Below are 48,216 nucleotides of genomic sequence, written 5' to 3'. Positions count from 1 at the left end.
CCACATCAGGGCTCCCACCAGCAGACTTCGCATTCAACCTTGCCAGCCACCCCGTCTCCGGGGCAACTCTTCCAGCCCACCAGACCCCACCCGCAGCCCGCAACCCCGAAGAATTCCGAACCACTGAGAGACCCAGCAACCCCAAACACTCTACCCAAGCCACAACAACTCAAGCCAAAACATTCAGGGGCGGCCAGCCAAGAAACCCGATCTCCACTCCCCACCATCAGACCCTTCCAGGCCCTTCCGGGGCGGCGCCGTGGCTCGCTGACTCGACATAAGTTACGCACCGCCGCACCCGCCGTCAAATCGCCTGGTCAGAGTGGGTACGACGCTCGATGCGACGACCTGGGAGTGCAGACTTCGCAGCCTGTTCGGTCGGCAAGCCGGCGGCGACGGTGCCACGGGGACCGACCAGAGCGGATGATCCGCCCGCCGATCCGGCCGCACCCGGGCCTGCCCGGTTGGGTTCCCGAAGCGTCGGGCTTGTCCCGCCTTCGACAGGACCGCACATAGCAAGAACCCCCGCCCGGGTGTCCCGGGCGGGGGTTCTTGGTGTTGGTAGCGGGGACAGGATTTGAACCTGCGACCTCTGGGTTATGAGCCCAGCGAGCTACCGAGCTGCTCCACCCCGCGTTGGTGAACACAACGTTACACACCGGTTTGTCAGCGATGCAAATCGATACTCCAACCCCACCCGACCTGGGGAAACGCCAGTGACGGCGGTCACTCGCACCTCGATAACCCCAGGTGACGTGACGGCCCGAACGGCCCGTCCGTCGCCGCGGTGCAATGTGATGCCAGTCACATCAGGCGTACACTCGGCTCACGAGACGCCCCGCCGAGGAGGAACCATGAACACCCACCGCTTCCACCACGAGAGCCACGGGAACCATCCGATGAGTTTCGTCGGGTTCGTCTTGGCACTGACCGGATTCGCCATGGCCGCGCTCTGGCTGGTCCACATGGCGGTCGGGAATGTCGGCCCCGCGATCATCTGCGGCCTACTGATGGTCGCGGCTTTCACGACGGCGGTGTCGATCTTCTTCTCGCTGGGCCACCGGCACCACCACAGCCCGGTGCTCCCCGACAACACCCCCAACGAAACCGAGCGCTACCTGCGGAAATACCGCGGATAGCGGTATGACTCGCAGATAGCGCCCGGCCTGGGTCGTCGTTCGACTAGTTGGGAGCCGCCAGCGACTCGTAGCGGGCAACCGCCTGACTCAGCTGGTCGAGCGCCTCGCCGTATGCTGCGAAGTCGCCACTCTGCTGAGCCTGGCGTAGCGCCGTGATCGCGTCACTGATGGCGTTTGCCGCGTCGTCCCGCTCCGGCGAATCACCTTGCTGCGGAGGTTGATTCGGTGCCGGCGTGGCCGGTGCCGGCGTTCCGGCCTGGTCCGGCGCGGGCGGTGCCTGCTGATCGCCGGGGACCACTCCGGCAGCGGGCGTGATGCCGACCTGCCGCAGAGCCTCGCGGGTCGTGGGGGCATAACCGATCCCGGATACCCGGTCTGCCGATTCGAACCTCGTGATCACACGGAACAGACGGGGGAAGGCCTCTTCGCCCTGGGCCTGTGCGTACAACGGGACGACGTACAGGATGCCGTTGTCGCCCACCGGAAGCGTGAGGAGATTACCGAAGGTCACCGTCGCCGTGTTCTCGAGCGACTTCAGTGATTCCGCCACCGTTCGGTCGGTGCGCATCGGGTTGAACGCCTGCTGCGGACCGGAACGTTGGGAGTTGCTGGGCAACTGCTTGACCGTCATCTGACCGTAGTTCTCGGGATTCGACGACACGGTCACATAGGCGCCCAGGATCGGTCGGTTGAGTCGCGTCAGCACCGAGGTCAGCTGGAACGTCGGCTCACCGCTCTCCGGGTCCGAGGCCACGAAGTAGTACGGGGGCTGGTCCAGGCCGCGCTGCTCGGCGTCCGGGTCCGTCGGATCGGAGGGCACCGACCAGAAGTCGCTCGCCTGGAAGAACGTCTGGGGCGAATCGACGTGGTAGCGGGTCAGCAGCGACCGCTGGATCTTGAAGATGTCCTCGGGGTAGCGGACGTGATCCCGCAGGGAGGTCTGCGCGTCGAAGTCGGCGCGGGACTTGACCGTGTCGGGGAAGACCTCCATCCACGTCTTCAGCACCGGGTCATCGGTGTCGAACTGATACAGCTCGACCTCGCCGGTGTAGGCATCGACGGTCGCCTTCACCGAGTTGCGCACGTAGGACACGGTCTTGTTGATCTGCGTCCGGCCGGTCTGCCCCGGGTTGAGGTCCTGGGCGTCGGCGGTCGCGCTCTGCAACGACGTGGGCTGCGAGTACGGGTAGTCGTCGAGGGTGGTGTAACCGTCGACGATCCACTTGATCGAGCCGTCCTCCATCACCGCGGGGTACGTCTTCGAATCGACCGTCAGCCACGGTGCGACCTGTTCGACGCGGTCCCGGGGATCGCGGTTGTAGATGATCTTCGATGCCGAGTTGATCTCGCCCGACAGCAGGAAGTTCCGCTCGGCGTACTTGCCGGCATAGAGGACTCGGGAGAACCAGTTGCCGAGCGAGACTCCCGCCGGCCCCTGGTAGGTGTACTTGTCGTCCCCGATGTCGTGTTCCCGAGCCTGCCCGTCGTCGGAACCGACGATCGCGTAGTCCGGGTCGATCTTCGCGAGCAGTTCGCCGAAGTAGATCCGCGGCTGTGACACCTTGATCGGGGCGTCCCGCTTGTACTCCTCGGTCTGGTAGTTCGAGGTGTCGCTGACGTAGTAGAACGGATCGCCGCCACCGTCGACGTTGTTGACGTCCGTCGACTCCTTCACCCGGTTGGCCGGGGCGGCGACGAACCCGTCTCCGTGGGTGTACACCAGGTGCTTGTTCAGCCAGTTCTGCTGGTTCTCGAGATAGCGACTCGGATCGAGCTCGCGCACCGACACCACGAAGTCACGGAGCTCGCCGTCGATGCGATAGCGGTCGACCGCCAGCTGCGTCGGGAATCCGTAGAAGTTCTGCCGCTGCTGCTGCTGGATGAACGTCGGGGACACCACATTCGGGTCCAGGATCCGGACGTTCGACAGCGTCGGTTCATCGCTGTTCACCAGCGCCGGGTTTGCCGGTCCGGCGGTCCAGCCCGGCTGGGTGATGACCTTGTCCGGCCCGATCCCGTACGCCTCGCGGGTCGAGGTGATCGCGCGTTCTATGTACTCGGCTTCCTTCTGCGCGGCATTCGGCTTGACCGAGAACTGCTCCATCGTCAGCGGCCAGCCGACCCCGATGAGCAACGCGGAGAACAACATCAAGACGGTGGCCAGTGCCGGCACCCGCAGGTCGCGGAGCACGATACCGGCGAAGAACGCCACCGCACAGATGATCGCGATCGCCATCAGGATGAGCTTCGACGGCAGCACCGCGTTGATGTCGGTGTAACTCGCCCCCGGGAAGATCTCGGCCTTCCGCTGACTGGACAGCAGGGTGTACCGGTCGAGCCAATAGGCGGCCGCTTTCAGCAGTAGGAAGGTGCCCGCCAGCACCGCGAGCTGAATGCGTGCCGCGGTCGTGACCGAACCACCGCCTTGCCCCAGGCGGATACCTCCGAACAGGTAGTGCGTGACCAGGTTCGCCAGGAACGCCACCACGACCACGACGAACAGCAGGTTGAGCACGAAGCGGAAGAACGGCAGGTCGAAGGCGTAGAACCCGATGTCGAGATTGAACTGAGGGTCTGTCCGACCGAACGACTGACCATGCAGGAACATCTGGACGGTCGCCCAGGACCCTTGCGCGACCAGGCCGGCCAGGGCGCCGATGATCACCGCCGGGACGATGGCGAACCAGCGGACCTTGCCCATGATGGCCGTGCGGTACCGGGCGAGCGGATCGTTCGGGCCCGCGGTCGGTACGAACACCGGGCGACTGCGGTACGCCAGGGAGACCGCCCCGAAGATGATGAGTCCGACGACGATCGTCGTGATCAGGAAGAGGATCACGCGCGTCCAGATCACCTTGGTGAAGACGCTCGAATACCCGACGTCGGAGAACCAGAGCCAGTCGGTCGCGAGACCGATCAGGCGTGGCCCGACGAGCAACAGCACCAGGACGGCCACGCCGAGCCCGATGATGATCTTGCTCCTGCGTGACAGTGTCGGCATTCCCGCCGGCCCTCGGACGCCCACCAGACCCACTCTCCAAAGCTCTCAATCCGGACACCACCCGCGCACACGTGCCTGCTGGGCGTGGTGCCCACTGTACTGGCACCACCCGGGTGACCAACTCACTCGGGGCGCCCGCTCAACGATCGCCACACGTCAGCGGTTCCCTGGCGGCGTCGCAGACTCGCGGTCGCACCGCGATCCGGGGCAGGATGAGCACGTGCCCGACCTCCCGACGACCCCACGCGCCTTCTCCACCGACGATCTCGGCAGCGCGTTGAACGAGATCATGGAACACCTCGACTCCCGTGGCTGGGGTCAGTCACCGTCCGTGTTCGCGCTGGCGCCGACCGCCCTCCTCCACGCACAGCTTCCCGAGGTGATCGCCGACGACGGTTCGGTGTTCACCCCGGTGGAGGAAGACGTCGACGACCTCGACGAGTTCCTCGCCTCGGCGGTCTGGCCAGAGGAGGTCGCCGGGGCGGCGGTGAGCATGGAGATCGTCATCGCCGATCCCGAAGACGACGACGACCGGACGCCCCGCTTCGAGGTCACCGACACCGGCGATCACCATCCGGGCGAGGAGGTTGCGCGGCTGGTGGTCGGGGTGCTGCGCACCGGCGCCGATCTCGCGCTGATGCGTCTTCGACCCGAACCCGACGGGGAACCCGCACTGCTGACCCACCCGCAACTGGCACTCGAACTGCGGGCCGCGCTGCGCGACACCTTCGCTCCCGATCTACCGGAGTCGTCCGACCGGGGCTGACGCGGCAGTCCTGGCAAGCCTCAGCAGCTCGGCGCCGGACGGCCCGCGCCGACCGCGTTCAGCGCGTCGACAGCGCCCTCGAGAGTGTCGACCTTCACCAGCTCCAATCCGTCCGGTCGCTCCGAGACCGCCTCGGCACAGTTGCGGGCCGGGACCAGGAAGACCGTCGCGCCGGCGTCGCGGGCGGCCCGGGTCTTGTGCGTGATCCCGCCGATGGGACCGACAACCCCCTCATCGGTGATCGTGCCGGTGCCCGCGATGAACTTGCCGGAGGTCAGCTCGCCGGGACTCAGCTGGTCGATGACCGCGAGTGCCAGCATCATCCCCGCCGACGGTCCCCCGATGTCCCCCACGTTGTAGGTGACCTCGAGGCGCGGATCGGCATCGACCACCTCCGGAACGACGCCCAGATACCCGGCCTCGGAGTCGGCCGGATGCGTGCCGAGGGTCACCGACACGGTCTGCCGGGCACCGGCGCGGACGATCTCGATGGGCAGGACGGTCCCCGGCGGATTGTCGCCGACGACCTTCCGCAGCTGTTCATCCGTTTCCACCGGCACGCCGCCGGCCGCCACGACCTCGTCGCCGGCGCGCAGCACGTCGACCGCGGGCCCGTCGGGTGCGACGCTCGCGATGCGCAACGCGGTGGGACGATCGAGGTAACGGAGCGCGGCGACCGTCGCGTTCTCCTCTGACCCCGTCATCTGCTGCGCGTTCTCCTCCTGAACCTGCTCGGTGGTGCGGTCGGGCGGATAGACCTGGTCGCGCGGCGTCAGCGAGTAGGTGCCCGACACCCACATGCCCAGGGCGTCGAACAGCGAGATCCCGTCCCGCACCGAGACGGTGGTGAGGTTGAGGTGGCCGGTCGTCGGATCGGTCGGCGCACCGTCGATCTGCACGACCTTGCGCTCCACCACCGCCCCGTCGTCCTCCACCTTCGTCGTGCCGAGGGTGTTGAGGGTGGGTCCGGGCCCGAGCGCGGCGTAGGGCACCTGCACCTGCGTGCCGAGCACCAGCAACGCCAGCAGGACCACGGTGGAGACCGCGGCCGCGGCGATTCTCCGGAATCGGGGGCTCGAACTCATTCCGCACACGATAGTGCCCCGCAGCGACCACGAGTCGGCTGCGCCGGCGACCATGAGCCGGCTACGCGCAGGGCGAACAGTCGTCGCCGTTTGCGGGCCTCACCGGGCGGTACGGTGGAACCCATGAGTGATCTGCCCTTCGGCTTCTCGTCGTCCGGTGACGGCGATGACGACCGCGACAAGAACAGCGGTGACAAGAACAAGCCGGGCGACAATCCCGGTGGCAACCCGTTCGGCGGGGCCAACCCGTTCGGATTCGGGGGCGGGCAGGGGTTCGGCGGCGGTCCCGGCGGCGACTTCGACCCCTCGAAGTTCGATCCCAACATGATCGGCCAGATGTTCTCGCAACTGGGCAACATGTTCAGCGGTATGGGCGCGGGCATGGCGGGTGGCGGAAACGGTCCGGTGAACTACTCGGTCGCGACCAATCTCGCCCGCCAGCAGATCGGTTCGTTCACCCCGATCCTCGAGAAGGAGATCTCGGCCTCGGCCGACGCGGTCCGGCTCGCCGACGTCTGGCTCGACGACGCGACGAATTTCCCCAGCGGCGTCACCCAGACGGTGGCGTGGACACCGGTCCAATGGCTCGAGGAGTCGATGGACACGTGGAAGGGTTTGTGCGACCCGGTCGCCGAGCAGCTGGCCCGAACCTGGCAGGACAACCTCCCCGCCGAGGCGGCCCAGTTCGCCGGCCCGATGATCGGGATGCTGACCCAGATGAGCGGCATGGCGTTCGGCACCCAGCTCGGCCAGGGGCTCGGTCAGCTCGCCAAGGAGGTGCTGACGTCGACCGACGTCGGGCTGCCGCTGGCGCCCGAGGGGATCGCCGTCCTGCTCCCCGAGGCGATCGCCAAGTTCGCCGAGGGTCTGGAGCAGCCGGCGCAGGAGATCATCGTCTTCCTCGCCGCGCGCGAGGCCGCCCATGTGCGCCTGTTCACCCACGTCGGCTGGCTGCGTCAGCGGTTGCTGACCACCGTCGAGGAATACGCCCGCGGCATCAGTATCGATTTCAGCGGCATCACCGACGCCACCGCCGGGATCGACCCGACCCAATTGCTCTCCGACCCTTCGAAACTCGAGGAGATCATCAGTTCATCGACGTCGTTCGAGCCGACCACGACACCTGAGCAGAAAGCGGCCCTCGGCCGTCTCGAGACCCTCCTCGCCCTGATCGAGGGCTGGGTGGAGCAGGTCGTGACCCGAGCGCTCGGCGACCGGATCCCGAGTACCGGGGCACTCACCGAGACCATGCGGCGTCGGCGCGCGTCGGGCGGGCCGGCCGAGCAGACATTCGCAACCCTCGTCGGTCTCGAGCTTCGGCCCCGCAAGGTCCGCGAGGCGTCGGAGCTGTGGCGCCGCGCGCTGGAGGCCACCGACGTCGCGACCAGGGACGGCGTGTGGGCACACCCTGATCTGCTGCCGGATGCCGACGACCTCGACAACCCTGCGGGTTTCATCGACCGGCTCCTGGGCGGCGACGACCTCGACGACCCGATCGCCCAGCTCGAGAAGACCATCGCCGAGGAGAAGGCGCGCGACGCCACCGACGAGTCCCGTAACGATGACGGCGGCGAATCGGCACGAGGCGGATCGTAGGAATCCACACCACCGGTGGAACACGCCATGCTGTGGATAACCTGCTCGCCGAGCGCCCGCGACGGCGTTCGGCTGGCAGAGTTGCCGCATGTCGCCAGCCCGGACGAGTTCCAGCGCCATCTCGGTGTCCCCCTGCGCTGTTCCGCCCGCGGTCCCGCGGCTGCTCCCGGGGACGCCCGTCATCGTCCAGCCGGGCAACTCGGTCCGCGTGGGCATCGATCCGGCCGACAGCCTGCTCCTCGACTTCGACGCCTCGGTGTCGGCGTATTCCGTCGCCGGGCTGCTTCGATCGTTGGAGGATCCGTGCACGGCGGACACCTTCGCTCGCCGCGCCCGACGGGCCGGCCTCCACGACGACGACCTCGATCTGGTCCTGAGCAGTCTGGTGTCGGCCGGCCGAGCGGTTGTCGACCGCCCGCCCACGGCCGCGGAGTTCCACATCCTGATCCATGGCCAGGGGCCGATCAGCGAACAGCTGTCGAATTCGTTGCGCAGCATGGGTTTGTCAGCTCGACGGACGATGCGGCGGCTACCCGACGGGACGCTCGATGCCGTCGACACCGACCTGGTGATCCTGACCGACTTCGTCGTCCACGATCCGCGGGTGGTGTTCGCACTGACCCGGGCCCGGATACCCCATCTGCTGGTCCGGGTCCGCGACGGGGTGGGCATCGTCGGCCCGCTGGTGCTCCCCGGACTGTCGAGTTGCCTCATGTGCGCGGACCGTCACCGGTCCGACGCGGACCCGGACTGGCCGGCCCTGGCCGTCCAGCTGATCCGGACGTCGGGTCAGGCGAGCCCGGCCGTGGTGGCGATGACCGCCGCGATGGCCCACTCGCAGATCGAGCAATTGGTGGAGGCCGTACGCGACCGGCCGCATGTGGAGCCACGACCCGATCCGCAGCTGCTCGACCATGTGTTGGAATTCCGAGATGACCCGACGCGGCTGGACATCAGACAATGGTCGCCGCACCCGGCCTGCGATTGTCGTCCCGCACCGGATCAGCAAGCCAGGTCGTCTATTGTGTGACGCGGAAAGGATGCTATGACCGACATCACCAAAGGACAGGGTCGCCGCAACGCGAAACTGGCCTCTCTTCCGATCGGTATGGCCGGGCGGGCTGCTGCCGGTTTCGGCAAGCGCATGGTCGGAAGGGACAAGGACGAGGTCAACCAGGAGCTCCTGGAGAAGTCCGCCGAACAACTGTTCGCCGTTCTCGGCGAACTCAAGGGCGGCGCCATGAAGGTCGGGCAGGCGCTCTCGATCATGGAAGCCGCGATCCCCGACGAGTTCGGCGAGCCGTTCCGCGAAGCGCTCACCAAGTTGCAGGCCGACGCCCCGCCCATGCCGGCCGCGAAGGTCCACAAGGTGCTCGACCAGCAGCTCGGCACCCGGTGGCGCGAGCGTTTCCGGGAATTCTCCGACGAGCCCGCGGCATCGGCGTCGATCGGACAAGTACACAAAGGAATCTGGTCGGACGGCCGTGAGGTCGCGGTCAAGGTCCAGTACCCCGGGGCCGACCACGCACTGAAGGCCGATCTGAAGACCCTGTCCCGCATGTCCGGACTCCTGCAGCGCCTGTCCCCCGGCACCGACGTCAAGGCGATGATGGACGAACTCATCGACCGGACCGAGGCCGAGCTCGATTACCTCGGCGAGGCCGACAATCAGCGCGCCTTCGCCAAGGCCTACGACGGCCATCCCGACTTCCTCATCCCCAAGGTCGTCGCGAGTGCACCCAAGGTCGTCGTCTCGGAGTGGGTCGACGGCGTCCCGCTGTCGAAGATCATCACCACCGGGGACCAGCAGACCCGCGACGACGCCGCCGCGAAGATGGCCGAATTCGAGGTCAGCTCGCCGTACCGGGTCGGACTCCTCCACGGCGATCCGCATCCGGGCAACTTCTTCCGGGCCACCGACGGGCGGTTCGGCGTACTCGACTTCGGTGCGGTCGGCCACTATCCGGAAGGCCTCCCGCCCGAGACCGGACCGATTCTCCGTCTGGCGCGGGACAAGAAGTACGACGAACTCAAAGAACTCATGATCTCCGCCGAGTTCATCCGCCCGTCCCACGCGAACAAGGTGACGAGTGCCGACCTCGAGGCCTACTTGCGTCCCTACGTCGATCCGCTCTACAGCGAGTCGTTCCACTTCACCCGGAAGTGGATGCAGCGGGCCGCGGGCAAGGCCACCGATGTTCGCGGCGAGGTGTACAAGACGTCACGAAACCTGAACGTGCCCAAGCGTTTCGTGATGGTCTTCCGCGTGCTCGGGGGCTGCGTCGGCATCGCCTCGCAGCTCGAGGCGCATGCCCCGTACCGGGCCATCATGGAGGAGTGGGTCCCCGGCCTGGGCGACTGACCCCACCCCGCAGACACGACACCGACGCCGCGAGCATTTCTGCTCGCGGCGTCGGTGTTGTTGTCATGCAACGTTCTTACGCGGGCGACCGCGGGGACGCTTGCGTGCGATGACGGCTCCGCGCTCGAAGATCTCGCCTCCCCAGACCCCCCAGGGCTCGGATCGATCGAGTGCGGCCTGCAGGCACTGGGCCCGCAACGGGCATTCGGCGCACATGGCCTTGGCACGCTCGAGGTCACGGGGGTCTTCGGCGAACCACAGATCTGCGTCGGCGACCTGGCAGGGCAGGTCGAGCCGGGCGGTCGCTGCGCGGTCCGCCGACATACAGGACTCGAGGACGCATTCGACAGTCATTGGTTTCTCCACATCTGCTCGTTTGGGGTGTTGAACCCGAGTCCTCGATGTGGCTCTGTGTCCGAGACCCCTGGATCGGGGTGGAGATTCGGTGACAGAAAAAGAGGGCCACGGGTGTCGCCTCTGCGATTCGCCCGTGGCCCGGAATGTCTCGGAGATCTAACTCCGGGAACTTCGGAACAGAACGGGGAACCGACGCGGCGCGGCTGCTACTGCTGCTGCGGGCGGTGCGATTCGCGCGACGCGCGCTTCGGCTGTCAGGTGCAGAGCCGCCGGCGGAACGGCGACCGGGCGTGCAAAGCTCGTGCACGCTCGGGCGACCGGCATCCAGGAGCGGGTGCGACCGGTACGCGCGATGGCGGGCTGATTCGGCTTCAGCGCATGCAATTTCGGCGCATACGTGTCGGCTGCTCTCAGGTTCGCCGCAGACTGGCAGATGCCGGCCTGGCTCACGGTGATTCCGTTCACTGATCCACTCCCTTCTGGTCTCGTGGCTTTCCGCGTTCGTGTCGGTCGTCGGTGACTGTGGCGGGCCGGTGTGACGGACGCACACAACCCATCCCCGTACTGACGGGACTCAGAGTAGACGCTGGGCCGAAACCCGCACAACCTATTTTTGACCTGCGGTCTTGACGAGTTCGATGATGTCGGCGCCGTACTCGTCGACCTTCTTCGCCCCGATTCCCGAGATCGCCACCAGCGCAGCGGTATCGGTCGGTCGTTGCTCGGCGATCGCGGTGAGCGTCTTGTCGGAGAAGACGACGAAGGCCGGCACCTTTTTCTCCTGGGCCCGCTCGCGACGCCACTCCTTGAGCGAGACCAGCAGTCCTTCGTCCAGATCCGACGGGCACCCGGCGCAGCGACCGAGCAGCGTCGCGGTCGAATCCATCAACCGGGAACCGCAGACCCGGCAGGTCGGTCCGCGGCGGGGCGCGCGCTCCTTCGCGATCGGCGACGCGGGTGAGTCGTCGGGCACGAGGTCGGCGAGGAACCGCGAGCGACGCCGGGCACGGCCGCCCTCGTTGCGGGCCAGGGCCCACGACAGGTGCAGGTGCTCGCGGGCACGCGTCACTCCGACATAGAACAGTCGCCGCTCTTCCTCGACCTCTTCCCAGGACCCCTTGATCGCCTGGCTGATGGGCAGCGACCCGTCGGTGAGTCCGACGAGGAACACCGCATCCCACTCGAGTCCCTTGGCCGCGTGCAGCGACGACAGCGTCACGCCCTGCACCGTCGGGGGATGGCGCGCCTCGGCGCGGGCGGCGAGTTCTGCCGACAGCTGCGGCAGCGTCAGGTCCGGGTTCTCGGCGACCATGTCCTCGGTCAGCTGAACCAGCGCTTTCAGTGATTCCCACCGGCTACGCGCCTGCGCACCGGACGGCTGCTCCTCGCTGAGACCCAGCTCGCCCAGCACCGCGCGTACGACGTCGAGGAGCTCCACGTCGGGTCTGACTTCGCGGCCGGCGACCGTCGCGAGCTGCCGCATGGCCTGCCGGACCTCGGTGCGCGCGAAGAACGCCTCGCCGCCGCGCACCTGGTACGGGATGCCCACCTCGGTCAGGGCCTGCTCGTAGTTCTCGGACTGTGCGTTGACGCGGTACAGGATCGCGATCTCGGCGGGCGCGACCCCCGATCTGATGAGGTGTTTGATCTCGATGGCGATCGCCGTCGCGGCGGCGGGCTCGTCGTCGTACTCGGCGAACTGCGGCGCCGGCCCGGGCGGGCGCTGTCCGATGAGCTGCAGGCGGGTTCCCGCGATGCGCCCCCGGGCGGCGCCGATGACGCGGTTCGCCAGATCGACGACCTGCGGGGTGGACCGGTAGTCGCGCTCGAGACGGACGACCGTGGCCTCCGGGAACCGGCGACTGAAATCCAAGAGATGGTTCGGCGAGGCACCGGTGAACGTGTAGATCGTCTGGTTGGCGTCACCGACGACCGTCAGGTCGTCGCGTTCCCCGAGCCAGGCGTCCAGCAGACCCTGCTGCACCGGCGTCACGTCCTGGTACTCGTCGACGACGAAACACCGGTACCGCGAACGGAATTCGTCCGCGGCGCCCGGTTCGACGGTGAGGATCTGGGTCATGTAGATGAGCATGTCGTCGAAATCGAGCAACCGGTCCCCGTCGGGCGAGACCTTGGCGTCCTCGTAGTGCCCGTACACGGCCGCGACCTTCGGCGGCGGTGCCGGGGACTCGCGGCCGAGCCGGCCGACCGCCTCGACGTAGTTCTCCGGTGAGATCAGCGAGGCCTTGGCCCACTCGATCTCCGACGACAGGTCTCGCAGCGTATCGGTCGAGGTGTCGAGGCCGGAGCGGCGAGCCGCCCGCGAGATGAGCGGGAACTTGTTGTCCAAGAGCTCCCACCGGGCGTCACCGAAGGCACGCGGCCAGAAGTACCGCAGCTGACGCATGGCGGCCGCGTGGAAGGTCTGGGCCGCGACGCTGCCCCCCGTACCGCCGACACCGAGACTGCGCAGGCGGGTGCGCATCTCGCCGGCGGCGCGGGCGGTGAAGGTGACCGCCAGGACCTGGCCGGGATTGACCTGGCCGGTGTCGACGAGGTGGGCGATGCGCCTGGTGATGGTCCGGGTCTTGCCCGTGCCCGCCCCGGCCAGCACGCACACCGGTCCGCGCGGCGCCAGGACTGCGGCGCTCTGCTCGGGGTCGAGTCCCTCGACCGCGCCGCCACTCGCCGACACCGCGGCACGACGCGGGGACTCGGGTTTCGCGGCAGAAGTCGGGTGAGGCACGGCGTCCACTATGTCACCAACCACCGACGCCGCCGGCAGGCGAACAACGCGGACGGGAACAGCAGGCCCGAACATGGTGTTATGGGACCCATGAGCAACGTGATCGACGACGAGGCCGGCGCCCGCACCTCCGACTCCGGTGAGCTGACCATGTACACCACGTCGTGGTGCGGCTTCTGCGCGCGCCTCAAGCGCGGCCTCAAGAGCAGCGGTATCAGCTGGCAGGAGATCGACATCGAGCTGAACCCGGACGCCGCCGAATTCGTGGGCAGCGTGAACGGCGGCAACCATGTCGTCCCGACCGTCCTCTATGCCGACGGCACCACCGCCACCAACCCGTCGATCGCCGACGTGAAGGCGAAGCTGGGCGTCTGAGTCCGGTCGGCCGGCGATGAGTCCAGCGCGACGGCGGCCCGTCTATCCGGCCGCCCAGGCCTCGATCATCGAACGAGCGATGGAGATCGATCCGGGGAGGCGCAGACGGTCGGCGTCGTCGGAACCCGGCGCCTCGGCGCGGGACCAGCCGTCGCCCCGGGCCAGCGCCGCCCGGACCTCGTCGCGATGGAACCACTGCGCATCGCCGATCTCGCCGTCGAGGAACGCCAGCTCGTCGGCCGGGTCGCCGAGCGCCGCGAAGCCCAGCATCAGCGACCGCGGGAACGGCCATGGCTGGCTGCCCAGGTAGCGCGGTTCCCGCACCACGATCCCGACCTCTTCGTACACCTCGCGCAGGACGCACTGTTCGAGCGACTCCCCCGGCTCGACGAAGCCGGCCAGCGTCGAATACCAACCCTGCGGCCACACCGACTGGCGGCCGAGCAGGATGCGATCGGCGCCGTCGTGGACGACGGTGATGATCGCCGGGTCGGTCCGCGGGAACTCGTCGCGGCCGGAATCCACACTGCGCCGGACCCAACCACCCCGGGCCGGCCGGGTGACGGAACCGTCGACCGGTGAATGACTCGCGGTCGCATGCCAGTTCAGGATTCCCAGGGCGGTCGCGAGGAGCCCCGCCTCGTCGGCGGACAGTCGCGTCGCACCGCGCCGGGCGTCATCGGTCGGCCCGTCGATGTGGTCCACCCGGCGCGTCCACAGGTCGGCTCCACCGGCGCCGCCCGACCCATCGAATCCGAGGATCACCGCATCCCCGGGCGGCGCCTCGGCCACGGTCGGAGCCGCAACCCAGTGCAGCGCACCGGAATCGGTGACCGGGTAGCGGCCGGCCGCGTCGATCAACAGCACCTTGGCCGTCGGCCAGCCGGCGGCCATCCGCTCGGCGTCGTCGCGGATCGCGTCCGCCCGGTCGAACACCGCCCGCGACAGCAGCGGCGGCTGGGGCATGTCGAAATGCACGGTGACACGGCCTTTCTCGATGACGGAACGATCAGTCGTCGTTGGGGTTGGTGCGGACGTACAGCAGCCGGTCACCGACTTCGATCTGTTCGACCTCGCTGTCGTCGACGCGGTGCAGCACACCGTTCCGCACGACACCCAGGACGATGTCGCGGGTGTGGGCGGGCGATCCGCCGGTCTCGGTCGGGTCGACCTCGCGCTCGGCGATGGCGTAGCCGGCATCCGGGGTGAGGAGGTCCTCGATCACCTCGACCACCGACGGGGTCATCGTCGCGATCCCGAGGAGGCGGCCGGCGGTCTCCGACGACACCACCACCGAGTTGGCGCCGGACTGGCGCATCAGGTGGGTGTTCTCCGACTCCCGGATCGACGCGACGATCTTCGCCCGCGGATTGAGTTCGCGGGCGGTGAGCGTGGCGAGGACCGCGGTGTCGTCGCGGCTGGTGGCGACGACGATGCTGGCGGCGTGCGCGACACCGGCGAGGCGGAGCACATCCGACTTGGTGGCGTCGCCGCGCACGGTGACCAGCCCGTCGGAGGCGGCCGCCTCGAGCACGGTGGCGTCCGCGTCGACGACGACGATCTCGGAGGGCTTGATGCCGTCGCCCCGCATGGCGTCCACCGCGGTGCGGCCCTTGGTGCCGTAGCCGATGACCACGGTGTGATTGCGCACGGTATTCCTCCAACGCTGGATCTTGAGCGCCTGGCGCGACCGTTCGGTGAGCACCTCGAGGGTGGTACCGATCAGCACGATCAGGAACAGCACGCGCAACGGCGTGATGATGACGAGGTTGATGAAACGGGCGAACGGGGTGATCGGTGTGATGTCGCCGTAGCCGGTCGTGGAGAGGGTCACCGCGGAGTAGTAGAGCGCGTCCAGGTACGACAACTCGTTGTCCTGGGCATCGCGATAGCCGGCGCGATCCAGCCAGACCACGACCGAGGTGAACAGCAGGGCCAGGGTCGCCCAGAAGACGCGACGACCGATCGCCCGGCTAGGGCTCTGCTGGAGTTCGGGGATGCGGACGACGCCGACCAGTGCGTGGTCGGGCCGGTTGGCCAGCTCGGTACCGCCGAAGCGTCGGCGCAGACGGTTAGCCACCGGCACGCACGCGCACGTCGAGTTCGCTCACACGCTGCAATGTAGCCCACCTCGGGGCATCACAAGGCATGTGGCGGGAGCTGTCCCGGGGCAGCGGCGCGCTCAGCGGGCCAGCTTCGCGGCGAGGGTCGCCTCGTCGGGCAGGTCGTCGGCCTCCAGGGTGTGCCCGTCGCGCACATAGTGGAACGCGGCGCGGACCTTGGTCGGCTCCACCCCGGCCAGCTGCGCCCACGCCAGGCGGTACGCGGCGAGCTGGATGAAGAGTGATTCCCGGCGGGCGGGTTCGGGGATCACACCGGTCTTCCAGTCCACGACCGTCCACGAACCGTCCTTCTCGGCGAAGACCGCGTCGATCCGTCCGCGCACGACGATCCCGCCGATGACGGTCTCGAAGGGCACCTCCACCTCGGTCGGGCTGCGATTCGCCCACGGCGAGGAGAGGAACGCGGCCCGCAGTTCCTCGAGATCGGCGTCCGGGCTCGCGGTCGCGTCGGCGGCGCCGGGCAGTTCGTCGATGTCGAGGAGTCGTGTCGCCCCGAACCAGCGTTCCACCCAGGCGTGGAACGCGGTGCCGCGCCGGGCCATCGGGTTGGGCCGGAACGGGGTGGGCCGGCGGAGCCGGCGAGCGAACTCGGCCTCGTCGGCGTCGAGTTCGACCAGCTGGCTGACGGACAGATGGGTCGGCAACGACACCTCGACGAGCGCCTGGTTGGCCTGATGGTGCTCGGCGAGCAGGGCCGACACCTCGGCCTCCCACGCCCCGATCTCGTCCGCGGGGTCGGCCGGTGGCGTTGCGGGGGTCTCGGCATCGGCGGGGCCGGACTGGGCAGCAGGTGTGTCGAACAGCGCGGGCGCCGCGCGGCCGGCGATGGCGTCGGCGACCAGATCGGCCGCCCGCTGTACCGAGTCGCGGCGGCCGGCGAGCGGATCACGCGGCCACGGCGCCGCGATCGCACGTTCGGCCAACGGATTCGGGCTGTCCGGTTCGGGCGGTGGCGTCCGCACCGCGATCGACAGACCGGTCGAGTCGACGCTCGGGTCGGCGATCGCCTCATCGATGCCGGTCATCAACTCGTCGAAGAATTCCGAACCGCCGCGGGGTTTGTCGCCGGTCTCCGACCAGTGGTGCGCCGAGATCAGCAGGTCGTGCCGGGCGCGGGTGAGCGCCACATAGAGCAGCCGGCGATCCTCCTCGAGTCGCCGTTCGCCGATCGCGGCCTTGTGGTCGGTCAGGGCGTCCTCGAGCTGCTTGCGGTCGGCGACGGTGTCGATCTTCAGAACCGGGAACCCCTCCGGCGCACCGTCGGCCGCCTCGGCCGGGATCGCCAGATCGCCGCGCATGTCCGCCGGGAGTTCGCGCGCGCTGCCCAACCATGTGGTGTCGGCCTTGGCGCTGGGGAAGATCCCCTTCGCCAGGTGCGGGATCGCGACGACATCCCATTCCAGGCCCTTGGCCGCATGCACGGTGAGGATCTGCACCCGCTGTTCGGCCACCTCGATGCGGCCCGGTTCGAGACCCTTCTCGATGGTCTCGGCAGCGTCCAGGAAAGCGAGCAGTCCAGGCAGATTCGCTCCCGGACGATCGGCGTAATGACTGACGTAGTCGGCGAAGGCGTCGAGGTGTTCGCGTCCGGTGATCGCACCCCGCATGCGGCGCGCCCGGATCTGCGCCTCGACGCCGACCCCGATCGTGTTCTCCACGTCGGCGACGAGTTCGGGCAGCGGTTGTCCGATGCGACGGCGCAGTGACTCCAACTGCGCACCGAACGCCCGGATGCGGGCGTAACCCTCGGGGCTGTAGTCGGTGGGTTCGCCCGGGTCGACGACGGCGTCGGCGATGCCCGCCCGGTCGACGATCTCGGTGGGCAGCACCGCGTCGAGTGCGGCGTCGAGCGCTTCCCTGCTGGTGACCACCCCGCCCGCCTCGGCGAAACTCTCCGCCGCCAGGTTGGTGGCCCGACGCCACAGCGCGGCGAGATCCTTGGCGCCCAGCCGCCAGCGGGCCCCGGTGAGCAGACGCATGACCGCGGTCCCGGCCATCGGGTCGGCCATCACGCGCAGGGTCGCGACGATGTCCTCGATCTCCGGGACGTGCAGCAGCCCGCCGATGCCGACCACCTCGGTGGGGATGCCCCGACTCTCGAGCTCGGCGGCCAGCGGCGCCGAATCCTCGTTGCGGCGCACCAGGATCGCGGTGGTCGGCGGCGCGACGTCCGCGGCCTCGGCCGCCCGGTAGCGTTCCTCGATGGCGTCGGCGATCCAGTTGCGTTCGTCCAGAACCGTTTCGGTCAGAGCGATCGACGCCGTTCCGTGCGGGGCATCGGGACGCGGCCGGAGCACACTGACCGGGATACCGCGGCGTCGGAGCTCTTCGGAGATCTGATTCGCCAGCCGCAACCCCTGGGCCGAGTTGCGCCAGCTGGTGAGCAGTTCGAGGCGCCGGGCCGGGGTCCCGTCGGGTCGTGGGAAGTCGTGCGCGAACCGCGGCAGGTTGGCCGCCGAGGCGCCACGCCACCCGTAGATGGACTGGATGGGGTCGCCGACCGAGGTGACCGCGACCGGCGCACGGCCGTGCCCGCCGAACAGGGTCGACAGCAACACCCGTTGCGAGTGGCCGGTGTCCTGGTACTCGTCGAGGAGAACCGCGCGGAAGGCGGTGCGCTCGGCGGTCACGACCTCGGGATTGGACACCACCAGCCGTGCCGCCAGCGACATCTGGCTGCCGAAGTCGAGCGCGGACTGGGCGCGCATCGTCTCGCCCAGCGCGATGACCATCGGGATCAGCTCGCGACGTTCGTCGATGACCTCCTGGACCTTCAGCAGCGCCTGGGTCGGTTTGTCACGCTGCTTGGGGCCCTTCGGGAGGGTGTCGACGAGTTCGTACAGCGTCGAACCCGCCTGCGCGAGGTCGGCGATGTCGACGAGGTGCTCGGACATCTCGCCGTACAGCTTGAGCACCGCCTCGGTGACACTCGCCGGCACCTTTTTGGTGTTCAGTTCGCCCGGCCACGCGGAGACGAGGGAGAACGCGAGCTGCCAGAGCTCGGTCTCGGTGAGCAGCGTCGACGACGGTTCCACCGGCAGCAGCAGCCCGTAGTCGGCGATCAACCGGCCGGCGTAGGCGTGGTAGGTGCTCACCTCGGGGTCGGCGCCGCGCAGGCGGGCGGCCAACGCGCCGTCGGGATCCCAGTTCCGCAGCGCCGGCGACCCGGCAAGCATCGAGAGCCGACGCCGGATGCGGGCGCCGAGTTCGCTCGCGGCCTTGCGCGTGAACGTGAGCCCGAGGATCTCGTCGGGGGCCACGAGCTGGTTGGCCACCAGCCACACCACGCGCGAGGCCATCGTCTCGGTCTTGCCGGCTCCGGCCCCGGCGACGACGAGCATCGGCTCCATGGGTGCCTCGATCACCGCCACCTGCTCGGGCGTGGGGTCGGGCAGACCCAGCGCCGCGGCCAGTGACTTCGCCCCGACCATCGGCCGTTCGGTCCGATCCTGCAGGTCAGTCATCGGTCACCGCCTTCCCCGGGATCTGAGCCGGACAGCTGGTGGTGAGGTTGCAGTGCACACAGCCCGGGTTGGGCGTCGCGCTGTACGTCGGACCGATACTCGCGCGGGCCGCGCGACGCACCACCCCGATCCACTCGTCGAGCAGCTCCGGCGTGAGCGGCGACTGAACACGCTCGGCCGCACCGGAATTGCGGTTCGCGGTCGACACGTAGACCAGTCGGGCGCCGCCCGGCGCGGCGTCGCCGAACTGGGGCACGCCGCCGTGCGCCAGCGCCACCTGATAGGCCGCCATCTGCGCGTGCTCGTCGGCGTCGGCCTTGGTGATGGGGTTCTTCGAGGTCTTCACGTCGACGACGACCGGCCGGCCGGCGCCATCGGTCTCGAGGCGGTCGACACGCCCGCGCAGACGGACCGCGGGCTCATCGGAATCCGGCCCCGAAGCCGCGGGAATGGTTGCGTCGATCGGCAATTCGACGCCCACCTCCTCGAGATCGGCACGCGAGATGCGCAGCCACTCCCGGAAGTGCCCGAGCATGCCCTCGGCGCGTTCGAGTTCGCGAGCCGAGTACCAGCCCGCCCCGGTGTCGACGCGTTCCCAGATGCCGCGCAGCGCCGCCGTCACCTCGGCCGGGTCGAGCTGGCCGGCGACCGCCTGGACGAGCGTGTGCACGAGACTGCCGGTCAGCGCGGGAGTGCCGTCGCCGTCGCGGCCGCCGTTGCGTTCGAGCACCCACCGCAGCGAACAGCGGGTCAGTGCATCGATATTCGACGGCGAGAGCGTCAGCGCCCCCGACTCCGGCGTCCACAGCGGATCGTCGGTGCTGGGTGCGGCGAGCCCGAACCAGTCGCGCGGGTGCGCACCCGGGATGTCGGAGTCGGCGAGCTCGGCCAGCAGACGCGCCGCGGCCTTCGTCCGGGGTGCATCGGGTTCATCGACGCCGGCGATCACCGCCGACCGCAGTGTCGCGACGAGGGACGGCAACGAGAGCACCCGGTCGACGCCTGGATCGAGCCGTACCTCGGCGCGGGCCGACTCGGCCGGATCGTCGGTGTCCCCCACCAGATCTGCGAGCTCGGTGATGAACCGCGACGGCGAGGCGTCCCCGCTGCCGTCCTCGACCGCGGTCACGAGCAGCCGGCTGCGGGCCCTGGTGCAGGCGACGAGGAAGAGCCGACGCTCGTCGGCGAGTGCCGTCGCCCCACGGGCGACGGTGTCCACGGCGTCGGCGGCCATGCCGTCGAGGAGGTCGACGAGTTGCCCGGTGGCGAGGACACCGCCCCGGCTGCGCAGCGACGGCCACAGTCCGTCCTGGACCCCGGCGACGGCGACGACCTCCCATTCCCGCCCCACCGCGGCGTGCGCGGACAGCACGGTCACCGACTCGGTTGCGGCGGTGGCTGTTCGGCTGTCGCGCGGGATCTGCAACTGGGACAGGTAGTGCACGAATCCGGCGGGCCCGGCCGCGGGCAGCGTGTCGGTGAAATCCGCGGCGGATTCGAACATCGCCATGACCGCGTCGAGGTCGCGGTCGGCCTGCTCACCGGCCGGGCCGGCGCGGACCGCCGATGCCGCCCACCGCCGCTCGAGTCCCGTGGCCTGCCACGCCGCCCACAGGGTCTCCTCGATCCCGCGGCGCGCGTCATGGACCCGCTGGGCCGCACCGACGACGTCCAGCACGCGGGCCAGCGGCGCCGCCTCGGTCTCGGTGAGCCGTCGGCGATAGCGCGCGCCGACCTCGGGGTCGAGGATGGCGCGGGTCAGCGACGTGAGCGAATCCGGTTGTCCCGCTGGTTCGTCGGCATCGTCGAGACGCCGCACACCGCGTCGGAGACGGCGCATCGAGCCCGGGTCGGCCGCTCCGATCGGACCGGACAGCAACGTGAGCGTGTCCTCGGTGGTGAAGAGCTCGCTGGTGAACGGGTCGGTGGTGGTGGAGTCGGTGGTGTCGGGCAGGTCGGCATCTGCTCCCGCGGCCGCCCGCGCGGCGACGGCGCGCAGCACCAGCATCAGTCCGATCACGGCTCGTTGCCGATGCAGGGGGAGGTCGCTCGCGGGCGTCGTCAGGGGTACGCCCGCGGACCGGAAGGCGCGTCGGAGCGGCGGCAGGGCCAGGGACACCGACCGGACGACGACCGCCATCTGCGACCACGGGACCCCGTCGAACAGGTGCGCACGCCGCAGGAGGTCGGCGATGGCGGTGGCCTCTTTCGCGGCAGACCCGTACACGCGCACCGCGGCCGCGCCTCCCCCATCGGCAGCGCCCGGGTCGGCGTCGGCCGAATCCGTCACCGGGTCGGGATACGGGTGCGGGCGAGCGCCGGGCAGCCGGGCGGCGATCGCGCGCCCGAGGCGGGACAGCTCGGGCCGGGCGCGGTGATCGTGTTCCAGCAGGATGTCGAACGGGCTGCCCGGTTCGGCCAGCCCGTCCGCGAATCGCGGACTCGCACCCCGGAATCCGAACACGGACTGGTCGGTGTCGGCGGCGATGATCGTCGAGAGGGTTCCGGTGCCGACCAGCGTGATGAGCTGCGCCGCCTGCGGGTCGAGATGCTGCGCGTCATCGACCAGCAGATGTCGGATACGACGGCGCTCGCCGCTCAGCAGGTCGGGATCGGTGGCGAAGGCCGACAGGGCCGACCCGATCAACTCGGCCGCGTCGACCGCGGGCGCCGAGGCCCCCGGGGTCTCGAGCCCGACCGCCCCGCGCAGCAGCATGTTCTGCTCGTACTGCGCGTAGGCACGGGCGGCCGCGGCCCACTCCGGTCGTTTGTGCGTACGCCCCAGCGCGGCAAGCTCTTCCGGACCCACCCCGCGTTCGGCGGCGCGCATCATCAGGTCGCGCAACGCCTGGGCGAACCCGTCGGTGCCCAGCGCGGGCCGTAGGTGGGCAGGCCAGTACCCGGCGCCGTCCTCGATGTCACCGGCGAGCAGTTCACGCAGGACGACATCCTGTTCGGACCCCGTGATGAGGCGCGGCGGCGGATTGTTGTGGGCCTGCGCCTGTAAGCGGAGGATCGCGAAGGCGTAGGAGTGCACGGTCCGCACCAGTGGCTCGCGCAGCGCACCGCCGAGCACCCGGCGACCGCTCGAGCCCGCGGACAGGACGCGCCGGGTGATCTCCTCCCGGAGCGCGACGGCGGCGCGTCGGCTCGACGCCAGGACGAGGACCGACTCCGGATCGGTGGCGGGGTCGAGCAGGCGGGCGACCGCGGCGTCGACGATCAGCGCGGTCTTTCCGCTCCCGGGGCCGCCGTGCACCCGCACCGGGCGCCACGCCTGCTCCTCGTCCGCCGGCCGACTCGTGGGCGGGTCGATCACCTGCGCCACCGACGGTGGCCAGTACCGGGGCCGGTCCGTCGGGTCGGGGGCCGCGACGAGTCGCGCACGCAGCGCGCTCCGCGGGGTCTGGGCACCCGGTTTCCGACTCATGCACCCATCGAATCACGGCCCACCGACGACCACGTCGGCCGTGCCCGCGACCTGTGTCCCCGCGACCTGTGTCAGAGTCCGCCGCGCGGCGTACGGCAGGATGGACGGGTGACAGCTCTCAACACGCATGTCTTCGGCAGCGGTCCTGCGGTTCTCGCGATCCACGGACTCACCGGGCACGGCCGCCGCTGGGCAGCGCTGACCGATCACCTCCCCGGCGTGCGCCTCGTCGCGCCGGATCTGATCGGTCACGGCCGGTCCCCGTGGCGACCGCCGTGGAGCATCGAGCACCAGGTGCGGGCGTTGTCCGCGGTGATCGACGAACACATCCCCGCCGATGAGCAGCCGGTGGTCGTCGTGGGTCACTCGTTCGGTGGCGCGCTGGCGTTGCACCTGGCCAACCGCCGCCCGGATGCGGTGAAGGGGCTGGTGCTGCTCGACCCCGCGCAGGGCCTCGACCCCGAATTCGCGCTCGACGTGGCCACCGACAGTCTCGACAACTGGGACTACGCGGATGCCGACACCGCCCGCGCCGCGAAACGTGCGGAGGGCTGGGCCGCCGTTCCCGACGAGCTCATGGAGGCCGAGCTCGCCGAACACCTCGTCCCCCGGCCGCGCGGCCGGGTCGGCTGGCGGGTGAGCGCACCCGCCGCGGCGGCGTCGTGGAGCGAGATGGCAAGGCCCGCAGTACTTCCGCCGCCAGGTGTGCCCACCCACGTGGTGGTCGCCGACCAGGTCCAGCCCCCGTTCGTGCGGCCGGCCTTCCTCGATGCGTGCGCGAGCGAGCGCGGCGACGAGGTCACCGTCCACCACGCCGACTGCGGCCACATGGTGCCGTTCCTCGAGCCCGGGCTCGCGGCCGCGCTGGTCCGATCGCTGCTGTAGCGACGACATCTGTCGAGGCGACGATGGCAGCCATCACCGAGGAGCAGGTCGAACGGGTCCGTGCACTCGTGTCGGCCATTCCGGCCGGCCAGGTGAGCACCTACGGCGACCTGGCCGCCGCGGCCGGGTTGTCCAGCCCGCGGATCGTCGGCTGGATCATGCGGACCGATTCGGCCGACCTGCCCTGGCACCGTGTGGTGCCCGCCGGCGGCCGGCCGGCGCCGCATCTCGCGACTCGTCAGCTGGAACGGCTACGGGCGGAGGGTGTTCCGATCACCGACGGGCGAATCCGACTGCGCGAGTGCCGGTGGGACCCCGCCACGTGACCGACCCGCAAACCCACCTGTTCTCGGCATACCCACCCCCTTGGAGGGTGCTGGATATGCCGAAAAAGGGTGGGTTTGCAGGGCAGCTCAGACGTGGCGCGGGACCGGCACACGTCGGTACGGACTGATGGCCGCGCGCATCCGCGTGACGATCAGGTCGACGATCCTGGGGTCCGGCCCCAGGGGTGCGGCGACCGCGTCCGCGCCGTAGGTGCTCAGGCGCTGATGGAACAGGCCCGGGGCGAGGAGGTGGCTGGCGATCACGACCCGCCGTCCCGTGCGCCGGGCCCGCTCGACCGCCTCGGGCACCGTGGGGGTCGCGGTCGTGATGAACCCGACCTCGACCCGTCCGCCGATCAGCGATTCCAGCTGCCGGGCGGCCAGATGAACCTGCCCGCAGGCACTCTCGTCCGACGACCCGGCGGCGGCGAGCACGACCGCATCGCCCGGTTCCCAGCCCGCTTCGGCCAGCCGGAGTCGGGCGACCGAGGCGATGGCCGGATCGGGACCCAGCGCCCGGGTGACGACGGTGTCCGCCCGGCCGGCGGCCGCGACGTGTTCGGGCAGGTCCTTGCGGACGTGGTAGCCCGAGGCGAGGAACGCGGGCACCAGCACCGCCGGACGCTCCAGGTCGGCGATGACCTCGCTCGGCGTCGGTCCGAGGACGTCGACGAATGCGGTGCGGGTGAGCCCGATGCGGGCGCTGACGGCTTCGGCGATCTCTGCGATCACGTTGACCCCGTGCGGGTTGCGGGTCCCGTGCGCGACCAGGACAGGGCTGTACCCCTGCAACCGGTCACCATGCGGAAGCCGTACATGGTTGTCGTGCATGTGTTCTCGCTTCCTTCTCACTCGTCTTCGGCGTCGTACTCGAGGTCGACCGCGAGCCGGTAACCACGCTTGACGACGGTCTGCACCATCTTCGAATCCCCCAGTGCGGCACGGAGTCGCGCGACGGCGACCTCGACCGCATGGGTGTCGGAGCTGTCGCCGGGCAGACCGGCGAGCAACTCCCGCCGCGAGACCACGCGACCGGGGTTGCGGGCCAACAGTTTGAGCAGGAGCAGACTCGTCGCCGACATCTCCCGCAGCTCACCGTCGACCACGACGGCCTGGCCGCGGATGGCGGTGTCGTGCCCGGCGACCCGCAGCAGGTGGCTCCGCCGCGGCAGTTCGTCGGTGATCAGGCGCGCGAGCGCGCCGAGACGGAACCGGCGCGGGTAGATCGTCGGGATCTGCAGCGCCTCCAGCGGACTGGCGGTCACCGAACCCACGCACATCACCGGTACCGCGGTCCGCAGTGCGTGGATGAACTGCTGCAGCTTGCCGAGTTCTTTGGCACGGGTCAGGATCGACGCCGCCGCCGGGGCGCTGGTGAAGGTGATCGCGTCGAGATCGCCGCGGAGCACCGCACCGATCATCTTGTCGATGCGCGCCACGTCGGGGTGCATGTGCCAGCGGTACACCGGGATCGGCACCACCTCGGCACCGGCGGCGCGCAGCACCGTGCAGAAGTCCGGCAGCGGTTCCCACTCGCTGGTGGCACCGTGCAACTGGACCGCGATCCGAACGCCGTCGACGCCCTCTTCCAGCAGCCGGTCGAGGACTTCCGAGGAGGACTCGCTCTCCGGCGACCACTCCTCGCGCAGCCCCGCCGCCCGGATCGCGCCCTTGGCCTTCGGGCCGCGTGCGATCAGCCGACTCTCGGACAGCGCCCGTAGGACGGCCTCGGCGTTGCCCCACCCGTCGGCGGCCTCGACCCACCCGCGGAAGCCGATACCGGTCGTGGCGACCATCACCTCGGGCGGGTGGGCGATGAGTTCCTCGGTCACCCGCTCGAGTTCGGTGTCGTCGACCAGAGGCAGGATGCGGATGGTCGGCGCCTGCATCACCTCGGCACCGCGTCGTTCCAGCAGTACCGCGAACTCCTCGGCGCGACGCGCGGCGGTGATCCCGATCGTGAAACCGGCGAGCGGCAACGGGTCGGGGTCCGGTGAGGTTGCGCCGGCAGGGTCTGCACCGGCGGGGGTCATGGTGTTCACGCCGGGAAGAACACCTCGACGATGCGGTTGACCACCCGCACACCGTAGCTGGGGACCGACACCGTCTCGTCGTCCAGGCAGATCCCGGTGCGCAGCGCGAAGACCTGTTTACCCAGCGGCGAGGCGACGGTGGGTTCGCCCCCGCGGTCGCCGGTGAGTCCCCGGGAGAGGACCGCGGCGCGACCGAACGGATCGATGTTGCCGATCGCGTACAGGCGGGAGCGCCCGGGCGCCGCCTCGCGATCGGACTCGGCGGCGGGCAGACGGAACAGCGCGGCCTGCACACCCTCGGGACCCAGCACGGCGACGCCGCGACCGACGATCAGGTCGTCGATCGAACAAGCGCGCACCCAGCTCCCCTCACACGCCGTGGCGGCGCCGGTGGGTGTCGTCTCTGCGGACATGGTGTCGGCCTCCCCTGGCGCGATGGTCATGTGGGCACTCCTTCTCTCACCGGTCGCTCGCTCACTCCATCGGGGCCCGACGGAGCGGTCGCACCCGGACGGACCGCCGGCATGTCGAGCAGCACCGGCGCCTTGCGCTCGTACTCGGAGAACCGGATCGTCGGGTCGACGACATCGGGCGCATTCACGAACGAGACGAACCGCTTCAGCTTGTCCTCGTCCGCGAGCACCGCGGCCCACTCGTCCTGGTAACCGCCGACGTGGCGGGCCATCGCCTCCTCGAGTTCGGCGGCGAGCCCCAGGCTGTCCTCACACACCACGTCCTTCAGATGGTCGAGACCACCTTCGAGCGACTCCAGCCACGGCGCCGTGCGCTGCAGTCGATCGGCTGTTCGGATGTAGAACATGAGGTACCGATCAATGTAGGCGACGAGGGTCTCGTCATCCACTCCGCTGGCGAGCAGCACCGCATGCTTGGGGCTCTGGCCGCCGTTGCCGCCGACGTAGAGGTTCCAGCCGTGCTCGGTGGCGATGACACCGACGTCCTTGCCCCTCGCCTCGGCGCACTCGCGGGCACATCCCGACACCCCGAACTTGATCTTGTGGGGTGAGCGGAGTCCGCGGTACCGCTTCTCCAGGAGCACGGCCATGCCGACCGAGTCCTGCACGCCGTACCGGCACCACGTCGAACCGACGCAACTCTTCACCGTCCGCAGGCTCTTGCCGTACGCCTGCCCCGACTCCATCCCGGCGTCGACGAGGCGCCGCCAGATCTCGGGCAACTGGTCGACGCGCGCACCGAACAGGTCGATCCGCTGGCCGCCGGTGACCTTGGTGTACAGCCCGAAGTCGCGCGCAATCTCACCGATCACGATCAGCTGCTCGGGCGTGACCTCGCCACCGGGCATCCGCGGCACGACCGAGTACGAGCCGTTCTTCTGCATGTTCGCCAGGAAGTGGTCGTTGGTGTCCTGCAGCGCGGCCTGCTCGCCCTCGAGGATGTGGTCGCTGGAGGTCGACGCGAGGATCGACGCGACCGTCGGCTTGCAGATCTCGCAACCCTGCCCGGTGCCGTACCGGTCGACGAGTTCGGAGAACGTGCGGATTCCGGTCACCGCGACGATCTCGAACAGCTCGGCGCGCGACTGGGTGAAGTGGTCGCACAGCGACTTGCTCAGTTCGACCCCGGACGCGGCGAGCAGTTGCTTGATGCTGGGCAGGCAGCCACCGCAGGTGGTGCCGGCCGAGGTGCAGCCCTTGACCGCGGCGATGTCGCACGCACCGTCGGCGATCGCCGAGCAGATGGCACCCTTCGAGACGCCGTTGCACGAGCAGATCTCCGCGTCGTCGGGCAGTGCGTCCATACCCACCGCAGCACCGCCCTCGGGTGCGATGAGGGCAGCGGGGTCGCCCGGGATCTCCCGGCCGACCATCGGCTTGAGCATCGCGTAGGCCGATGCGTCGCCGACCAGGATTCCGCCGAGCAGCGTCTTCGCGTCGTCGCTGACGACGATCTTCGCGTACCGGCCGGCGACCGCGTCGTGGTAGGTGATCTCCAGCGCGTTCTCGGTGGTGCCGAACGCGTCGCCGAAGCTGGCCACGTCGACGCCGAGGAGCTTCAACTTCGTGGACAGGTCGGCACCGGGGAACTCCGACGTCCCGCCGAGCAGACGGTCGGCGACCACCTCGGCGGTCGAGTAACCGGGGGCGACGAGGCCGTAGCAGCGGCCTTCGACGGCGGCGACCTCGCCGATGGCGTAGACGTTCTCGTCGTCGGTTCCACAACCGGCGTCGACGAGCACGCCGCCGCGCTCGCCGACGGCCAGTCCCGCGTCCCGAGCGAGCTGATCGCGCGGTCGGACGCCGGCGGAGAACACCACGAGCGAGGCGTCGATCGTCGACTCGTCGGACAGCGTGACCCGCAGGCCGCCGTCCTCGGCGTCGGCGATCTCCGACGTCCCGACCCCGGTGTGGACCTCGAGTCCGAGCTCGGTCACCAGGTTCTTCAGGATCGCGCCGCCGCCCTCGTCGACCTGCATCGGCATCAGACGCGGGGCGAACTCCACCACGTGCGGGGTCATCCCCATGAGCTTGAGTGCGTTGGCGGCCTCGAGTCCGAGCAGGCCGCCACCGACGACCACACCCGTCGCACCCGGACCGGCGGCCTCGGCCGCGGCCCGGATGTCGTCGAGGTCGTCGAGGGTGCGGTAGACGAAGCACCGGTCGTTGTCGTGACCGGGGACCGGCGGGACGAAAGCGTAGGAACCGGTGGCCAGAACGACTGCGTCGTAGTCAATCTCGCGACCGCTCGAGGTGACGACCCGGCGGGCGTCTCGATCGATGCCGGTGACGGTCTCGCCCAGATGCGTGACGACCCGATCGTCCCCGGCGTACGTGTTCCCCTCGAGTGCGAGAGAATCCCGAAGCCAGGCACCGACATACGAGGACAGCCCCACCCGGTCGTAGGCCGGGTCGATCTCCTCGCTGACGATCTCGATACGCCACAGGTCGGTCGCGTCACGCTCGCGGAGCGCCTGGACGAAGCGGTGACCGACCATGCCATGGCCCACCACCACCACTGTCTTGGTTGTGCGCGTTGCGGTTTCGCTGTTCACTGCTCTTTGCTCCCTTGCCTCGCCGGTCCCGTGAGGATCAGGCCAGCGCTTCCTTGGTTGCCTGCTTGTCGGTGCCCTCGGCGGCAGCACCGGTCGATGCGGTCCCGTCGACAGTCGATGCCGGTTCGTCATGGGCACCGGTGACCGCGAGATCGGTGGTCTCCGCGATGACGATCGGGCGCCGGGCGTAGAACCACCAGGTCACGACCGCTGCCAGGACGTAGAAGAGCATGAACACCCAGAAGGCCATCGTCGCCGACTTGTTGGACTGGTAGCTGGCGCGCAGCACCAAGTTGATGCCCACACCGCCGAGACCGCCTGCGGCACCGGCGATCCCGATGAGCGCGCCGGACATGCTCCGCGACCACTTCGTCTTCCCGAGCGAATTCATTCCGCTCTGCGCCTGTGCCTTGTGCTCCCAGATGGTCGGGATGATCTTGTAGACCGACCCGTTGGCCAGGCCCGAGAGCAGGAACAGCAGGATGAAGCCGATGATGAAGGCCGTCAACGTGGCGCCGGTGATCGTCTTGCCGTTGTTGTCGGCGATCGTGCCGGCGACCACGAGGATCGCCGCGGAGAAGACCATCGCGATGAAGGTGTACAGCGTCACCTTGCCACCGCCGACGCGATCGGCCAGTTTTCCGCCGTAGGGACGGATGACCGACCCCAGCAGCGGACCGATCCAGACGATCTGCGCTGCTGCCAGCGCCGGCTTCGCGACTCCGGCCTCGGTGAAACTGATGTTGAGGACCTGGCCGAACGCGAACCCGAAGCCGATGAAGGAACCGAACGTACCGATGTAGAGCAGGCAGATCAGCCACGTGTCGCGGTACTTGAGGCAGTCGAGCATCGCCCGGCCGCTGGCCGTCTGGTGGTCCAGGTTGTCCATGTAGAGGGCGGCACCGATACCGGCGACGGCCAGGGCGACCAGGTAGATGGCGCACACGATCTCGGGTTGGTCGGCGGCGAGCCAGATGACCAGCAGACCGATGACCTGCACGACCGGCACGCCGATGTTGCCGCCGCCGGCGTTGAGTCCGAGCGCCCAGCCCTTCAGCCGTTGCGGGTAGAACGCGTTGATGTTGGTCATCGACGACGCGAAGTTGCCGCCACCGAAACCGGTGATGGCCGCGACGGCGAGGAACCAGCCGAACCCGAACTCGCCCGGGTTCATCATCAGCATCATCGTCAGCCCGGTCGGGATGAGCAGCACGACGGCGGAGAAGATCGCCCAGTTGCGGCCGCCGAACTTGGCGGTGGCCTGCGTGTACGGGATACGCAGGCAAGAACCGACCAGCGTCGCGGTGGCGGCGATGACGAACTTCTGGTCCATGCTGATGCCGTACTCGGGGCCCATGAACAGGGCCATCACCGAGAACAGGGACCAGATCGAGAATCCGACATGCTCACAGATGACCGACCAGATCAGATTGCGCTTGGCGATCGCGGCATTGCCGTTGTCCCAGGCGACCCGGTCCTCCGGGTCCCAGTCGGTGATCGTGTGGTCCCGTGTCAGTTGTGCTCTGAGATCTGCGAATGCCAAGGCTCCGCCTCCGATGGTTGCTGGTCTACGTGGTGTCACTGCCGTGCACAGGGCTGCGTGCAGTGGTGGCTGTCGTGGAAGACGCCGACACCGGTGTCGTGCGACTCGAGACCAAGTGTGGAGGGGGCGTGTTGCGCGGATTTTCCGCGAGGTGACCGCATCGTCACGTTGTCCTCACTCCGTCACGCGGGCGTTGTGAGAACCCTGTCAGCGGTCAGTCAGGGCTGTGAGCTGCGGTTATACGAGTAAACGTACATGTTCGACGACTCGCTGCAACCCGGGCAGTGCGCCCGAGGTCGACCGCGGGTGCAGCGCGTGGACTGCCAACCGGAACATCGTCGCCCGCAGCATCATCTGCGGCCACTCGGGCTGATCCGACCATCGCTGGATGAGTTCGGTGTCGGCACCACCCCACGCCAGGGCGTCGACCACCGCGACCGCCGCCGCCCACGGGGCGGGCCGCCAATACGGGACGATGTCGGTGATCCCCGGGGCCGCGGCACCGGCGAACAGCACCGTGCCGAAGAGGTCACCGTGCACGACCTGAGACGGCAGATCCACCGGCTTACGAAGCTTCGCAAGGGTTTTCAGCATGTCGACGCTCTGCACACCGTCGGGTGCGGTCGGCTCGGCCATACCGGCGGCCCGGGCCGAGCGCAGCGGGACGTCCTCCCAGGCGGCACGATCGGCCGCGGTGAACACGTCGACGTCGGTGTGCGGCGGAGCAGGCGGCTGCAGCAGGAACCGGGGCCGTTCGAGCGAGGCGGTCGCCTCGTGCAGCCGGTCGGCGACCAGGACGACCTCGTCGTGCCGTGGTTCGGGCGTCCCGGCGATGTAGGTGTCGGCCCGCCAGCCCGACACCACGTACCGGCCGTCGGTGGCGCGGAACGGACGCGCGATGCGCATCCCCTCCACGAACAGGGATTCGCGCACCGACGCCGACCACGCGGCGCGCGCGTGGTCGGGAACCAGTGAGAGCACGACTTCGCCGACACGCCACCCGCCGACCCACGATTCCCCCATCGCGATGGGCGGGTGGGCGGTGAGCCCGAACGTGTTCAACACGTGTCCGGGCGGCTCGACGGTGTTCACGTCGGCCAGATTACCGAGCGCGGTAGTCCGTTTCCGGAAGGCACGCGGCAACCACCCGCACCGACGTGCGGATCGATGACCGGGCTCAGTAGACCGGCAACGTCTTGTCGACCTGGTTCGCCCACGCGGTCACGCCGCCCTGCAGGTGCGTGGCGTCGGCGAAACCGGCTCGCTTCAGCGCAGCGAGCGCCTCGGCGGACCGGATGCCGGTCTTGCAGTAGAGCACGGTGGGCCGGTCCTGCGGCACCTTGGCGAGACCCTCGCCGGAGAGGATGTCGCCCTTCGGGATGAGGGTCGCGCCGTCGATGCGGACGATGTCCCATTCGACGGGCTCCCGGACGTCGATGATCGCCAGCTTCTCGCCCGCGTCGATCTTGTGCTTGAGTTCGACGGCGGTCAGCGTCGACCCCGCGGCGGCGTCGGACGCCTCCGAGGAGACGACACCGCAGAAGTCGTCGTAGTCAATGAGACCGGCGATCCGCTCACCCTCCGGATCCTTGCGGATCTTGATGGTCCGGTAGGTCATGTCGAGGGCGTCGTACACCATGAGACGACCGAGGAGGGGCTCGCCGATCCCACAGATCAGCTTGATGGCCTCGGTGCCCATGATCGATCCGATCGAGGCGCAGAGGATGCCGAGTACACCGCCTTCGGCGCAGGACGGCACCATCCCGGGCGGCGGTGCCTGCGGGTAGAGGTCGCGGTAGTTGAGCCCGCGGCCGTCGGGGGCGTCCTCCCAGAAGACCGAGGCCTGACCCTCGAAGCGGTAGATCGACCCCCACACGTAGGGCTTGTGCGCGAGGACCGCGGCGTCGTTGACCAGGTACCGGGTCGCGAAGTTGTCGGTGCCGTCGAGGATGAGGTCGTACTGCGAGAACAGTTCGATCGCACCCTCGGGCTCGAGCCGCTGGTCATGCAGGTTGACGGTGACGAAGGGGTTGATCTCCAGGATGGAGTCCCGCGCGCTCTCGGCCTTGGGCCGGCCGATGTCGGACTGGCCGTGGATGACCTGGCGCTGCAGGTTGGATTCGTCGACGATGTCGAACTCGACGATGCCGATCGTCCCGACGCCCGCCGCAGCGAGGTACAGCAGTGTCGGCGAACCCAGTCCGCCGGCGCCGATCACCAGCACCTTGGCGTTCTTCAGACGCTTCTGACCGTCCATCCCCACGTCCGGGATGATCAGGTGACGGCTGTAGCGGGCCACCTCTTCGTTGCTCAGTTCCGCGGCCGGTCCCACCAGCGGCGGCAGCGACCCTGTGGGCGACCCTTGCGATGACACGAACGCCTCCATTGTTCGGGCTGACTACGTACCCCCGGCACAACGGATGAGTCCGCGGCGGCATTCCCGGTCAGCGGGTGGGGAACGGCCAGGGATTGGGACGGCACACAAAGGTCCGGTTGGCCTTCATCTGTGGGTCCAGAGCCATGATCTCGGAGTTCGCGACGCCGAAGGACTGCTGCATCATGATCGGCGCGAGCGCGCCGTCCTCGCGGCACGCCTCGTGCGCCTCGTAGCCGATGCCGTGACCGACCTCGTGGTTGATGAGGTACTGCCGGTAGGCGACGTCGTCACCCTGATAGGACAGCGCACCGCGCACCCATCGGGCTTCGTTCAGCGTTACCCGCGCCTGCGGCGGGTAATAGCACGAGGTCTCCAGGCGGATCTGGTAGCCGCACAACTCGCGGGTGGTGCCGGTCGAGGTGAGCGAGATGCGGAGGTCGGGTTCGCCGCGGTCGACACGGCGGAAGGACACGCGGCCGTCGCCGATCCAGCTGCGCGGGTTGGCGAGCGTCGTGTCCACCATCTTCGCGAAGGTCGGGTCACCGCCGTAGTCCTGCGGGTTGAGGCCGTTCTCCACCTCCACCGTGTAGGTGTACACCTGCCCGCCGGTGCCGACGGGCGGACCGCCGCCGCGCAGGACCCGGAACGTCTTGCGGGCCCGGTCGGTGAACGGGCCGCCCTGGGGCAGCGTCCCGGCGGGCAGCGCGGCCGCCTGGATGTCGCCGGTGGGGGCACCGATCGGGCGGGTCTCCTTGCTGATGTCGGTGTTGCGCGCCGCGGAGTCGGGGCTGGCGGCCGCCGCCGGCTCGAGCGCATCGGTCCGGCCGTCCCGGATGGTGACGACGATCAGCGCGATCGTCAGGATCGTGAGCACCGGGATCGCATAGGCACGCCACCCATAGGTCGAGACGAACCGCCCGAGCGCCGACTGCTTCTTGTATTCCGGCTGGGCATCGCGGTCGACGCGGGGACGTCCGCTGTCGTCGGTCGGGTCCCAGCGCGCTCGTAGCGGCTGGTCCGGTCTGGGGCGTCCCGACGATCTCGGGCCGACATCCTTGGCACGCACCCGGCCACGCTCGGACCCGGGGCCACCGTCCTCTGTGCGGCTCACCGGTCAACTTTCTCACAGCAGACCACCGATACTGCGCAGGAAGCTCCGCCGAGTACTCTCTTGGGCATGTCGACCGCAACCAACGCGTCCGCCGTGCCCGGCCGCAGCACTCGCCTGCCGCGCAGCGCACGACGTATGCAGTTGCTCGACGCGGCCAGTGAGATCTTCGTCGAACGCGGCTACCACGCGGCCGGCATGGATGAGATCGCGGTGCACGCGGGAGTGAGCAAACCCGTTCTGTATCAACACTTCCCGTCGAAGCTCGACCTCTACATCGCGGTCGTGGACAGCCACGCCGAGAAGCTGGTCAGCGACGTCAACACCGCCCTGCGGACGACCACCGACAACCGCAAGCGCGTCCGTGCCGCGGTCCAGGCCTTCTTCGACTTCATCGATCAGGACAACTCGGGCTACCGGTTGATCTTCTCCTCCGACGCCTCCGATCCCGCCGTCATCCGCCGGGTGGAGGGCGCGACCGAGGCGTGCGTCGACGCCGTGTACGGCCTGGTCATGCACGATTCCGGTCTCGATCCGTACCGTTCGCGGATGCTCGCGTCGGGGCTCGTCGGTGCCAGCCAGGTCAACGCCCGCTACTGGCTCGAGGCCAAGCGCCCGGTCGACAAGCAGACCGCCGTGGACACCACGGTCGCCCTCCTCTGGGGCGGGTTGTCGCACTTCCCGCGACAGACGGCGTCGGCTGACGCGCAGCCGGTTGTCGAGCCGAGTGTGGCCGACGCGCAGCCGGATGCGACCGGCGCCGGGAGCGAAGCGAGCGGGCCGACTGTCAACGGCACTGCCTGAACCACTTGCGACACGAGAAGGGGCCTGCACGCCATCCGGCGTACAGGCCCCTTCTCGTCGATCTGGTTGCGCGGCCGGTCAGGAACCGAATCCGACGCGGCGGTTCTCCGACGCGCCCACCTCGACATAGGCGATCTTGGTGACCGGGATCAGGTAGCGGGCGCCCTTGTCGTCCACGAGGGACAACAGCTGCTGCTTGCCACCCAGTGCCGCCTCGACCTCGGCGAAGGCCTTGTCGCTGGTCAGGGTCGACGCGATGGTCAGCTCCCGCGGGCTGTCGGTGATGCCGATCTTCACTTCCACGGCCATGTGCCGCCCTCCTCGGTGTCTGTCAACGCTTGCCGCACAAGGCTAGTGCAGCCGGGGTGCGGCGGGACAGCCACTCCGCTCAGAGCGAAACACCGTCGGCCGACTCCGCCGTGGTCAGGTCCGGCTCAGGCTAGGCCGAGGTCGGCCATCCGCTCGGCGTGTTTGCCGGCGACGACGTCGAAGAACCCGGCGACGCCGGTCAGCGAACTGGCCCCGGCGAAGAGCAGATCGGTGACCTCTTCCTCGGCGGCGAGAACCCACTGCGCATGGGTGATGGCCTCGCCGAGCAGCCGGCGGCCCCACAACACCAGGGCCGATTTGATCGACGGGTCGGCCTCGACGGCCGCCCGGACCTGTTCACGGGCGAACTGGGAGTTGGCGGTTTCCGACATCACCTCGGCCATCACGGCCTGCGAGTCCGGCGGCAGCATGTCGGAGAGCTCGGCGTAGAAGTCGGCCGCGAGTCCGTCGCCGACATACGCCTTGACCAGCGCCTCGTACCAGGTCTTCGGCGTCGTCGCGCGGTGATACTGATCGAACACCGAACGGTAGCGCTCGACGGCTTCCGCGACGCCGAGGCCGGTCATCGCCTCCACCCGCTCGGCGAGCCGGTCGAAGTGGCCGACCTCGGAGGCCGCCATCCGGGCGATCGCGATGCGGCTGGGCACATCCGGCGCCATCGCCGACTCCTCGATGAGCCGGTGGAACGCGGCGAATTCGCCGGCGAGCAGCACGGCGAACAGCTTCCCGATCGCCGAATCCCGCATCTCGGCCGACGCCACCGAGGTGGACGTCGCAGGTGACGGGGTCGACTCGGACGGGTCGGATGCAGGCGCCATGAGGTGATGGTAGCGGGCCGCCGCGGGGCACCAAGTACACTCGACGGCGGTGCACTCCGACGGGACCCCCCGTCGCTTGTCCGCTGAGCTGCGCGTGGAGCGCGTGCTCGCCGGCGCGAGCGTGTGGATGTGACGACGGCGTTGCTCGCCGAACTGCGAGTTCCTCGCGATACCCGGTCACATCCCCGGTGCCACTACGACATATGCGCGTGCACTTTCGAGCCTTCTCCGTGCGCGCACCGAAACACATCGCGCGCAGACCGGCCCAGAAAGGCACACAACCGCACATGAGCGATTCCGCCGTGCAGACGACCATCGTCGACGACACCCACACCGCCCCCACCTTCGCCGAGCTCGGCGTCGACGACCGTATCGTCTCGGCCCTCGCCGCAGACGGCAAGACCCACACCTTCGCGATCCAGGAACTGACCCTGCCGCTGGCGCTCGAAGGCCACGACCTCATCGGCCAGGCCCGCACCGGCATGGGCAAGACCTTCGGTTTCGGCATCCCGCTGCTGCACCGGCTCGCCCATGCCGAGGAGTCCGGGGTCCGTCCGCTGGACAACACGCCCCGCGCGCTGATCATCGTGCCCACGCGCGAGCTGTGCGTGCAGGTGACCGGCGATCTCCAGGTGGCGGCGCCGTCGCTCGAGGTCACCCTGGCCGATGGCACGAAGCGTCCCCTGAAGGTCACCTCGATCTACGGTGGCCGTCCGTACGAGTCGCAGATCGCCGAGCTGCAGTCCGGCGTCGATGTCGTGGTCGGCACCCCGGGCCGGCTCCTCGACCTCGCCCAGCAGGGCCACCTCGTCCTCGGCAAGGTGTCGATCCTGGTTCTCGACGAGGCCGACGAGATGCTCGACCTCGGCTTCCTGCCCGACATCGAGCGCATCATGTCCGCACTACCGACGCCTCGTCAGACGATGCTGTTCTCGGCGACCATGCCCGGTCCGATCGTCACCCTGGCCCGCACGTTCCTGAACCGGCCGACCCACATCCGGGCCGAGAACGCCAACGACTCCGCGGTCCACGACCGCACCAAGCAGTACGCCTACCGGGCGCACGCGCTGGACAAGGCCGAGCTCGTCGCCCGCATCCTGCAGGCCGAGGGTCGCGGCGCGACGATGATCTTCACCCGCACCAAGCGCACCGCGCAGAAGGTCGCCGACGATCTCGCCGAGCGCGGCTTCAAGGTCGGCGCGGTCCACGGCGATCTCAGCCAGGTCGCCCGCGAGAAGGCGCTCAAGCGGTTCCGCGACGGCACCATCGACGTGCTGGTCGCCACCGACGTGGCCGCCCGCGGCATCGACATCGACGACGTCACCCATGTCATCAACTACCAGTGCCCCGAAGACGACAAGACCTACGTGCACCGCATCGGCCGTACCGGTCGCGCCGGGCGCACGGGCATCGCGGTGACCCTCGTCGACTGGGATGAGCTGCACCGCTGGGAGCTCATCGACAAGGCGCTGAATCTAGGTATCCCCGATCCGCCGGAGACCTACTCGACGTCGGAACACCTCCGGTCGGACCTGTCGATCGACGAGTCGAAGACGGGGCGGATCGCCGCCGCCAAGCCGCCGCGCGACCCCGACGAGACGCGGGAGACGCGCGCGGACCGCGAGCCGCGCAAGCGCTCGACCCGCACTCGCCGTCGCACCCGGGGCGGGCAGACGGACGCCAATGGGACGTCCACCGAATCGGCCGCCGAGACCACGACAACCGAGACCACGACGACCGAGTCCGGCGCCGACGCCGGAACGCCTGCCGCTGACGGCACCGCGAAGCCGCGCCGCCGTCGTCGCCGTCGAGGTGGCGCCAACCGCAAGCCCGCCGGCGAGCAGACCGCCGCGTCCGACGCCGGCGCGTCGGAGTCCACGGCAGCTGTCGCCGACTGACCACCGGCTGACCCGCGTGGCACGAGTCAGGCCCGAACGGCGCCGCCCGATCGATCTCGCGGTCACCGCGGCCATCGTGGTCGTCGTCGCGGCCCTGTGCGTCACCGCCTGGGCCCTCAGCCCGGTTCGCCACACCGCGAGCGTGCCGGCCGCGGCCGAACCCGCCGCGGTGCAGCCGGCACAGTCCGTGCCCGCGAGTTTCGTCGCGCGCTGGCGGGCCGACTCCGACGCCACCCGCGCCCCGGCCATCGGCACCTCCGCCGTCGTCACCGGGAACGGCGGACGGGTGGTCGGGCACGACCCGGCCACCGGTCGCGAACTCTGGTCGTACAGCCGCGATCTCGACCTGTGTGCGGTCGGCACCGCCTGGACCGGGAGCGCCGATCTGGCGCTGGCCGTGTACCGCAACAGCCGCGGCTGCTCGGAGGTGACCGCGCTCGATGCGGGCACCGGCAGCCGGAAGGGCGCCCGCACCAGCGACGCCGACCCGGAGGTCCGGCTCGCGACCGACTCGGGGTACGTCGTCGCGCAGGGCCCCCGCCGGATGGAGACCTGGGGTTCCAATCTCGTTCGCGGAATCGAATACGGCCGGGTCGAGGCGCCGGTCCGACCGGAGGACGCGCCCGATCGCGTCGACTGCGAGCTGTTCTCGTCGGTGGTGTCGGGAGACCGGGTGGCCGTCGTCGAACGCTGCGCCGACGACCCCGGGTATCGGCTCACGGTCCTCGGCGCGGTACTCGGCGACGACGAGAAGGTCGAACAGTACGGGTCGACCCTCATCACCGGCGACGTGAGCGGACCGCCGCCCGTGGTCATCGCGATGTCGTCGTCGGGGATCGCCGTGTACGACGGTGGCGCCGCACCGGCCGAACCGCCCACGTTCGACGCCGAGAGCGGGCCGGCGATCCGCCGGTTCGACACCGACGCGAACGCAGCGGGGACCAACACCGTCGCCGGCGACTCGACGCCACCCGCCGGCAGCGCCCCGATCTCCTCCGACGGGATCGTCACCTACTGGACCGGGAAGGCGACCGTCGTCCTGAATGCCCAGACACTGAATCCGATCTACCAGGTCCCCGGCACATTGGGACCCGGCCAGATGATGGCGGGACAACTCCTGCTGCCGAGTACCACCGGGATCAGCGTCCGCGACGTCGCGACCGGCCGGGAGATCCGGTCCATCCCGCTCGCCCGGAGCGAACCGGCCGCGCCCGTGGTGAGTCTGCGTGTCCTCGGCGACATCGTCGTCGAACAGCACGGACCCCGGATCGAGGCCTTCGGCCCGGGCTGACCCCCACGGCCCCCGACCGCAGACCCGACTGTCAGACCTCGAAGGTGCCGACCTCGGCGCCCGCCTCCCAGTGCTTCCACAGATTCTCGGCGAGCGCGCGATATGCCGTCGCGCCCTTGTTCTTTCGGCCCCGCATGACCGACGTCCCGGAGGCGGAGGCCTCGGCGAAACGCACTGTGCGCGGGATGGGCGGGTCGAGCACCGGCAGGTCGTACCGATCGGCGACGTCGGCGAGAACGTCGCGGCTGTGCGTGGTCCGGGCGTCGAAGAGGGTGGCCACCGCACCCAGCATCGTGAGGTTCGGGTTGGTGATCTGCTGGACCTCCCGGACGGTGCGCAACAACTGTCCGACGCCGCGATGGGCGAGCGTCTCACATTGCAGCGGCACGATCACCTCGTCGGCCGCGGTGAGACCGTTCAGCGTGAGGACGCCGAGCGACGGCGGGCAGTCGACGATCACGACGTCGAAGTCCTCGCTCACCTCCGCGAGTGCACGCTTGAGGGCATACTCCCGCCCCGGGCGCATCAACAGCAGCGCCTCGGCGCCGGCCAGGTCGATGGTCGCCGGCAGCAAGGTGACCTTGTCCTCGGTGTCGAGCAGGACATCGGCGATCTCCTCGTCACCGAGCAACACGTCGTGGACCGAGGAGGTGAGCTGATCGGGATCGTGCCCGAGCGAGAAGGTGAGACACCCTTGCGGGTCGAGATCGACGACGAGGACCGAGACGTCGAGATCGGCGAGGGCGGCACCGAGGGACTCCACCGTGGTGGTCTTGGCGACCCCACCCTTCTGATTGGCAATCGCGAGGATGCGCGTCATGCGCCCTACTGTACGACCGCCCGGGCGTGGATCGTCGGATGAGAGTCCACCTCGGCTGCGCGGCGTACCCGGACGGAGGAGAACCGGCCGGAGGAGGATGTCAGCGCTCGGGTTCGAGCTCGTCGGCGAGCCACCTCATGGACGCCGGACTGAACAGCATCACCAGGACCGCGAGCGCCGCGAGCGCCAGCGGCACGCCGAACACCGGCCATCCGCTCGTGAACAGGTAATACGCCACCGGCAGCAGCAGGATCTGCGCCACCATGGCGATCGAGCGTCCCCACCGCCGCCCCGAGAGCAGCGCCAGACCGCCGACCAGTACTCCCCCGCCGATGATGCCGAACCAGGCCGCGGTGCCGTAGCCGCTGATGGTGGTCTCCTCGTGCCCGGCCAGGCCGCGCACGACCAGGATCACCGCGACCGCAACACCGGCCAGACCCTGCAGCGTGGTCACCGCACCCGCGATCTTGATCTGGCGCGGGGTCACCAACGGATCGGTGTCGGACTCCGGACGGCCGTTCTCGGTGCTCACCGTCCCAGGATATTTGGTCCTCTCGCGCGGACCTCCGCGGGTGTGCGCACCGGAGCGATGGCGCCGTACACATCCGCGCGATTACGCGCGGGCGGCGACGACCCCATATCCTCGGGTGTCGTGCGTGTCATGCTCATCGTCAACCCGTTCGCCACCGCGACCAGTCCGGCCGGCCGCGACGCGCTGGCGCACACCCTGAGCGCGCATTTCCACCTCGACGTCGAACTCACCACGCACCGCGGGCATGCGTTCGAGCTCGCCGCGCGCGCCGCGGCCGAGGACTTCGACACCGTCATCGTGCACGGCGGCGACGGATCGGTGAACGAGGCCGCCAACGGACTGCTCGACCCGCCGTCGAGCAGCGATCCCGACCGGCGGCGGCCCGCCCTGGCCGTGATCCCCGGCGGTAGCGCCAACGTCTTCGCGCGCACGCTGGGGATCGATCCCGACCCGCTGCTCGCGACACAGCAGATCATCACCCTCCTCGACGCGGGACGCAGTCGCCGGATCGGACTCGGCCACACCGACGACCGCTGGTTCCTGTTCAACACGGGCATGGGCATGGACGCGGTTGTCATCCACGCGATGGAGGACAAGCGGCACGCGGGCAAGACCGCGACGCCGGCCCGATACCTGTGGACCACGATCACCAGCTTCCTGAAGCAGTCCGGTTCGTCGGCCACGTTCGACGTCGAGATCCCCGGCCGGGACCGGATCGTCGGCGCGCGTTACGGTTTCGTGTCCAACACCAGCCCGTGGACCTATCTGGGACCGCGTGAGATCCGAACCAACCCCGGCACCGGTTTCCACACCGGCCTGGGGGTGTTCGTGGCGACCTCCACCGGCGTGTTCCGTAACCTCCCACTGGCGACGCGACTCCTGTCACAGGCAGATCCCAAGGCACGCCACCTCTTTCGGGATGACGACGTCGACGAGGTGTGCTTCCGCGCGGAGGCCCCCATCGACGTCCAGATGGACGGCGACTACATCGGGGCCTTCCGCGACATACGTTTTCGTCATCGCCGCGACGCCCTCACGGTCATCGCACCGCCGATCAGCACCGCCGACATCACGACGTAGGGCAGCGCCGCCGCCACGAAGAGCCCGGCCGGACCCAGCCATGTCGACCCCAACGCCCAGCCGGCGAAGGCCAGGATCGCGACCACCTCCTCGCCCATCCCGGCCAGCGAGGTGACGGTGGCCCGCGATGCCGAACTCAGATGGTCCTGCAGCTCGGCGTCGGCCACGACACGCGCCCACCCCAGGATCCCGAACGCCGTCGCGACGCCCGCGGCCCCCACCGGGTGCCCCCACAGCGCTGACCCGATGAACACGACCGCGCCCACCCCCACCGCCGGCCCGATCGCGTCGACCGACCGGAACCGCCCCGCCGCGAGCGCGCCGCCGATGTCACCGGCCGACACCACGATCATGAGCAGCGCGACCGCCGCCGGATCGGGCTCGGCGGCGGCGTCGACCACGAACGACGCGATCAGCAACGGGAGATACTCGTCGAGCGCCGCGACCCAGGTCAGCGCCACGCCCAGCAGCAACATGCGCCGTGCGACCGGCTGCGTCCGCACCGAGCCCCAGCCGTGGCGGACGATCTCCCGCCAACCGAGGTCGGGGTCCGCGTCCTCGGGTTCCGGTGGATCGGCGGCCTCCCGAGCCTTCTCGGGCAGCATCGCCGACATCACCGAACACAACACGCAGGCGACGACGCTGGCGGCGCCCACGGCGTCGTAACCGCCCCACGCGAACAACGGTGCGGCCGCCGCGGTGCCGCCGATCACTCCGACGGCCCCGGCCGCCCGCATGAGCCCGGTCAGTCGGGCGTAGTCCTGCGAGCGCCCCAGCCGGTTCAGCTCGTCGTAGACCAGCGCCTGTGTCGTGCCGGACCGCAACGCTCCACCGAGGGCCCACAGGACGAATCCGGCGGCGAAGGCGACGAACGACGGCGCCACCGTCCACAGCGCGAAACCCGACGCGGTGATCAGCGGACCGGCGACCAGCAGCTTGCGTCGGGACACGCGGTCGGCCAGCACACCGGTGGGGACCTCGACGATCACCGACGACACCGACCAGATGACGAACAGCGCCGAGATCTCGGCGGGCCCGAGCCCGGCGCCCGGGATCCCGGGGTCGGCGAACAGGACGGCGTACAGCGGATAGAGCGGGATGAGGTCTTCGAGGAGGGCGGAGCCCACCGCCGCGGCTGTCAGCCTGCGGTGGGGCCGCCGGGGCGGTGTGGATCAACATCGTCGGCGCATGTGGTGAACACTACCCTCGGCGTCCGGCCACGTCACGAGCGTTTTCACCGGCGACGGGGTCCCGACCTGCAGAAAGTCGTCGACAGTACCGCCGCGAGACGCGTAGGCTACAACAAGGCCGTGAGACAAAGTGCCCGGACCCCCCTTCGGGAGTCCGCGACCGGAGTGCTAGGCGGGCGACGTGATGTTGCCCACGTGTGAAGCAAACCCATTGACTTCGGCCCGATTCGTGAAAGTATTCACAAGCAACAACGCGGAAACATTTGGTGCGCCGCGTGAACTGAGAGTTACAGCCGACAATCACCAGCAAGACGATCGAGTGGTGCGAACGCGCCCGAAGGAGTAGTGGAATGGACTGGCGTCACAAGGCCATCTGTCGCGACGAGGATCCGGAACTGTTCTTCCCCGTGGGGACCAGCGGCCCGGCCATCGCACAGGTCGCCGACGCGAAGCTCGTCTGCGCGCGGTGCCCCGTCACCGCCGACTGCCTGTCGTGGGCCCTCGAGTCCGGCCAGGATGCCGGAGTGTGGGGCGGCATGAGCGAGGACGAGCGACGCGCACTCAAGCGCCGTACCGCACGTACGCGTACCCGGAGCAGCGTCTAGGCCTCGACGGCCGGCGTCGTCCCGGACTCGAAGAAACCCGGCCACGGCCGGGTTTTTTCGTGCACTCGTCCCCACTGTCCGGCGGAAACCGCTGTCAGACAATGCGGTCCGCGACCACGGCTCACGAGCGTAGCGGAATGTAGACACCCACTTCGGTTCCCGGGCCACCCGGATTGGACCGGACATCGAGTTCACCGCCCAGTTCGATGGACACCAAGGTCTTGACGATCTGCAGGCCGAGATGGTCGGACGTGGCCAGATCGAAATGCTCCGGAAGACCGGAACCGTTGTCGCGGACCGCTATTCGAAGGCCGCGCACATCCCGCTCGGCGACGACCGCGATCTCGGCGTCATCGTGCGGCGCGCCGTCGAAGCCGTGTTCGATCGCGTTCTGGATGAGTTCGGTGAGGACCATCACCAGCGGCATCGCGAGTTCGGCGGTCAGCACGCCGAGCCGATCGCGATGGCGCACAGCCACCCTCGCCTCCCCCGACGCGACATCGACCAGGATCGGGACCAGACGATCGACGACCTCGTCGAGGTCGACCTCCTCGTCCACGCTGCCCGACAACAACTCGTGGACGAGCGCGATGGAGGCCACTCGGCGCACCGCCTCGTTGAGCGCCTCGCGGGCATCGGAGTTCGACGTGCGCCGCGCCTGTAGTCGCAACAGCGCCGAGACCGACTGCAGGTTGTTCTTCACCCGGTGGTGGATCTCGCGGATGGTGGCGTCTTTGCTGATGAGTGCGCGGTCGCGTCGCTTGACCTCGGTGACGTCCCGGATCAGGACGACGGTTCCGGTCGTCTCGCCCCGCGGACGGAGCGGCACGGCGCGGATCAGGGCCGTCGCGCGGCGGGCGTCTGCCTCCACGCGCATCCCGATGTCGCGGTAGGGGCCGGTCGGGATCTCGGCGACGCCGGCCGCGATGTCGAGCATCAGTGCGACGTCGTCGGCCTCGAACGGTTCGGTGATGAGTTGCTTGACGACGTCGGACAAGCGGGTGTGATTGAGTTCGGCGGTCCACCCCATCCGGTGGAAGGCCGACAGCGCGTTCGGGCTGGTGTAGGTGACGAGGCCCTGTCCGTCGAGACGGACGAAACCGTCGCCGGCGCGGGGCGTCGACAGCCCGCGCGGATTCCCCTCCTCGTGCGGAAAGGTGCCGTCGGCGACCATCTGGCACAGGTCGTCGGCCGAGTCCTGATAAGCGAGTTCGAGCGGCGACGGCAGGCGCGGGTGGGTGAGGTCGACAGCTCGGGTCGCCACGGCGATCACCTCGCCGTCGAAGCCGACCGGAACCGCTTCCTGCCGCATGGCCGTCGCGCCGAACCAGGTGGGGTCCTCGTCGCGCAGGATGCGGGCGGAGGTGAAGGCGCGCAACACCTGTGGATGGGCTTCGGTGTCGATGACGCGGCCGACCTCGTCGGTCGGGAAGACCGTCGAGGCCGTGTTGGGACGGCATTGCGCGACCGTGACGACCGCGGCCGCCTCCGTGCGCACCGACAACAGTAGGTCGGCGAACGAGAGGTCGGCGAGCAGTTGCCATTCGGCGACGAGGCGCTGCAGATGCGCGGCTGCCGAGTCGGACAGCGTGGTGTGTTCGGCGAGCAGGTCGGAGAGGGTGGACATCTCAGGACACGGGGGCGACGACGGGCCGGGGCCGGTTCACTACTCGTAGACGGCGATCACATCGCCGGCCTGGATGACGTCGCCGACCTCGACCTTGACCTCGGCGAGCGTGCCCGGCTCCTCGGCCAGCACGGGGATCTCCATCTTCATCGACTCGAGCAGGACCAGGGTGTCGCCGACCTCGATCTGCTCCCCCGCGGCGACGCGCACCTCGAGGACACTCGCGACGATCTCTGCCACAACGTCTTCTGCCATGCACCCAAATTAGCCCACGGCGTCGTACCCGGAGGGCCCGGTGCCGGGGGCGTCAGCAGAGGTGTTTTTGGTACGTGGAAGAATCCCTGAGACACTGTGATGTCCCGATCACCAGGGATGTCTTCCCCGGATGACACCAGGGATGTCCTCCCCGGCCGATGCCAGGGTTGTCTCAGCACAGCTGAACCAGTACACGGCGGGCCCGGTCCCACGGCGCCCGCCCCGCAATGAAGGAGATGCGTCATGGGAAAGCGCGGACGCAAGAAGCGTGCTCGTAAGAAGAACGCTGCCAACCACGGCAAGCGCCCCAACGCCTGATCACCGCACCACGCGGTCTCGGCGAGCGAGCAAGCCAAAAAGCCCGGGTACGGCCTTCACAGGCCGCCCGGGCTTTTTCGTGTGTTCTCGACGCGATCAGCGATCGGATTCGGAGACCTCGTGCACGATCACGGTCTTGCGGATCTCGATGCGCAGACGGTCGCGCAGGCTCTGCGGCGCCTGGTCGCCGCCGCACTTCCGGTTGACGAGCGCCTTGAGCTGCTGTTCGATGCCGTAGTGCGCCAGGCACGACGGGCAGGAGTCGAGATGGCCCTGGAGTCGTTCCCGGGCGTTCTGGTCGCACTCGTTGTCCAGCAGGAGCCAGACATCGGCGATGACGGCCGAGCAGTCGAGCTGGGTCAGCTCCGGATCGACGTCGCTCATCGCGCCACCTCCGCATCCGCCGCCGCACGTGCGGAACGATTGAACCCGCGCTCACGCGCGACGTCGGCCAGCAGCTCGCGCAGCTGACGGCGACCGCGGTGCAGTCGGGACATGACGGTACCGATCGGGGTGTCCATGATCTCGGCGATCTCCTTGTACGGCAGGCCTTCCACATCGGCGTAGTAGACGGCCATCCGGAAGTCTTCCGGCAATTCCTGCAGCGCGGCCTTGATCTCGTCGTCGGGGAGGGCGTCGAGCGCCTCGATCTCCGCCGACCGCAGCCCCTGCGAGGTGTGCTCGGCGGTCGCCGCGATCTGCCAGTCGGTGATCTCGTCGGTCGGGTACTGCGCGGGCTGACGCTGCTTCTTGCGGTAGCCGTTGATGTAGGTGTTGGTGAGAATCCGGTAGAGCCAGGCCTTGAGGTTGGTGCCCTCCCGGAACGACGCGAACGCGGTGAACGCCTTGATGTAGGTCTCCTGGACCAGGTCCTCGGCGTCGGCGGGATTGCGGGTCATCCGCAGCGCGGCACCGTACATCTGGTCGAGCAGCGGCAGCGCGTCGCGCTCGAACCGCTCGGTCAGCTGTTCCGGCGACTCGTTCGGATCGGCCCGGCGAGGCGCCTTGGCGGTCCCGGTACGGCCGGCATCGGGTGACTCTGTGTCGGATGCTTCTGTGTCGGACACTACGATCCCTTCGATGGGAGGCATCACGGAGATGTTGTCGATCAAGCTTACCGACCCGTCCCCCACCGAGAGAGGCCTCGGTTCGACGCGCTGCGGGAGCTCCATCACGGCCGCTGTGCTCATATGCCTCTGACCTCCTTCGTGTCCGTCTTCATACGTCCGTTGTCCGATCAGTCCCAACAGAGCGCACCGCGCGGTTTGTTCCCGGCCCGCCCCCGCGATCGTCTCGGCCCGGATCACCGCGGCCTCGTGCGCACGCGCGCAGCCGCTACCCCGCTCACGACCAGGAGGTAACCGACCATGGCGTCCACCCCGGCGATCGCCGCGCTCGAACGCGCCCGGATCGACCACTCGGTGCACCGGTACGCGCACGACCCCCGATCGGAGGCCTACGGCGCGGAGGCGGTCGCCGCCCTCGCCGAAACCCTCGGTGTCCGTGCCGAGCAGATCTTCAAGACGCTGGTCATCGAACTCTTTGGCGGGGACCGGCCCGGCCTGGCGGTGGCGGTGGTCCCGGTGCCGGCCAAGCTGTCGCTCAAATCGGCGGCCGCCGCACTCGGCGCGTCGAAGGCGAAGATGGCCGACGCCAAGGCGGTCACCCGGACCACCGGCTACGTTCTCGGCGGCGTGTCCCCGGTCGGCCAGCGGACCCTGTTGCCGACCGTCGTCGACTCCTCGGCCACGCATTTCGACCGGGTGCTGTGCAGCGCCGGCAAGCGCGGGCTCGAGATCGAGCTGGCCCCGGCCGATCTGGTGTCCGTCACCGAGGCCGTCGTCGCCGACATCGCCGTCGGCTGATCGTCGGCTGTCGGAACGGCCACTCATCCCGGTGGCGGGGCACCCACTAGGGCAGCATGGACACCATGTGCGGACGCTATGCGGTGACCACCGACCCGGCGAAGCTGGCAGCCGAGATCGATGCGGTCAACGAGGTACCCCAGCCGGCGGGTGCGGACTCCACCGATCTCGACGCGGCGCCCCGGTCACCGGGCGTGAACTACAACGTCGCGCCCACCACGACCGTGATGACCGTCGTCAAGCGACACTCGCCCGACGATCCCGACGACGATCCGCTGCTCCGCGTCCGCGCGATGCGCTGGGGGCTGGTGCCGCCGTGGGCCAAGGAGGTCGGGAAGGGGCCGCTGCTGTTCAACGCGCGCGCCGAGAGCGCCGCGGAGAAGAGTTCGTTCCGTTCGTCGGTCAAGTCGCGGCGTTGCCTCGTGCCGATGGACGGCTGGTACGAGTGGAAGAAGGGTCCGGCCGACAGCAAGGGCAAACCCACCAAGATCCCGTTCTTCATGTCGCCGCAGGACGGGACCCGGCTCTTCATGGCCGGGTTGTGGTCGGTCTGGCACCCCAAGACCGACCCCGAGTCGTCCGAGAAGGCCGCCCAGCCGCTGCTCAGTTGTTCCATCCTCACCACCGACGCGGTCGGGGAGCTGCGCGACGTCCACGACCGGATGCCGCTGATCATGCCGTACGAGCACTGGGATGCCTGGCTCGACCCGGACGGCCGGGCACCCGATGAGCTGTTCGCCCCACCCGCCGAGTCGCTGGTCGATGCGATCGCGATCCGCGAGGTCGCCCCGCTGGTCAACCGCGTCGCCAACAACGGGCCGGAGTTGCTGAACCCTTCGTGACGCGCCTTCCGCAAGCTCCGGGCGCTCCTCAGGGAGCAAGGGGTGAGGGCGCGCCTTCCGCAAGCTCCGGGCGCTCCTCAGGGAGCAAGGGGTGAGGGCGCGCCCTCCGCAAGCTCCGGGCGCTCCTAGTAATAGCTGGAAGGGCTGGTAACTGGGACATCCTCCTGATGTGGTCGTAGGGGCTTGGTTATCCCAAC

Annotated in this window: 41 protein-coding genes and 1 tRNA gene; 16 read left to right on the top strand and 26 right to left on the bottom strand. The window is 69.1% G+C overall.

Annotation, left to right across the window (positions count from 1 at the left end):
• Positions 1–559: 559 nt before the first annotated feature.
• Positions 560–636 (bottom strand) — tRNA-Met (locus tag KB201_RS22640).
• A 218-nt stretch (positions 637–854) separates the two neighbouring features.
• Here KB201_RS22640 and KB201_RS22635 point away from each other — a divergent pair.
• Positions 855–1,139 carry a hypothetical protein gene (locus tag KB201_RS22635; protein ID WP_058251883.1) on the top strand — a complete coding sequence of 95 codons (285 nt, stop codon included), beginning with the start codon at positions 855–857 and terminating at the stop codon, positions 1,137–1,139.
• A 43-nt stretch (positions 1,140–1,182) separates the two neighbouring features.
• Here the strand turns inward: KB201_RS22635 and KB201_RS22630 are convergent, their stop codons facing one another.
• Positions 1,183–4,140 (bottom strand): UPF0182 family protein, encoded by a 2,958-nt coding sequence (locus KB201_RS22630; protein ID WP_238994920.1) that lies wholly within the window; start codon positions 4,138–4,140, stop codon positions 1,183–1,185.
• 220 nt (positions 4,141–4,360) lie between these two features.
• On the opposite strand from KB201_RS22630, the gene KB201_RS22625 reads away from it, so the two are divergent.
• The gene (locus KB201_RS22625; protein WP_211540552.1) at positions 4,361–4,906 is read left to right on the top strand and encodes a PPA1309 family protein; all 546 of its coding nucleotides are present in this window, start codon (positions 4,361–4,363) and stop codon (positions 4,904–4,906) included.
• Positions 4,907–4,926: 20 nt separating this feature from the next.
• Here KB201_RS22625 and KB201_RS22620 read toward each other — a convergent pair whose 3' ends face one another.
• Positions 4,927–5,991, bottom strand: a complete 1,065-nt coding sequence (locus KB201_RS22620) for a PDZ domain-containing protein (RefSeq protein WP_211540550.1) — start codon at positions 5,989–5,991, stop codon at positions 4,927–4,929.
• Positions 5,992–6,114: 123 nt separating this feature from the next.
• Here KB201_RS22620 and KB201_RS22615 point away from each other — a divergent pair, with 123 nt between their 5' ends.
• From KB201_RS22615 to KB201_RS22605, 3 genes are all read left to right on the top strand, one after another.
• Positions 6,115–7,587 carry a zinc-dependent metalloprotease gene (locus KB201_RS22615; protein ID WP_058251886.1) on the top strand — a complete coding sequence of 491 codons (1,473 nt, stop codon included), beginning with the start codon at positions 6,115–6,117 and terminating at the stop codon, positions 7,585–7,587.
• A gap of 88 nt (positions 7,588–7,675) precedes the next feature.
• Entirely contained in the window at positions 7,676–8,617 is a 942-nt protein-coding gene (locus tag KB201_RS22610; RefSeq protein ID WP_091344360.1) for a hypothetical protein, read from the top strand.
• 15 nt (positions 8,618–8,632) lie between these two features.
• Positions 8,633–9,949: an AarF/ABC1/UbiB kinase family protein gene (locus KB201_RS22605; protein ID WP_058251887.1), complete on the top strand. Its 1,317-nt coding sequence runs from the start codon at positions 8,633–8,635 to the stop codon at positions 9,947–9,949.
• 63 nt (positions 9,950–10,012) lie between these two features.
• Here KB201_RS22605 and KB201_RS22600 read toward each other — a convergent pair whose 3' ends face one another.
• Positions 10,013–10,303, bottom strand: coding sequence for a WhiB family transcriptional regulator (locus tag KB201_RS22600; RefSeq protein ID WP_058251888.1), 291 nt, complete (start codon positions 10,301–10,303; stop codon positions 10,013–10,015).
• A gap of 610 nt (positions 10,304–10,913) precedes the next feature.
• Entirely contained in the window at positions 10,914–13,061 is a 2,148-nt protein-coding gene (locus KB201_RS22595) for an ATP-dependent DNA helicase UvrD2 (protein WP_307848120.1), read from the bottom strand.
• A gap of 81 nt (positions 13,062–13,142) precedes the next feature.
• On the opposite strand from KB201_RS22595, the gene KB201_RS22590 reads away from it, so the two are divergent.
• Positions 13,143–13,427: a mycoredoxin gene (locus KB201_RS22590; protein ID WP_058251890.1), complete on the top strand. Its 285-nt coding sequence runs from the start codon at positions 13,143–13,145 to the stop codon at positions 13,425–13,427.
• Positions 13,428–13,469: 42 nt separating this feature from the next.
• Here the strand turns inward: KB201_RS22590 and nudC are convergent, their stop codons facing one another.
• From nudC to KB201_RS22570, 4 genes are all read right to left on the bottom strand, one after another.
• Complete coding sequence (gene nudC, locus KB201_RS22585) at positions 13,470–14,393, bottom strand: NAD(+) diphosphatase (RefSeq protein ID WP_249146333.1); 924 nt, start codon at positions 14,391–14,393, stop codon at positions 13,470–13,472.
• Between the two features lie 43 nt (positions 14,394–14,436).
• Positions 14,437–15,507 carry a TrkA family potassium uptake protein gene (locus KB201_RS22580; RefSeq protein ID WP_058252009.1) on the bottom strand — a complete coding sequence of 357 codons (1,071 nt, stop codon included), beginning with the start codon at positions 15,505–15,507 and terminating at the stop codon, positions 14,437–14,439.
• Positions 15,508–15,609: 102 nt separating this feature from the next.
• Positions 15,610–19,014 (bottom strand): ATP-dependent helicase, encoded by a 3,405-nt coding sequence (locus KB201_RS22575; RefSeq protein ID WP_211540545.1) that lies wholly within the window; start codon positions 19,012–19,014, stop codon positions 15,610–15,612.
• Positions 19,007–22,444, bottom strand: a complete 3,438-nt coding sequence (locus KB201_RS22570; protein ID WP_211540542.1) for an ATP-dependent DNA helicase — start codon at positions 22,442–22,444, stop codon at positions 19,007–19,009. Before KB201_RS22570 ends, KB201_RS22575 begins: the two co-directional genes overlap by 8 nt.
• A 108-nt stretch (positions 22,445–22,552) precedes the next feature.
• Here KB201_RS22570 and KB201_RS22565 point away from each other — a divergent pair, with 108 nt between their 5' ends.
• Positions 22,553–23,329, top strand: a complete 777-nt coding sequence (locus KB201_RS22565) for an alpha/beta fold hydrolase (protein ID WP_078113370.1) — start codon at positions 22,553–22,555, stop codon at positions 23,327–23,329.
• A 23-nt stretch (positions 23,330–23,352) separates the two neighbouring features.
• Positions 23,353–23,655 (top strand): MGMT family protein, encoded by a 303-nt coding sequence (locus tag KB201_RS22560; protein WP_058251895.1) that lies wholly within the window; start codon positions 23,353–23,355, stop codon positions 23,653–23,655.
• 87 nt (positions 23,656–23,742) lie between these two features.
• Here the strand turns inward: KB201_RS22560 and KB201_RS22555 are convergent, their stop codons facing one another.
• The 8 genes from KB201_RS22555 to KB201_RS22520 form a co-directional block, all read right to left on the bottom strand.
• A complete protein-coding gene (locus KB201_RS22555; protein WP_055475542.1) occupies positions 23,743–24,486 on the bottom strand; it encodes a sirohydrochlorin chelatase in 744 nt (247 codons plus the stop codon).
• A 17-nt stretch (positions 24,487–24,503) separates the two neighbouring features.
• Positions 24,504–25,688, bottom strand: coding sequence for a uroporphyrinogen-III synthase (locus KB201_RS22550; protein ID WP_211540555.1), 1,185 nt, complete (start codon positions 25,686–25,688; stop codon positions 24,504–24,506).
• A gap of 5 nt (positions 25,689–25,693) precedes the next feature.
• The gene (locus KB201_RS22545) at positions 25,694–26,131 is read right to left on the bottom strand and encodes a nitrite reductase (NAD(P)H) small subunit family protein (RefSeq protein ID WP_137810419.1); all 438 of its coding nucleotides are present in this window, start codon (positions 26,129–26,131) and stop codon (positions 25,694–25,696) included.
• A complete protein-coding gene (nirB, locus tag KB201_RS22540; protein WP_078113368.1) occupies positions 26,128–28,716 on the bottom strand; it encodes a nitrite reductase large subunit NirB in 2,589 nt (862 codons plus the stop codon). Before nirB ends, KB201_RS22545 begins: the two co-directional genes overlap by 4 nt.
• Positions 28,717–28,753: 37 nt before the next feature.
• Entirely contained in the window at positions 28,754–30,259 is a 1,506-nt protein-coding gene (locus KB201_RS22535; protein ID WP_211540539.1) for a NarK/NasA family nitrate transporter, read from the bottom strand.
• Positions 30,260–30,496: 237 nt separating this feature from the next.
• Positions 30,497–31,351 carry a TIGR02569 family protein gene (locus KB201_RS22530; RefSeq protein ID WP_055475607.1) on the bottom strand — a complete coding sequence of 285 codons (855 nt, stop codon included), beginning with the start codon at positions 31,349–31,351 and terminating at the stop codon, positions 30,497–30,499.
• 85 nt (positions 31,352–31,436) lie between these two features.
• Positions 31,437–32,645: an adenylyltransferase/sulfurtransferase MoeZ gene (gene moeZ, locus KB201_RS22525; protein WP_211540537.1), complete on the bottom strand. Its 1,209-nt coding sequence runs from the start codon at positions 32,643–32,645 to the stop codon at positions 31,437–31,439.
• Between the two features lie 58 nt (positions 32,646–32,703).
• Complete coding sequence (locus tag KB201_RS22520; protein ID WP_055475547.1) at positions 32,704–33,747, bottom strand: DUF3152 domain-containing protein; 1,044 nt, start codon at positions 33,745–33,747, stop codon at positions 32,704–32,706.
• Between the two features lie 66 nt (positions 33,748–33,813).
• Here KB201_RS22520 and KB201_RS22515 point away from each other — a divergent pair, with 66 nt between their 5' ends.
• Positions 33,814–34,548 carry a TetR/AcrR family transcriptional regulator gene (locus KB201_RS22515; protein ID WP_058251898.1) on the top strand — a complete coding sequence of 245 codons (735 nt, stop codon included), beginning with the start codon at positions 33,814–33,816 and terminating at the stop codon, positions 34,546–34,548.
• A 78-nt stretch (positions 34,549–34,626) separates the two neighbouring features.
• Here KB201_RS22515 and KB201_RS22510 read toward each other — a convergent pair whose 3' ends face one another.
• Together KB201_RS22510 and KB201_RS22505 are read right to left on the bottom strand one after the other, a co-directional pair.
• Positions 34,627–34,857: a DUF3107 domain-containing protein gene (locus KB201_RS22510; protein ID WP_004023442.1), complete on the bottom strand. Its 231-nt coding sequence runs from the start codon at positions 34,855–34,857 to the stop codon at positions 34,627–34,629.
• Positions 34,858–34,982: 125 nt separating this feature from the next.
• Positions 34,983–35,696, bottom strand: coding sequence for a ferritin-like fold-containing protein (locus KB201_RS22505; protein ID WP_211540536.1), 714 nt, complete (start codon positions 35,694–35,696; stop codon positions 34,983–34,985).
• A 287-nt stretch (positions 35,697–35,983) separates the two neighbouring features.
• Here KB201_RS22505 and KB201_RS22500 point away from each other — a divergent pair, with 287 nt between their 5' ends.
• Both KB201_RS22500 and KB201_RS22495 read left to right on the top strand, forming a co-directional pair.
• The gene (locus tag KB201_RS22500; protein ID WP_211540535.1) at positions 35,984–37,594 is read left to right on the top strand and encodes a DEAD/DEAH box helicase; all 1,611 of its coding nucleotides are present in this window, start codon (positions 35,984–35,986) and stop codon (positions 37,592–37,594) included.
• Positions 37,595–37,610: 16 nt separating this feature from the next.
• Positions 37,611–38,885 carry a hypothetical protein gene (locus tag KB201_RS22495; protein ID WP_211540534.1) on the top strand — a complete coding sequence of 425 codons (1,275 nt, stop codon included), beginning with the start codon at positions 37,611–37,613 and terminating at the stop codon, positions 38,883–38,885.
• Positions 38,886–38,916: 31 nt separating this feature from the next.
• Here KB201_RS22495 and KB201_RS22490 read toward each other — a convergent pair whose 3' ends face one another.
• Together KB201_RS22490 and KB201_RS22485 are read right to left on the bottom strand one after the other, a co-directional pair.
• The gene (locus KB201_RS22490; RefSeq protein ID WP_055475550.1) at positions 38,917–39,705 is read right to left on the bottom strand and encodes a ParA family protein; all 789 of its coding nucleotides are present in this window, start codon (positions 39,703–39,705) and stop codon (positions 38,917–38,919) included.
• A 100-nt stretch (positions 39,706–39,805) separates the two neighbouring features.
• Complete coding sequence (locus tag KB201_RS22485) at positions 39,806–40,237, bottom strand: hypothetical protein (protein ID WP_058251900.1); 432 nt, start codon at positions 40,235–40,237, stop codon at positions 39,806–39,808.
• Between the two features lie 129 nt (positions 40,238–40,366).
• Between KB201_RS22485 and KB201_RS22480 the strand changes: the two genes are divergently transcribed.
• Positions 40,367–41,317 carry a diacylglycerol kinase family protein gene (locus tag KB201_RS22480; RefSeq protein ID WP_175401173.1) on the top strand — a complete coding sequence of 317 codons (951 nt, stop codon included), beginning with the start codon at positions 40,367–40,369 and terminating at the stop codon, positions 41,315–41,317.
• Here the strand turns inward: KB201_RS22480 and KB201_RS22475 are convergent.
• Positions 41,254–42,444 carry an MFS transporter gene (locus KB201_RS22475; RefSeq protein WP_058251902.1) on the bottom strand — a complete coding sequence of 397 codons (1,191 nt, stop codon included), beginning with the start codon at positions 42,442–42,444 and terminating at the stop codon, positions 41,254–41,256. The genes KB201_RS22480 and KB201_RS22475 overlap by 64 nt on opposite strands.
• A 413-nt stretch (positions 42,445–42,857) precedes the next feature.
• On the opposite strand from KB201_RS22475, the gene KB201_RS22470 reads away from it, so the two are divergent.
• Complete coding sequence (locus KB201_RS22470; protein ID WP_004023450.1) at positions 42,858–43,112, top strand: WhiB family transcriptional regulator; 255 nt, start codon at positions 42,858–42,860, stop codon at positions 43,110–43,112.
• Positions 43,113–43,233: 121 nt separating this feature from the next.
• Here KB201_RS22470 and KB201_RS22465 read toward each other — a convergent pair whose 3' ends face one another.
• Both KB201_RS22465 and KB201_RS22460 read right to left on the bottom strand, forming a co-directional pair.
• Complete coding sequence (locus KB201_RS22465) at positions 43,234–44,739, bottom strand: sensor histidine kinase (RefSeq protein WP_058251903.1); 1,506 nt, start codon at positions 44,737–44,739, stop codon at positions 43,234–43,236.
• A gap of 39 nt (positions 44,740–44,778) precedes the next feature.
• The gene (locus KB201_RS22460) at positions 44,779–44,994 is read right to left on the bottom strand and encodes a biotin/lipoyl-binding carrier protein (RefSeq protein WP_055475555.1); all 216 of its coding nucleotides are present in this window, start codon (positions 44,992–44,994) and stop codon (positions 44,779–44,781) included.
• A 243-nt stretch (positions 44,995–45,237) separates the two neighbouring features.
• Between KB201_RS22460 and KB201_RS25300 the strand changes: the two genes are divergently transcribed.
• Positions 45,238–45,312, top strand: coding sequence for a 50S ribosomal protein bL37 (locus KB201_RS25300; RefSeq protein WP_369758845.1), 75 nt, complete (start codon positions 45,238–45,240; stop codon positions 45,310–45,312).
• 96 nt (positions 45,313–45,408) lie between these two features.
• On the opposite strand, the gene rsrA is transcribed toward KB201_RS25300, so the two are convergent.
• Complete coding sequence (gene rsrA, locus KB201_RS22455; RefSeq protein WP_055475556.1) at positions 45,409–45,696, bottom strand: mycothiol system anti-sigma-R factor; 288 nt, start codon at positions 45,694–45,696, stop codon at positions 45,409–45,411.
• On the bottom strand, positions 45,693–46,502 hold the full coding sequence (locus KB201_RS22450; RefSeq protein ID WP_078113362.1) for a sigma-70 family RNA polymerase sigma factor: 810 nt from the start codon (positions 46,500–46,502) through the stop codon (positions 45,693–45,695). The genes rsrA and KB201_RS22450 overlap by 4 nt, the downstream gene beginning before the upstream one ends.
• 177 nt (positions 46,503–46,679) lie before the next feature.
• On the opposite strand from KB201_RS22450, the gene ybaK reads away from it, so the two are divergent.
• Both ybaK and KB201_RS22440 read left to right on the top strand, forming a co-directional pair.
• Complete coding sequence (ybaK, locus tag KB201_RS22445) at positions 46,680–47,177, top strand: Cys-tRNA(Pro) deacylase (protein WP_078113361.1); 498 nt, start codon at positions 46,680–46,682, stop codon at positions 47,175–47,177.
• A gap of 65 nt (positions 47,178–47,242) precedes the next feature.
• Positions 47,243–48,019 carry an SOS response-associated peptidase gene (locus KB201_RS22440; protein WP_078113387.1) on the top strand — a complete coding sequence of 259 codons (777 nt, stop codon included), beginning with the start codon at positions 47,243–47,245 and terminating at the stop codon, positions 48,017–48,019.
• Positions 48,020–48,216: the final 197 nt, after the last annotated feature.

The organism is Gordonia sp. SCSIO 19800 (assembly GCF_018132775.1).
Taxonomy (GTDB): domain Bacteria; phylum Actinomycetota; class Actinomycetes; order Mycobacteriales; family Mycobacteriaceae; genus Gordonia; species Gordonia hongkongensis.
Note: the sequence above shows the minus strand (reverse complement) of the source record. Positions and strands in the feature narration are given on the sequence as shown.

What these genes read in the sequence shown, in the direction of transcription:
- KB201_RS22635 (WP_058251883.1), top strand. Translation starts at nt 855, where the DNA reads ATGAACACCCACCGCTTCCACCACGAGAGCCACGGGAACCATCCGATG.
- KB201_RS22630 (WP_238994920.1), bottom strand. Translation starts at nt 4,140, where the DNA reads ATGCCGACACTGTCACGCAGGAGCAAGATCATCATCGGGCTCGGCGTG.
- KB201_RS22620 (WP_211540550.1), bottom strand. Translation starts at nt 5,991, where the DNA reads ATGAGTTCGAGCCCCCGATTCCGGAGAATCGCCGCGGCCGCGGTCTCC.
- KB201_RS22615 (WP_058251886.1), top strand. Translation starts at nt 6,115, where the DNA reads ATGAGTGATCTGCCCTTCGGCTTCTCGTCGTCCGGTGACGGCGATGAC.
- KB201_RS22610 (WP_091344360.1), top strand. Translation starts at nt 7,676, where the DNA reads ATGTCGCCAGCCCGGACGAGTTCCAGCGCCATCTCGGTGTCCCCCTGC.
- KB201_RS22605 (WP_058251887.1), top strand. Translation starts at nt 8,633, where the DNA reads ATGACCGACATCACCAAAGGACAGGGTCGCCGCAACGCGAAACTGGCC.
- KB201_RS22600 (WP_058251888.1), bottom strand. Translation starts at nt 10,303, where the DNA reads ATGACTGTCGAATGCGTCCTCGAGTCCTGTATGTCGGCGGACCGCGCA.
- KB201_RS22590 (WP_058251890.1), top strand. Translation starts at nt 13,143, where the DNA reads ATGAGCAACGTGATCGACGACGAGGCCGGCGCCCGCACCTCCGACTCC.
- nudC (WP_249146333.1), bottom strand. Translation starts at nt 14,393, where the DNA reads ATGCCCCAGCCGCCGCTGCTGTCGCGGGCGGTGTTCGACCGGGCGGAC.
- KB201_RS22575 (WP_211540545.1), bottom strand. Translation starts at nt 19,014, where the DNA reads ATGACTGACCTGCAGGATCGGACCGAACGGCCGATGGTCGGGGCGAAG.
- KB201_RS22570 (WP_211540542.1), bottom strand. Translation starts at nt 22,444, where the DNA reads ATGAGTCGGAAACCGGGTGCCCAGACCCCGCGGAGCGCGCTGCGTGCG.
- KB201_RS22560 (WP_058251895.1), top strand. Translation starts at nt 23,353, where the DNA reads ATGGCAGCCATCACCGAGGAGCAGGTCGAACGGGTCCGTGCACTCGTG.
- KB201_RS22555 (WP_055475542.1), bottom strand. Translation starts at nt 24,486, where the DNA reads ATGCACGACAACCATGTACGGCTTCCGCATGGTGACCGGTTGCAGGGG.
- KB201_RS22550 (WP_211540555.1), bottom strand. Translation starts at nt 25,688, where the DNA reads ATGACCCCCGCCGGTGCAGACCCTGCCGGCGCAACCTCACCGGACCCC.
- KB201_RS22545 (WP_137810419.1), bottom strand. Translation starts at nt 26,131, where the DNA reads ATGACCATCGCGCCAGGGGAGGCCGACACCATGTCCGCAGAGACGACA.
- moeZ (WP_211540537.1), bottom strand. Translation starts at nt 32,645, where the DNA reads ATGGAGGCGTTCGTGTCATCGCAAGGGTCGCCCACAGGGTCGCTGCCG.
- KB201_RS22515 (WP_058251898.1), top strand. Translation starts at nt 33,814, where the DNA reads ATGTCGACCGCAACCAACGCGTCCGCCGTGCCCGGCCGCAGCACTCGC.
- KB201_RS22510 (WP_004023442.1), bottom strand. Translation starts at nt 34,857, where the DNA reads ATGGCCGTGGAAGTGAAGATCGGCATCACCGACAGCCCGCGGGAGCTG.
- KB201_RS22505 (WP_211540536.1), bottom strand. Translation starts at nt 35,696, where the DNA reads ATGGCGCCTGCATCCGACCCGTCCGAGTCGACCCCGTCACCTGCGACG.
- KB201_RS22500 (WP_211540535.1), top strand. Translation starts at nt 35,984, where the DNA reads ATGAGCGATTCCGCCGTGCAGACGACCATCGTCGACGACACCCACACC.
- KB201_RS22490 (WP_055475550.1), bottom strand. Translation starts at nt 39,705, where the DNA reads ATGACGCGCATCCTCGCGATTGCCAATCAGAAGGGTGGGGTCGCCAAG.
- KB201_RS22480 (WP_175401173.1), top strand. Translation starts at nt 40,367, where the DNA reads ATGCTCATCGTCAACCCGTTCGCCACCGCGACCAGTCCGGCCGGCCGC.
- KB201_RS22470 (WP_004023450.1), top strand. Translation starts at nt 42,858, where the DNA reads ATGGACTGGCGTCACAAGGCCATCTGTCGCGACGAGGATCCGGAACTG.
- KB201_RS22465 (WP_058251903.1), bottom strand. Translation starts at nt 44,739, where the DNA reads ATGTCCACCCTCTCCGACCTGCTCGCCGAACACACCACGCTGTCCGAC.
- KB201_RS22460 (WP_055475555.1), bottom strand. Translation starts at nt 44,994, where the DNA reads ATGGCAGAAGACGTTGTGGCAGAGATCGTCGCGAGTGTCCTCGAGGTG.
- rsrA (WP_055475556.1), bottom strand. Translation starts at nt 45,696, where the DNA reads ATGAGCGACGTCGATCCGGAGCTGACCCAGCTCGACTGCTCGGCCGTC.
- KB201_RS22450 (WP_078113362.1), bottom strand. Translation starts at nt 46,502, where the DNA reads ATGAGCACAGCGGCCGTGATGGAGCTCCCGCAGCGCGTCGAACCGAGG.
- ybaK (WP_078113361.1), top strand. Translation starts at nt 46,680, where the DNA reads ATGGCGTCCACCCCGGCGATCGCCGCGCTCGAACGCGCCCGGATCGAC.
- KB201_RS22440 (WP_078113387.1), top strand. Translation starts at nt 47,243, where the DNA reads ATGTGCGGACGCTATGCGGTGACCACCGACCCGGCGAAGCTGGCAGCC.